At 35.5% G+C, this 51,498-nt stretch carries 46 protein-coding genes and 1 pseudogene (1 of these 47 running past the window's edge); 30 read left to right on the top strand and 17 right to left on the bottom strand.

Going from position 1 to position 51,498, the window contains the following annotated elements:
• A pseudogene (locus tag EZ428_RS23030) lies at positions 1-258 on the bottom strand (hypothetical protein); the annotation flags it as partial.
• A 502-nt stretch (positions 259-760) separates the two neighbouring features.
• On the opposite strand from EZ428_RS23030, the gene EZ428_RS23025 reads away from it, so the two are divergent.
• The 7 genes from EZ428_RS23025 (at position 761) to EZ428_RS22995 (ending at position 9,445) form a co-directional block, all read left to right on the top strand.
• Entirely contained in the window at positions 761-1,192 is a 432-nt protein-coding gene (locus EZ428_RS23025) for a hypothetical protein (RefSeq protein WP_131555697.1), read from the top strand.
• Positions 1,193-1,813, top strand: a complete 621-nt coding sequence (locus tag EZ428_RS23020; protein ID WP_131555696.1) for a hypothetical protein — start codon at positions 1,193-1,195, stop codon at positions 1,811-1,813.
• Between the two features lie 251 nt (positions 1,814-2,064).
• Positions 2,065-2,442, top strand: a complete 378-nt coding sequence (locus tag EZ428_RS23015) for a hypothetical protein (RefSeq protein WP_131555695.1) — start codon at positions 2,065-2,067, stop codon at positions 2,440-2,442.
• A 326-nt stretch (positions 2,443-2,768) separates the two neighbouring features.
• A complete protein-coding gene (locus EZ428_RS23010) occupies positions 2,769-4,355 on the top strand; it encodes a tetratricopeptide repeat protein (protein ID WP_131555694.1) in 1,587 nt (528 codons plus the stop codon).
• A gap of 224 nt (positions 4,356-4,579) precedes the next feature.
• Positions 4,580-7,288 (top strand): TonB-dependent receptor, encoded by a 2,709-nt coding sequence (locus EZ428_RS23005; protein WP_131555693.1) that lies wholly within the window; start codon positions 4,580-4,582, stop codon positions 7,286-7,288.
• Between the two features lie 19 nt (positions 7,289-7,307).
• Entirely contained in the window at positions 7,308-8,333 is a 1,026-nt protein-coding gene (locus tag EZ428_RS23000) for a hypothetical protein (RefSeq protein WP_131555692.1), read from the top strand.
• 14 nt (positions 8,334-8,347) lie between these two features.
• Positions 8,348-9,445, top strand: coding sequence for a phytase (locus EZ428_RS22995; protein ID WP_131555691.1), 1,098 nt, complete (start codon positions 8,348-8,350; stop codon positions 9,443-9,445).
• A 316-nt stretch (positions 9,446-9,761) separates the two neighbouring features.
• Here the strand turns inward: EZ428_RS22995 and EZ428_RS22990 are convergent, their stop codons facing one another.
• Together EZ428_RS22990 and EZ428_RS22985 are read right to left on the bottom strand one after the other, a co-directional pair.
• Positions 9,762-10,292 (bottom strand): ferritin, encoded by a 531-nt coding sequence (locus EZ428_RS22990; protein WP_131555690.1) that lies wholly within the window; start codon positions 10,290-10,292, stop codon positions 9,762-9,764.
• Positions 10,293-10,394: 102 nt separating this feature from the next.
• Complete coding sequence (locus EZ428_RS22985) at positions 10,395-10,760, bottom strand: hypothetical protein (protein WP_131555689.1); 366 nt, start codon at positions 10,758-10,760, stop codon at positions 10,395-10,397.
• A 134-nt stretch (positions 10,761-10,894) separates the two neighbouring features.
• On the opposite strand from EZ428_RS22985, the gene EZ428_RS22980 reads away from it, so the two are divergent.
• A complete protein-coding gene (locus EZ428_RS22980) occupies positions 10,895-12,271 on the top strand; it encodes a TlpA family protein disulfide reductase (protein ID WP_131555688.1) in 1,377 nt (458 codons plus the stop codon).
• A 6-nt stretch (positions 12,272-12,277) separates the two neighbouring features.
• On the opposite strand, the gene EZ428_RS22975 is transcribed toward EZ428_RS22980, so the two are convergent.
• On the bottom strand, positions 12,278-12,910 hold the full coding sequence (locus EZ428_RS22975) for a DUF4159 domain-containing protein (protein WP_131555687.1): 633 nt from the start codon (positions 12,908-12,910) through the stop codon (positions 12,278-12,280).
• Positions 12,911-13,060: 150 nt separating this feature from the next.
• Between EZ428_RS22975 and EZ428_RS22970 the strand changes: the two genes are divergently transcribed.
• The 8 genes from EZ428_RS22970 (at position 13,061) to EZ428_RS22935 (ending at position 24,955) form a co-directional block, all read left to right on the top strand.
• Entirely contained in the window at positions 13,061-14,059 is a 999-nt protein-coding gene (locus EZ428_RS22970; RefSeq protein ID WP_131555686.1) for an AAA family ATPase, read from the top strand.
• Positions 14,059-14,946: a DUF58 domain-containing protein gene (locus tag EZ428_RS22965; RefSeq protein ID WP_225871133.1), complete on the top strand. Its 888-nt coding sequence runs from the start codon at positions 14,059-14,061 to the stop codon at positions 14,944-14,946. The genes EZ428_RS22970 and EZ428_RS22965 overlap by 1 nt, the downstream gene beginning before the upstream one ends.
• Entirely contained in the window at positions 14,947-16,317 is a 1,371-nt protein-coding gene (locus tag EZ428_RS22960) for a BatA domain-containing protein (RefSeq protein ID WP_131555685.1), read from the top strand.
• The gene (locus EZ428_RS22955) at positions 16,304-18,427 is read left to right on the top strand and encodes a hypothetical protein (protein WP_131555684.1); all 2,124 of its coding nucleotides are present in this window, start codon (positions 16,304-16,306) and stop codon (positions 18,425-18,427) included. Before EZ428_RS22960 ends, EZ428_RS22955 begins: the two co-directional genes overlap by 14 nt.
• 2 nt (positions 18,428-18,429) lie before the next feature.
• On the top strand, positions 18,430-20,217 hold the full coding sequence (locus EZ428_RS22950; RefSeq protein ID WP_131555683.1) for a hypothetical protein: 1,788 nt from the start codon (positions 18,430-18,432) through the stop codon (positions 20,215-20,217).
• Between the two features lie 109 nt (positions 20,218-20,326).
• Entirely contained in the window at positions 20,327-21,961 is a 1,635-nt protein-coding gene (locus EZ428_RS22945; RefSeq protein ID WP_131555682.1) for a TldD/PmbA family protein, read from the top strand.
• A gap of 2 nt (positions 21,962-21,963) precedes the next feature.
• Entirely contained in the window at positions 21,964-23,280 is a 1,317-nt protein-coding gene (locus EZ428_RS22940; RefSeq protein WP_131555681.1) for a TldD/PmbA family protein, read from the top strand.
• Between the two features lie 34 nt (positions 23,281-23,314).
• The gene (locus EZ428_RS22935; protein ID WP_131555680.1) at positions 23,315-24,955 is read left to right on the top strand and encodes a TldD/PmbA family protein; all 1,641 of its coding nucleotides are present in this window, start codon (positions 23,315-23,317) and stop codon (positions 24,953-24,955) included.
• A 112-nt stretch (positions 24,956-25,067) separates the two neighbouring features.
• On the opposite strand, the gene EZ428_RS22930 is transcribed toward EZ428_RS22935, so the two are convergent.
• From EZ428_RS22930 to EZ428_RS22915, 4 genes are all read right to left on the bottom strand, one after another.
• The gene (locus EZ428_RS22930; protein ID WP_131555679.1) at positions 25,068-25,511 is read right to left on the bottom strand and encodes an SRPBCC family protein; all 444 of its coding nucleotides are present in this window, start codon (positions 25,509-25,511) and stop codon (positions 25,068-25,070) included.
• Between the two features lie 87 nt (positions 25,512-25,598).
• On the bottom strand, positions 25,599-26,015 hold the full coding sequence (locus EZ428_RS22925; protein WP_131555678.1) for a VOC family protein: 417 nt from the start codon (positions 26,013-26,015) through the stop codon (positions 25,599-25,601).
• A 181-nt stretch (positions 26,016-26,196) separates the two neighbouring features.
• On the bottom strand, positions 26,197-26,394 hold the full coding sequence (locus EZ428_RS22920; protein ID WP_131555677.1) for a hypothetical protein: 198 nt from the start codon (positions 26,392-26,394) through the stop codon (positions 26,197-26,199).
• A gap of 74 nt (positions 26,395-26,468) precedes the next feature.
• A complete protein-coding gene (locus EZ428_RS22915; protein ID WP_131555703.1) occupies positions 26,469-27,044 on the bottom strand; it encodes a thymidine kinase in 576 nt (191 codons plus the stop codon).
• A gap of 94 nt (positions 27,045-27,138) precedes the next feature.
• Between EZ428_RS22915 and EZ428_RS22910 the strand changes: the two genes are divergently transcribed.
• The gene (locus EZ428_RS22910) at positions 27,139-28,212 is read left to right on the top strand and encodes a hypothetical protein (protein WP_131555676.1); all 1,074 of its coding nucleotides are present in this window, start codon (positions 27,139-27,141) and stop codon (positions 28,210-28,212) included.
• Positions 28,213-28,276: 64 nt separating this feature from the next.
• Here EZ428_RS22910 and rodA read toward each other — a convergent pair whose 3' ends face one another.
• The 8 genes from rodA to purN form a co-directional block, all read right to left on the bottom strand.
• Positions 28,277-29,539 carry a rod shape-determining protein RodA gene (gene rodA / locus EZ428_RS22905; protein ID WP_131555675.1) on the bottom strand — a complete coding sequence of 421 codons (1,263 nt, stop codon included), beginning with the start codon at positions 29,537-29,539 and terminating at the stop codon, positions 28,277-28,279.
• A complete protein-coding gene (gene mrdA, locus EZ428_RS22900) occupies positions 29,523-31,514 on the bottom strand; it encodes a penicillin-binding protein 2 (protein WP_131555674.1) in 1,992 nt (663 codons plus the stop codon). Before mrdA ends, rodA begins: the two co-directional genes overlap by 17 nt.
• Positions 31,514-32,029: a rod shape-determining protein MreD gene (locus EZ428_RS22895; RefSeq protein ID WP_131555673.1), complete on the bottom strand. Its 516-nt coding sequence runs from the start codon at positions 32,027-32,029 to the stop codon at positions 31,514-31,516. Before EZ428_RS22895 ends, mrdA begins: the two co-directional genes overlap by 1 nt.
• Positions 32,019-32,846 (bottom strand): rod shape-determining protein MreC, encoded by an 828-nt coding sequence (gene mreC, locus EZ428_RS22890; RefSeq protein WP_131555672.1) that lies wholly within the window; start codon positions 32,844-32,846, stop codon positions 32,019-32,021. Before mreC ends, EZ428_RS22895 begins: the two co-directional genes overlap by 11 nt.
• A 60-nt stretch (positions 32,847-32,906) precedes the next feature.
• Complete coding sequence (locus EZ428_RS22885; protein WP_131555671.1) at positions 32,907-33,281, bottom strand: four helix bundle protein; 375 nt, start codon at positions 33,279-33,281, stop codon at positions 32,907-32,909.
• A 37-nt stretch (positions 33,282-33,318) separates the two neighbouring features.
• Positions 33,319-34,341: a rod shape-determining protein gene (locus tag EZ428_RS22880; protein WP_131555670.1), complete on the bottom strand. Its 1,023-nt coding sequence runs from the start codon at positions 34,339-34,341 to the stop codon at positions 33,319-33,321.
• A 396-nt stretch (positions 34,342-34,737) separates the two neighbouring features.
• Positions 34,738-36,264, bottom strand: coding sequence for a bifunctional phosphoribosylaminoimidazolecarboxamide formyltransferase/IMP cyclohydrolase (purH, locus tag EZ428_RS22875; RefSeq protein WP_131555669.1), 1,527 nt, complete (start codon positions 36,262-36,264; stop codon positions 34,738-34,740).
• 176 nt (positions 36,265-36,440) lie between these two features.
• Positions 36,441-37,019, bottom strand: a complete 579-nt coding sequence (gene purN, locus EZ428_RS22870; protein WP_131555668.1) for a phosphoribosylglycinamide formyltransferase — start codon at positions 37,017-37,019, stop codon at positions 36,441-36,443.
• A 301-nt stretch (positions 37,020-37,320) separates the two neighbouring features.
• On the opposite strand from purN, the gene rpsT reads away from it, so the two are divergent.
• The 4 genes from rpsT (at position 37,321) to EZ428_RS22850 (ending at position 39,846) form a co-directional block, all read left to right on the top strand.
• The gene (gene rpsT, locus EZ428_RS22865) at positions 37,321-37,575 is read left to right on the top strand and encodes a 30S ribosomal protein S20 (RefSeq protein WP_131555667.1); all 255 of its coding nucleotides are present in this window, start codon (positions 37,321-37,323) and stop codon (positions 37,573-37,575) included.
• A gap of 138 nt (positions 37,576-37,713) precedes the next feature.
• Positions 37,714-38,412 carry a RadC family protein gene (gene radC / locus EZ428_RS22860; protein WP_131555666.1) on the top strand — a complete coding sequence of 233 codons (699 nt, stop codon included), beginning with the start codon at positions 37,714-37,716 and terminating at the stop codon, positions 38,410-38,412.
• Between the two features lie 92 nt (positions 38,413-38,504).
• Positions 38,505-39,344: an endonuclease/exonuclease/phosphatase family protein gene (locus EZ428_RS22855; protein ID WP_225871131.1), complete on the top strand. Its 840-nt coding sequence runs from the start codon at positions 38,505-38,507 to the stop codon at positions 39,342-39,344.
• Between the two features lie 7 nt (positions 39,345-39,351).
• Entirely contained in the window at positions 39,352-39,846 is a 495-nt protein-coding gene (locus tag EZ428_RS22850) for a hypothetical protein (protein WP_131555665.1), read from the top strand.
• Positions 39,847-39,892: 46 nt separating this feature from the next.
• On the opposite strand, the gene EZ428_RS22845 is transcribed toward EZ428_RS22850, so the two are convergent.
• Positions 39,893-40,321: a hypothetical protein gene (locus tag EZ428_RS22845; RefSeq protein ID WP_131555664.1), complete on the bottom strand. Its 429-nt coding sequence runs from the start codon at positions 40,319-40,321 to the stop codon at positions 39,893-39,895.
• Positions 40,322-40,436: 115 nt separating this feature from the next.
• Here EZ428_RS22845 and EZ428_RS22840 point away from each other — a divergent pair, with 115 nt between their 5' ends.
• The 9 genes from EZ428_RS22840 to EZ428_RS22800 all read left to right on the top strand — a co-directional run.
• Positions 40,437-41,213 (top strand): prolipoprotein diacylglyceryl transferase, encoded by a 777-nt coding sequence (locus EZ428_RS22840; RefSeq protein ID WP_225871130.1) that lies wholly within the window; start codon positions 40,437-40,439, stop codon positions 41,211-41,213.
• Entirely contained in the window at positions 41,206-42,600 is a 1,395-nt protein-coding gene (locus tag EZ428_RS22835; RefSeq protein WP_131555663.1) for a radical SAM protein, read from the top strand. Before EZ428_RS22840 ends, EZ428_RS22835 begins: the two co-directional genes overlap by 8 nt.
• Before the next feature lie 3 nt (positions 42,601-42,603).
• A complete protein-coding gene (locus tag EZ428_RS22830; protein ID WP_131555662.1) occupies positions 42,604-42,798 on the top strand; it encodes a hypothetical protein in 195 nt (64 codons plus the stop codon).
• Between the two features lie 159 nt (positions 42,799-42,957).
• Entirely contained in the window at positions 42,958-45,357 is a 2,400-nt protein-coding gene (gene pheT / locus EZ428_RS22825) for a phenylalanine--tRNA ligase subunit beta (RefSeq protein ID WP_131555661.1), read from the top strand.
• Positions 45,358-45,451: 94 nt separating this feature from the next.
• The gene (locus EZ428_RS22820) at positions 45,452-45,742 is read left to right on the top strand and encodes a hypothetical protein (protein WP_131555660.1); all 291 of its coding nucleotides are present in this window, start codon (positions 45,452-45,454) and stop codon (positions 45,740-45,742) included.
• Between the two features lie 31 nt (positions 45,743-45,773).
• The gene (locus tag EZ428_RS22815; protein ID WP_131555659.1) at positions 45,774-46,064 is read left to right on the top strand and encodes a cell division protein ZapA; all 291 of its coding nucleotides are present in this window, start codon (positions 45,774-45,776) and stop codon (positions 46,062-46,064) included.
• A gap of 193 nt (positions 46,065-46,257) precedes the next feature.
• Entirely contained in the window at positions 46,258-47,829 is a 1,572-nt protein-coding gene (gene rny / locus EZ428_RS22810) for a ribonuclease Y (protein WP_131555658.1), read from the top strand.
• Positions 47,830-48,048: 219 nt separating this feature from the next.
• On the top strand, positions 48,049-48,549 hold the full coding sequence (locus tag EZ428_RS22805) for an Mpo1 family 2-hydroxy fatty acid dioxygenase (protein WP_131555657.1): 501 nt from the start codon (positions 48,049-48,051) through the stop codon (positions 48,547-48,549).
• Between the two features lie 411 nt (positions 48,550-48,960).
• Positions 48,961-51,498: the 5' portion of a TonB-dependent receptor gene (locus EZ428_RS22800; protein ID WP_131555656.1), read on the top strand. Its footprint extends 270 nt past the window's final position; only the first 2,538 of its 2,808 coding nucleotides appear in the window; its start codon is at positions 48,961-48,963; its stop codon lies off the right edge, out of view.

Below are 51,498 nucleotides of genomic sequence, written 5' to 3'. Positions count from 1 at the left end.
CTTGATACGAAATTTTAGTTCCTCGGCAGACGGTTCAGGCGGGGTTGGTTCTTCTGGGTTCAATGGCATGGGATGGTTGAGCAAATTTAGTGAACATGTTCCATACTTTTCATAGTTGCGAAGCCAATATAAAACTCCACTCTTGCTCTTTATGCCATATCGGCGACGAGCTTCCTCTTTGGTGATTGAGCCACTTAGAACCTGATCTAAGATAGAGCGTTTAAGAGACTCGCTGAAAACATACTTTTCTTTCTTCATTTAGTTTACATTTTGTGTAAACCTATTTTAGGACAAGACAAAGCCTGTGAGCTGGGTAAAGCAATAGGCCAAGATGAAACAGATATCTCGTCGCTGCCTGCCTACGGTAGGCAGGCGCTCACTCGATATGACGGAGAAGCTTGGGGCACTGCCTCTCGATTTACCGTCACTTCTATACGGAATAAAATGAGATTCTCTAAGTTTCTTGAGCACTGAAATGGGCTTGTGGAATACTGAGGGCAGTAGTTCATGGGGAAGAGATATCTCCTCGCGAAAAGCTCGTTCGATAGGACGTGAAACGGGTGTCAATCGAAATGAGCTTTCGCGATCAAGTAGTCTCTAAGTTTCTTGAGCACTGAAAGCGGGCTTGGGAAATACTGAAGCCACTAGTTTACAGGATGGAGATATCTTCGATGAATCTAAATAGTCTCTAGTTCATTTAAGGTTTAATTTTTTGATTATAAAGTGTTTTTGATAACTTAGATAATCGTCTACAATCTCAATGGAATACAAAATATCTTACCCTGTTTATATTTGGCTAACTTCAGCTTGGCTTGGTGCACTTTTATTCTTTATCGGTTTATACGTTATTAATTCTTATGATAAGTCTTTTAATTTAGGTGATACCATTGTATTTTATTTTCTTACTGTTATTATTGGTGCATTTGTTTCTGTACCAGCTTTAGTAATTTTGTTATTGTCTCTTCATTTACTTTCTGGTAAGTTCTCAAGCTACTTTAAACTTAAAATTGCAATTGCAATAATTGCTACAATTACATGTATTGGTGTCTTTTTATGTTTTGGTGTTTACTTTACCGATAGCAGTTGGCCTATCATGTTGGCTTATATAATTCCTCTTGTAGCAAGCGTTTTCTTTTATGAAGTAAATGGTAAAGACAGAGATTACTCAAATCAACTTCCTGACCCATCTTAAATGCTTCAAAACCGCGTAAACCCTTTTGGCGATATTATTGCCACCAAAGCTCGTGGTCAATGGTTAGGGAACCGTGGGCAATTGCACGGAGCTGGTAAAACCATATTGCGACCTTTTAAGCATAAGGCTTGGATTATTTGCCTATTGGAGTTTAAAGACAGGCATAGGGTAATCATGTCGCCTAATTTGTGGACTGAATTGTTCTTTTTGGATGAAGCTACGGCAATGGCGGCAGGCCACAGACCATGTTTTGAATGTAGGAGGGAAGCAGCCAATCTTTTTAAAGCTGCTTGGTTAAGGGGAAACCCTGAATATGGCTTTAATCAAAAAACCTTGATTGGTAAAATAGATGAAGTATTACAGAAAGAAAGAATAAATGAAAGTGGGCAAAAGGTAACATTTGAAGCCACATTGCAAGAGTTGCCAGATGGAACGTTTATCGAAATGGACAATCAAGCCTATTTAGTTTCAAATGAAATGGTTTATTTATGGTCGCCGTTTGGTTATGCAGCAAGTGAACAAATCCCTCCATTAACAAAAGTTAAAGTATTAACCCCTCGTTCTATGGTTAATGCCATCAAGGCGGGATACCCAGTTCAATACAACAGTGTAACCACCTAGGGCGTCATTGCCAGCTCGACTGGCAATCGTAATGCTAGATATAGGCCTAAGTATATTTAACACTTTACGATAAGTTGCGCTGACCCCTTCAGTATTCCCTCCCATAAATGTACAGGAATGACGGTATATTTTAGGATATATCAATACGATATGTTCAAGTGGGAGAGTAAATAAATATTAAGGGGTAACAAAATTACCAGGTTGTTGATATACTAATAACTGAACAATTTAAATCCATTAATTAAAACATCATGAAAACGTATTTATCAATATTAGCCTTGTTATTTGTAAGTTCAATTGCCTCGGCGCAAACGGTTACTAAAACTGCAGATACCGCTAAACAACAAAATGCAAAAATCAGCCAACCTGCTCCTAGCGCAAATGCTCGAATTTCAATGAACGTAACCGTTCCTAAGCAAACTCAAGGCGCAACTTTTGGCGAGAAAGTTAATGCTGGTTTGCACGCCGCGGGTGGTGCATTGGCTCAAGGTGCATCTGTTACTCAAAATCCATTATATGCTGGCGATGGTAATGTTGCCGTTAATCCATTATATGATCAAAAAGCCAAAACTACTGCTCCTATAGGACCAATTAAAGGGGTTATTGTTAAGGGAAGTAAGAATAATTGAGGTCGTCATACCCAGCTTCCCGAAGATCCCGATAGCTATCGGGACGGGACAAGTGACTGGGTATCGTAATGCGACACGTATGCACAGAAATTTCAGCAGGTGAAATGCCAGCCGATAAGATAATTTTTTTAGCCACAGATTAACAGATTTAGAGTAACTATAATCTGCGAATCTGTGGCTATATTTTTGGTTAGTCTGAGGATTTGAAATCCCCTGGTAAAGGGTCTGGATTGCAAATCCAGACCAAATAGATAAATTACGATGTTTTCAGTTGCCGGACTTGTAGTTAACGTTGAGTTAACATCTGGAAGTTAAATTTGGCGAACATGAAACAACTGATGCTTGGGGCACCTTTAATTCTACTGCTGCTTTGTCAAGTGGCTTTAGCACAGCGTTTTGAATTAAAACAATCGCCAATTACAAATAAGGCCGATAGAACTAATCCCAATTCATCTTTCGTAAATATTAAAAAAGCACTTAACAAGGCCATTGCAGTTGGCGATGATCAAGCTACCGCTTTATGTTACGGGAAAATTGGCGAACTTTTCTATGAGCAGGCAGCTTATTCCCAGGCATTAACCAATTTTTATAAGGCTGATGTGCTATACAGAAAGGGTAATCGGCCAGATTTATTGGCAGGCAACTTAAACCAAATTGGTAAAACCTATTTTTATAACAGACAATATCCCACTGCGCTTAAAACATTTCAACAGGCCTTGGCTAGCTATCAAAAAATAGATAATGTAAGAGGGGTTGCTGAGTCTTATGGTTATATTGGACAGAGCTACGAGAAAACCGGGCGCCATGAACAAGCCTTTGCCTACCAGTTATTGGCCTTACGTGAATTTAAAAATACCGGCGATAAGATTGGCATTGCCAAGATTTATGAGAACCTCGGAAGCGTATATGAAGACCGTTTAAAATTAGATTCGGCTCTTAAATACTTTACCCTCGCCCTAAATTTAAATATCTCTGCTGATGCAAAAATGGCGCAGATAGAGGTGGTGAATAACATAGGAGATGTTTACCGTAAAACGAAAAGATATCCGCAGGCCATGGCTTATAGCAGAAGGTCTGTTGCCTTGGCAAAAGGGCTAGACGCTCAGTACCATTTGGCCAGCGCCTATAGAGATCTATCTAAAACCTTCTATTTGATAGGAAACGCAGACAGTGCATACCATTATAGTGAGGCAGGTAGGGAAATTTTTATGGAAATATTTTCTCAAGACACCAAAAAGCAACTGCTTTTGCTTCAAACACTTTTTGAAACAGAACAAAAAGACAATGCCATTTTAAGTTTAAAAAAGGATAAGAAATTCAATGCCTTTTTTACTATCGGCGCAATAACCATTAGTCTTCTGGTAGTTTCTCTTGGGGCAAGTATTATTAGTAGGCAACGGCTTAAAATTAGAAACGAACAAAAACTAAATGAGCAGAACAATGCAATTTTTGAAGTTCAAAAGAAAGCCATGGAGGCCGATCTTGAGCTGAAAAGTAAAGAGCTTACTAGTCATACCTTAAACCTTATTCAGAAAAACCAACTGCTAGAAGAACTTAAATCACGTTTGGGCGAGATGATAAAAGACGACAAGCGTGACCAACGTAAAGAACTTAAGCAGGTAATAGGCCTTATTACATTTAATAGCAACCAAGAAAAAAACTGGAACGATTTCAGGATTGTTTTTGAGCGGGTTCATGAAAACTTCTTCGAGAGCTTAAAGAAATACAGTACCTCGCTTACCGCTTCAGAACTCCGATTGGTGGCACTACTAAAAATGAACCTGAGTTCGCCTGATATTTCTACCATGCTTGGTATTTCACAAGACAGTTTAAGAATCTCTCGTTATCGACTGCGTAAAAAACTTAAGCTCGAAGAAGGTGATAGTTTAGCTGCGTTTCTTCAAAGACTTTAAAACTAAATGGCCATATTTTTAAGCTAACATGATGTTAACGTAAACTTAATGGCTTAAATAAAATTTTTAAGTGATTGTTTATGAGGCGGTTGTGTTGTGTGTCACAGGTGATGATGCCCTCCTGTATACGCGAATTTTAAGGCTGTATATATTTTGTAACAGCATTAAATTGTGAGCCTAATTTCCGAAATCAATCTTTGCTGCAAGTAAAACAAAAAGACTTTATGAAACTAAAAATGTTATTTATTTGGATTCCTTTACTATTGGCAGCTACGGTTGCCAATGCGCAGCGGGGAATTATCAAAGGCAGAATTACAGATCAAAGAAACAAGGAGCCGCTAACTGGCGCAACGGTTGTGGTTACTGGAACTAATAATGCCGCTTCTACGAATCTTAATGGCGAGTACCAGTTCTATGTTAACGCTGGCAAGATAAACCTAACAGTAAGGTATCTGGGTTATAATGATACCACATTTACGCTCACGGTAGATAAAAATAAGCTAGAGGTGCTTAACATTGCCATGTACGCTAGGCCACAAACGCTTAAAAATGTAATAGTTAGCGGTTATACGCAGGGTCAAGCAAAAGCGCTTAACCAGCAGAAAAATGCAGATAACATCAAGAACATTATTGCGGCCGATCAAATTGGTAGGTTTCCTGACCCTAATGCAGCAGAAGCCTTGCAAAGGGTACCGGGTATTAATATTGAAAGAGACCAGGGAGAAGGTAGGTATGTATCAATAAGAGGTTTAGCCCCACAGTTTACCAATACCAGTGTAAATGGAGAGCAAATCCCATCGCCAGAAGCAGACGTTCGTTTTGTTGCCCTTGATGCAATTCCATCAGACCAACTTGCCTCTATTGAAGTGAGTAAAGCTTTAACGCCAGATATGGATGGAGATGCCATAGGTGGTTCAATTAATTTAATTACCAGAATAGCACAAAGCTCAATAGCGGCTATCAGCGGATCTTTGGGCAGTGGTTATAATAACCTTGTGGGTAAAACCAACTTGCAGGGACAATTACAATATGGACAGCGATTTGGTAAGAATGAGAAATTAGGTATATTGTTAAATGGTAACTATTATCACAATGATTTGGGTTCAGATAATTTTGAACGTAATGTAGATGATAACGAACTCGAATTAAGAGACTATTCGTTAACCCGCACACGTTTGGGCTTAAGTTCATCTATCGATTACAAGTTTAACAATCACCATGAGATTTACTTCAAAGGATTGTATACTAGGTTTACTGATAGAGAGCAACGTAGGCGATATGTTTTTAAGCCTGGTGATGATGAAATAGAAAAACTGATGAAAGATCGTTTCGAATCACAGTCAGTTATCTCCCTCAATACAGGTGCTAAGCATACCTTTAAAAATTTCTTTTTAGATTATGAGGCTCAATACAGTTACGGTGAGCAAAACACACCTTATGATAATGAATCTTCTTTCGTTGCAGGGATGCCAAGTTTGCTCAACTTCAATGATGGAAATTACCCCCGATTTGATGCCGTAGGTTATACTGATAACTCAGCATACGAATTTGATGAAATCGGATTTGGCAAAACCAAGGCTAAAGACAAAAACTTAACGGCTAAATTTAATGTTGGTTTGCCTTACAAGATTGGAAGTAATGATGGCTTAATAAAGTTTGGTGCCAAGGTAAGGTCTAAAAATAAATCTTATACCATACAGCAGAATACCTTCGAAAATTTAGGTGGCGTACCCAACCTTAACCAGTTTGAGGGCGTATCGCCAAAAAGCGAATTCTTAAAAGGACGTTATGATCTTGGTACACCAATGGGGATCAATAAACTGATTACTTATTTTAATAACAATCCTTCACAGTTCGAATTACAGGTAGAAGACAAGGCTATTGACCAAGCTTTAGAAGCATTTACTGCTAATGAAGATGTGGTTGCTGGTTACGTAATGGGCAGGCAACAGCTTAAAAAATTGATGATACTTGGGGGAGTGAGATATGAACGAACCAAAGTAAGCTATAATTCTAATGATGTGGTAATTGACGAAAATGGAGATCTGGCTGCAATTGTACCAGTATCTGGTAGTAGCAGTTATGATTTTGTGTTGCCACAGTTGCATTTTAAATATGAGATCACTCCCTTAAGTAACCTCAGGGCTGCATTAACTTGGTCTTATGCAAGGCCTAATTTTTCAGAGATTATCCCATCACAAGAAATTAATCGCGAAGATGGGGTTGCTTCAGTAGGTAATCCAGCGCTACAACCCGTTAGTGCAATCAATTACGATTTGATGTACGAACACTACTTTGGGTCTGTGGGTATCGTATCTGCAGGTTTGTTCCATAAACAGTTGGATGATTTTATATACAGAAGAATTTTGTTCAACGCTAACTACCCACTAACAGGCACGGCAACGGCAACAGGTATTGATATTACGCAGGCACAGAATGGGAATAAGGCTAGCATTACCGGTATAGAATTGGCCTTACAGCGCAGGTTAAATTTTATCCCCCTGTTAAAAGACTTTAGCGTGTACTTAAATTATACCTATACTAATTCAAAAGCAAAAATACAAAGTAGAGCTGCTGCAGCCAATAATGCAAATGTAACAGAAGAGATTAGATTGCCCGGACAATCTGAAAGCGTAGGGAATGCATCACTGGCCTATGAAGGTAAAAGGTTTTCATTAAGGGGCTCATTAAATTTCAATGGATCTTTTCTGTCTGAAGTGGGAGGAACCAAGGAAGCTGATGTATTTGTGAAAAGCAGGATGCAATTTGATGCAAGTGGCAGTGTAAATATAACCAACCGTATTAGGCTTTTCGCCGAACTACTCAATCTTACCAATCAGCCTTTAGAGGTGTATCAGGGAAACAAAAGCCAAACCATTCAAAGAGAGTTTTATTCTTTCTGGTCAAGGTTTGGGATCAAGTTTAATTTATAAAGGTTAATAATTAAGAGAAATGAAAAATTTAAGCTATTTATTTTTTATGCTGATATTCTTGTCGGCCTGCGAAAAAAAGAATGATGATCTTGTTAACCCAATGGTAGAACAAGACTTCCCTCAAATCCTGTTACTTTCAGATGAGGGTGATGGGGAATTGGAAGATGAAGACAAATTTAGTTTCAAAATTACTTTAGCAGATCGTGTTGATCCATCGGGAAAAGAGCTTGGGGGTAAGATTATTCCACTGGAAAAAGACGTAACTGTTAATTTTGAAGTGAGTAGTTTTAAAGGTTTTGCCACACTTTCCAGTTACCTAATGGATGCCAAGGCATTCTACGAAATAGACGATTGTACCACCTCTGAAGATAAAGGAATAGACCTGAAGCTTGTTTTTGATAAAACAACTGGTAAGGGAAGTGTTACTTTTCCAAAGGGAGTGGAGGAAATTGAAATAGAGTTTGAAACAAACGATAAATTATTTGATGATAAGGTCTTTAATGCTTCGAGCCGAAAATTAGAAATCAAATTAACTTCGGTAAGCCCAAATGGAGAGTATGTTGTGGTAAATAACACTAACAAATTTGAATACGAGGTTTTGGATGATGAAGGGATTTATGGTGAGTATGAGCTGGACATGAGCAACCAACAACAGTTTGATAATTACATTAAACTTTTTGGTTTGGTAAATGATAAGGTGAAGGGCTTGAAGATAAATGATGTTGAAGAAATTAAAATTGAGTTTCAGTATGGAGAGCTTAAAGCCATTGTAGTACTTAAACAAACACAGAATGTGGCAGAATGTGGCAAAGTGAAAGTAGAAAATGTGGAAATAGAAATTGAGGGCGATTTAGAGGAGCTGGATGACGACAAGCTTTCTGGAGATGTAGAAATAGTTGGGGGCATTGAACAGGCCAATGGCAGCGAGAAAGAGTTTGTTTATAAGGGAAGCTTTAAGCTTGTAAACGGAAACCTAGAGTTAAAACTGAAGGGTGAATATGATGATCATAAAATTGCAGAAACTATACTTGCAGTTCACAAATAATTAGTCGAATAAATATGAATAACAATATAAAAATATATGTCATGCCTATTGCTGTTTTGGTAGCAATTATACTTGCATCATGCAACAATGCCAATAAAAAAGAGGCTAGTAAAGGTGCAATAGATACGATTACGGTAATTAAGCCACTCTATACAACTGAACCTGTGGCGTTTGATACAGACGATCCGGCCATTTGGGTTAACAAACTAGACCCTGCAAAATCTCTAGTAATTGGCACTGATAAAGACGAGAACGGTGGTCTTTATGTATTTGATCTTAAGGGAAAGATGATTAGGGAAAAGGTGATTAAGGGAATTAAAAGACCAAACAATGTAGACATAGCCTACGGATTAAAATTAGGTGGCAAGAAGGTTGATATTGCGGTGCTAACAGAAAGGATGACCCACAAGCTCAGGATTTTTACGCTACCAGACATGAAACCCATTGATGGTGGTGGGCTCGAGGTCTTTATTGGAGAAACTGAAACGATGTTTCGAGACTTAATGGGTATAGCCTTGTATACAGATCCAAAAGGAAATATCTATGCCATTGTAGGTAGAAAGATTGGTCCCAAAGATGGTGGTTACCTATGGCAATATCTATTAGAGGATAATGGACAAGGTAAGGTAAAAGCTACTTTAGTAAGAAAATTCGGTAATTACAGTGGTAAAAAAGAAATAGAAGCAATTGCGGTAGATAATGAGCTTGGGTATGTATATTATTCGGATGAGCAGTTTGGAGTTCGCAAATATTACGCAGACCCATCTAAAGGGAACAAGGAATTGGCAGTTTTTGCGCAGCAAGGTTTCGCAGAAGACCATGAAGGAATTAGTATTTATAAAACTTCTGCTACTACTGGTTATATTTTAGTTTCAGACCAAAGTGCAAACCAATTTAAGGTGTATAGCAGAGAGGGTGTTAAAAATGCTAATGACCATGAACTGATTACCGCTTTAAAAGTTTCTACCAACCAAAGCGATGGCTCTGAAATCTATTCGAAGGCTTTAAATGATGATTTTAAACATGGTTTATTTGTAGCCATGAGCGATAATAGAACTTTCCAGTATTATAGGTGGGAAGATCTTGCCAGAAAACAATTAGATAAGAACTAATCAAAAATAAAAAATGCCAGGGCGTTAACTTGGCATTTTTTATTATCTACAAAGCTTTAGCCATTCGGGCAATTATCACACCTTTTCCCTTTCAAATACTTTTCACAGCATTCTTTCTTTAATTTCTTCTTTTTTTTGTCCTTGTCTTTTTTCTTTTTGTCTTTTTTCGACATGTACTAATATAACAAAAAAAGGTATGCATTGTTATATGCATACCTTTTAAAATTTTGGTTAGTCATCGGATGAATATAGGCTACTTTACTATATTCATCCGATGACTACAAATTCCCTGATTTATGGTGAATTTTGACCTAAATTAAGCTTCGCTAGAATAAACGATCTGACCAACATGCTTGTCGATCTGCCATCTGCCAGTACCTTCTTCGCCAATAACCTCAAATAGTTCTAGTGCCCTGCGAGCTTTGAACTCTTCTTCTCTTTGCTCTCTAAAGAACCAGTTTAAGAATTCAAGCGTTATAAAATCTTGTTCTTTTTGGCAACGAGCCGCTATGTTTTTTAAGGATTGCGTTACACTGATTTCTTGATCTAGTGCATCTTCAAACACTTCTCTAAACGAATTATATTCCAACTTGATGTTGGTAATGTCTGGAGAAATAGAAGTTCCGCCCATGTCTAAAACGTATTTATATATTTTAAGCTGGTGTTGTCTTTCTTCTTCTGCCTGCTTAAAGAAGTAATCTGCAGAGAAATCATAGCCATTTCTATTACACCATGAAGCCATAGAAAGGTAAATGGCTGATGAATGCGCTTCTTTTTTGATCTGTTGGTTAAGCAGTGTTTCTACATCTGAGGATAGTAAACACTTTACACGAATGATATCTTTCATGGCCAAATAATTTATTGATGAATTAATAACAATAAAAATAACGCTAAGTTTAGATAAACAGCGAATTTATTGACAATATAGAACTGTTCTAATTCTAGTTAATTAGCTGATAATGCGATGTAAACGATCGAAAATGATGTGGTTAAGCTCTAACATGGTAAAGGTACCCTGTAATAAATCTTTCAATTTAATAATTTGCAAAAGCGATAAAACATAACAATGATCACAAGCGCAAATGAAGATGATCTCTAGGTCGGCAGATTTATCACTGTTTAACAATAAATCTTCAATATCGATTTGGTAAACAGCTTTTTTAAGTTTTAAAAGATTGCGATAATCGAAACGAGCTAATTTTCCTGCAAAATCAATATACCAACAGCCTTCGCTGTCTGATTGATAAATAGCACCATTTTTTGTGCTAAATACTTCGGTAAAATTAATTTTTGGTAGGCTAACCGTTTGTTGCATTTGTTTCAATTTGCTGATGGCAACAAAGATGCAAACTATTTAGACTAATTACAAACAAAGATGTAAATATTTAATACGAAATATTTCGTAGATAGTTCTGGGTTTTATATCTTTACATCATAACACTATGTATTATGAGTAACAAAACTTTAATCTTAACTATTTCTCTTTTAGCCACGGCGATTAATTATTGCAGTGCTGATACGATATTGAACTTTAAAGTGTTTTCTGCTAAAAACTCTAACTATAAGGTGATTATTGAACAAACTGTGTTTAATGATTATAATGGGATACAACTTGCTTCTGGTAAAGTTGATAGTTTAGGTCAATTTTCTGCCAACTTAAAACTTGATAAAGAAAGGGAAGTCATCTTAATTGCTGGAAATCAACTCTATAAATTATGGTTAGGTGACAAGGGTTTTGTTAATGTATTTGAAGAAAAAGGATTGCTAAAATTTAAAGGAGATTACGGCAAAGAAAATGAAATCATCTATTTAACCAAATTGATGCAGCCTAATACTTTGCCTAGTTATTTTGCATTTAAAAGAACGCAGGCTTTAGCATATGTTAAAATGTTAGATAGTTTAGAAAAAACCAGGTTATCATTATTGAGTTCAGCAAAAAATAAATTGTCGGCATTGTTTTTTGAGCATTTCAAGCAAGAAACAATTTATTTTGGGCTACATGGCAAAAGCCAATTCGCTGCTTTACACAAGTTAAAAGAATCAGAACTACCTTCTGAGTATTATAAATTTTGGGAAAATTTTCAAGTCCTGCCAGATGGAGTAAAATCCAAAAGTTACTTAGCAAGTTTTAATGATTACGCTGAATTTAAAATAAAGCAAAAGTTTGGAGATCAACAAGCAGATAGATCAACTACCATTAAAGCCCAATTTAAATTTTTAGATTCATTATTAAAAAATAACCCAAAAACATTGGAGTTTGTAGAAGGTGAGCTTATTTTATTTTGTATCAAATATATTGATGATGCAGAATTGATTACAAGCTTAAACTTTGGCTATGGAGAAAAGTACCCGACATCTGAGTATACTAGACTAATTGAAGTAAATTGGTTTAAGAAAAATCAACTAACACTTAAAAGGCCAATTTTCAACTTAAAGAATACGAATGGAGAAACTGTTAATATTGAATCATTTAGGGGTAAGGTTGTTTATATAGATTTCTGGGGAAGTTGGTGTAAAGCCTGCCTTCTCGAAATGCCTTACGCTAAAAAGCTAAGGGAAAAATTTAAATATGATCAAATTGTATTCCTCTACATAGATTTCTACGACACTAAAGATTTATGGCTAAGAGCGATTAAAACCCATGAGATTACAGGTGTTAATTTAAAAGGAGAAGCAACCGATGAAAAGTATTTTAATGATTTCTTTGGCATAAAAAATGGATTTCCTAGGTATGCAGTTTTAGATAAAAATGGTTTATTAGTTTCTACAGCTGCTCCATCTCCAAGTAATGAGAAAGTGGTAGATTATTTAAAAAAGTTTTTGTGATGATCACTAACTGGCGTTAACCCCCATCGCGTATAAAATAATATTTACCCCAAATTTGGTATTATCTTCTGCTAAAAATCGTTTATTCTTAAAATCGTAATCCCATTCGCAGCCATAATCTTTATTGCTGTACAAAACACCAATTCTATTGTTAATGGTAACGGCTTTTAAATAATCATGTACTAAATCATCTCCCCATCCATTTAACTCAAAAGATGTAGTTGGCGGGCCTTTTTCGAACTTAAAAAATGAATTATATAGCGGATGTGTGTTCGGGATTTTTTTTAAGGCTGCTTGACCAAAGAGGCTGCTCATTTGTGCTTCAAAAGATTTGGCAAATAAGCCATCTATGTCGTGGTTGCAATCGTCAACAAAAACAAATCCACCATTGTGTACATAGGTTTTAAAATTGGTAGCTTCTTGCTTGCTAAACTGAACTAATTTATGTCCACTTAAATAACAAAATGGATATTTGAATAATTCATTGCTACCCAGCTCTACAATCTTTTCTTCCTCATCTAGTGGGATGGTGGTGTATTCTAAAAGAGAGTTTAAAATGTTGGCCGGCATCCGTTGATCGGTATCCCAATCTCCAGAATTGTATTTTAACCTCGCGAAAGTGAATTTAGCGCTTTGCATCGTTCTAAATTTACAGCCAATTTTTATGAATACCCATTTTTGCCCTCAAAATCTTGTAAATTTTTTGATATTGTTGTTTTTAAGGCCTAAAATAAGTGCGATTTGCCCTATATTGAGAGCAAATCACTTACGAATTAAAAAATATAAGCTTTGGATAATTCAGAAAGCAACGTAAAAACTTTAATCAGCAAAATATCACTCCTAAAAGGCGAAATCCAGAAGGTAATTGTTGGGCAAGATCAAATTATTGAGGAAATGTTAATCGCCTTAATGGCGGGAGGGCATTGCTTGTTAGAGGGTGTGCCTGGTTTGGCAAAAACTTTAATGGTAAGAACACTTTCTCAGGCCTTAGATCTATCTTTCAGGAGAATTCAGTTTACGCCAGATCTAATGCCCACAGATATTGTGGGTACGGAAATTTTAGAGGAAGATCACGCTACAGGGAAACGTTTTTTTAAGTTTAATAAAGGGCCTTTATTTGCGAATATCGTGCTGGCGGATGAGGTAAACAGAACTCCGCCCAAAACACAGTCGGCACTTTTAGAAGCCATGCAAGAATTTGAAGTTACCTATGGCGGACAAACTTATCCTCTAGATCGTCCGTTTTTTATATTGGCAACCCAAAACCCTATTGAACAGGCTGGTACTTATCCCTTACCAGAGGCTCAACTAGACAGATTCTTGTTATATATTAAAATTGGTTATCCAACAGCTGTTGAAGAAGCTCAAATCCTAAGTAGTACAACAGGGTCTAAAAAGGTAGTTGTTAATCCAATTATTGGAGCAGAAGACATCAAACAATTACAGGCTTTAACTCGTGAGGTTAGCATTAGTGATGATTTGATCAGCTATGTAAGTGAATTTATTCGTTCAACTCGTCCGGATACAACAACCGTTTCTTTTGTAAAGGAATGGGTAAGATGGGGTGCAGGACCAAGAGCAGGACAAGCGTTGATATTAACAGCAAAGGCACGGGCGCTTTTTCATGGTAGGTATGCAGTAATCATGGAAGATTTACAAACGATGGCTTATCCTGTCTTGCGCCACAGGGTTTTAATGAATTTTAAAGCAGAAGCTGAAAATGTCTCTTCAGATCAAGTTACAGCTGAATTGGTAAAAGCTGTTGCCCGTCCAAAAACTGATATTTAATGAGTAAGCTACTCGACCCGAAAATATTAATGGCCATTAAAGACCTTAACCTGTCGGCAAAAGCCACAATTGATGGGTTCATGAATGGCATTAATAAAAGTACCATAAAAGGGCCAGGGTTAGAGTTTAGCCAATATAGAAGTTACCAGCCTGGCGATGATTTACGAACACTCGACTGGAAAATGTTTGCCAGGTCAGATCGTTATTATATTAGGGAGTCTGAAGTAGAGACCAATATTGCTGTTCGGTTTTTGGTTGATGCTAGTGCTTCCATGAATCACAGTGATGGCGACTTTACCAAGATTGAATACGCCAGATACCTAACTGCTTGCCTAGCTTATTTAGCCAATTTACAGGGTGATGCCATTGGTTTATATATTTTTAAAAACACTGAGTTGTTTGCCATGGTGGCGAAACAAGATTATCAGCATTTGGCTAGGTTGTTTTTTCAATTAGAACAGATTAATCCGGCAGGTACATTTACAAAACCTATTCATTATAAAGAGATTTTTACAGGAACGCAAAAGCGAGAATTGTTGGTTTTTGTGACAGATCTTTATCAAGAGCAGGAAGAGATTTTTACGCTGTTAGATACCTTGAATACACTTAGGCATGAAATAGTAGTTTTTCATGTGTTATCACGAAATGAGTTAGACTTGGACTTTAAAGGTTATAGCACTTTTGAGGATTTAGAAACCGGACAAATTATACAGATTGACCAAGCTAAAGCAAGAAAAGATTATAAAGAAAAGTTGACTAAATACCTTGAAGAGACTAGGATTAAAATGTTAGACAGAAGGATATATTATAGAACAGTAGCTACTGATGAGCCTTTAGATCAGGCTTTAAGGGATTTTTTAAAACAAAGAAGCAAGCTAAGGATTTAGATGAACTTATTATACCCCATTGGTTTATTGGCGCTTGCAGGATTGATTATTCCTGTATTGTTACACCTATGGAATGTAAAACAGGGCAAGACCCTAAAAATTGGAAGTATCGCTTTATTGGGCGAAAACTCCACTTCAAGTTCTAGAAATTTTAAAATAACAGACTGGCTTTTATTTATCTTAAGGTGTTTGATTGTAATATTGCTTGCTTTTGTATTGGCACAACCATTCATCAAAAAAACAATTACCCATACCAAAAACTCTGGTTGGGTTTTGCTAGATAGAAACCAGTTCTCGACTGTTTACCAAACCAACCAACAAACAATTGATTCGCTTGTCAATTTAGGTTATGAGCTGCGGGATTTTAATTTGGGCTTTACTCAGTTTTTTTTAAAGGATAGTCTTGCTCATGCAACGAAATCAGGTACTTTAAGTTATAGTGTCTTGCTTAGGCAATTGAACAAGCAAATTCCTGTTGGATATTCAGCCTATCTTTTTGCAGATCATAGACTAAGCAACTTTGATGGTGATTTACCTAAACTCTCTTTTAATTTAACTTGGAAGGAATTTAAGCAAGGAGATACCATAAAAACATGGTCTACCAAATTCTTGAACAAATCTTATGAAGGAAAGTCTACACCCATAGCTACAAGTTATACAACTAGTCAATCACAAAATTTACCAGTAGTTAAGGTTGCAATTCATGATCCAATTGGCAATGATGCTAAATATATCAAAGCCAGTTTGGGTGCGATTAGCGATTTTACAAAAAGAAAGTTTGAAGTTGTCAACTGGAATGTTGCCATAACCGATGCTGATGTTGTTTTTTGGCTTTCTGATGAGCCATTTAATGCTGCTTTAAAAGCTAACGCTAGTTTACTTACTTACCAAAAAGGAAAGATCTTAAAAGTTAATTCTAATATGAATTTGGGAGAGGGCTCCGATCAGAAAATAGAGCTATATCAACGAATTGCTTTTGATAACCTACAAGGGAATACGATTTGGACTGATGGTTTTGGGGTACCTTTGTTGATTAAGAAAAGAGAAGCTGAGCTTAATCATTTCTATTTCTATAGTCGATTTAACCCCAATTGGGGAGATTTAGTATGGAATGTGCAATTTACAAGAGCTATCATTCCTATTGTTTTGGGTAATGAAAATATACAAGACTTTGGCTTTGAAGATAACGCTGCAGATCAGAGAGCACTAGATCAGCAGCAGCTGGTTGAAGCAAAAATTAATAAGCCTAGCACCTCAACATCAACCACTCATCAAGACTTGGATCATATACTTTGGGTTTTAGCCTTGGTGGTACTGCTTATGGAAAGAATTTTATCATTCAGTAAAAAAACGGAACATGTTAAAAACTGAAGGTAAAAATTGGATAGCAGGTTTTAGGAATAAGTGGATTGCACTTTACTTTGCGCAAATTTTTGTCTTAAGTATAGCCCTTGCCTTTATTTCCATCACTATTATTGCGGTTTTCGTTTTCTTTTCTTTCCAAATCTGGCATTTAATTCTAGCATTTATCCTTGTTTTTGCGTTGTTTATGGTATTTAAACCTACATGGAAAATCGGTAAAACAGATGTAGCAAAATATTTAAATTCAAAATTTATCCAATTGGAAGAAAGTGCTGAGCTTTTCTTAAAACCAAAGGCCGAACTATCCTTACTTGAACAATTTCAAGCTGAAAAAATTGAGGAAAGATTTCCAATAGAAAAAAGTCTAAATGAGGCTTGGAAAAAGTTATTGTTTTGTTTGGCTTTCCTGGTTATAACCTTGATTGGTGTTTATTTAATGGAAAAATATTATTGGTATGAACAAATTAGTGAGGTTCGTTTTCCTTTATCAAATGAGAAAAACTCGACTAAAGAGGTCATTCTCCCTGAAATAGAAAACTTTCAACTTCTAATAACTCCGCCCGATTACACATCAAAAACTGTAAGGTCTCAACATCAATTTACCATTAAAGCTGAAGCAGGAGCTCAGGTATCTTGGAATATTGAAATGAACATCCGGGTTAAAAAACTTCGTATCATATTTAACGACAAAGAAATTGTAGCTATGGTTAATGCTGGGGGGCTGAACTGGAAATACAGTAAAGCGATTGTTCAGTCCGGCTTTTATCAAATTGAATTTGATGGTAAAAAATCTGACCTCTACCAAATTGAAATGATACCAGATTTGCCAGTCAGCATTAAAATTATTCAGCCTAAACCACACACCACAATAGACATAGGTCAGCTGCCAAAAGTAAATTTAACAGTTTCATTGCATGATGATTATGGTATTGCCGATACTTATATCTCAGCAACAATGGCAAGTGGAAAAGGTGAAGGCGTAAGTTTTACGGAAAAGAAACTGAGTTTTAATGAAGGTTTTAAGAACAAAAAAGATGTAAACCTAAGCAAGTTGCTCGACCTAAAGTTGCTTGGGATGAAACCTGGCGATGAGTTATATTTCTTTGTCAATGCAATGGATAATCACGGGCAATCGAGCAGGTCAGATGTGTATTTAGTTTCGATTGTAGATACAGCAGAGCTGATGAGCATGGCTGGAATTGCGAATGGAGTTGATTTAGTGCCTGAATATTTCAGAAGTCAGCGGCAAATTATCATCGACACAGAAAAACTATTAAAAGAACAAAGTACACTCTCCGTTGATGAATTTAAGAATAGAAGCAATAACCTTGGTATGGACCAAAAATTATTGCGATTAAGGTACGGGAAGTTTTTGGGTGAAGAATCTGAAACAGAAATTGGTGGCGATCATGATCATGAAGAAGGTGGTAAACCTGCTGAACAGAAATTTGGAGACGTACAAGCTTTAATGGATGAGTACGCACACAAACATGATATTGCCGAAGATGCCACGTTTTTTGAGCCTGAAATGAAAATGCAATTGAAAGCAGTTTTAAATGAAATGTGGAGTTCGGAGTTAAGATTAAGAACTTACAAGACTCAGGAAGCACTGCCATTTGAATATAAAGCACTGAGATTGTTGAAAGATTTGCAACAGAAATCAAGAGCGTATGTTGCTAAAACGACAATTAAAACGACCAGGCTAAAACAAGAGAAACGTTTAAGTGGAGAGTTAGATAAAATTACTGAGCCTAGTCAAAAGGCAACATTTGAGCAACTAGATAAATCAACGGATGATTTGAAAATATTGCTAGCTATTCTAGAACGTAGAAAGGATGGCTATGCATTTAATTATGGAGATAGAGAGTTCTTAAAAATTGGAGAAGGGCAATTGATATTGGCTGCGGCTAGTCAGCCTACTTCTTATTTGTCTGCATTAAAGAGTTTGCGAAAAGTTGGTACGGCTAATAAATTGGTTATTAAAGATATTGATGTAGTACAGAAAGCAATTCAAAAACTATTAGGGATTGAAAGTTCACAGCCACAAGCAGAACGTGTTAATCCAGCCACGGGTTTATACCGCAGCTATTTTAACCACCTTAAAAAAATGGGGAAATAGCGATGGAATTTAATTTGATCATTATTCTTGTTTGTAGTTCCTTTGCAGGATTCTTGATTTTTAAAGAATTCAAAAGAAACGATAAATCTAAGTTGATTTGGAGATTGGTAGCGAGTGTTTTGATGGTAGCCTGTTTTGCTCTAATCATTATCCCGATAAGCTATTTGGTGAAAAAGCAAGAACCAGCAGGTGTTTTAAACCTGTTAACGGCAGGCACGGCCTTGGATACCATTGCAACTATAAAAGAAACGAAGTACGATTTAGACTCAACCTTGTTTCCAATTAGAAAAAATCAAAAAATTAATCATCTAGCAGATTTAGCTTATTATTTAAAAGAGCATCCAACTGTTAAGAGGATAAACATTTATGGTTATGGGCTTGGTGAAAATGAGCTGAAAACATTAAAGGATAAACAAGTTTCTTTTCATCCTTCAAATGTTCCATCGGGTGTTATTTCAGCCAGTTGGCAAAAGAAATTAAAAGCTACGGAAAGTTTAAAAGTTGAAGGTGTTTATTACAATGGCACTAAGGCAACTGTTAAGCTAAAACTTTATGGAATGGGTACAAGCCTTGATTCGGTAAGTGTTAAACCTCATGCTGAGTTCAATTTTTCTTTTGTAAATCAACCTAAGCAAGTAGGGAAAGCAGTATTTAATTTAATCGCCTTGGAAGGAAACGATACCTTGTCTGTTGAACCCGTACCGTTTGAAGTAGAATTGAAACAACCTATTCATATCTTAATCTTAGCATCCTTTCCAGATTTTGAGTATAAGTTTTTAAAGAAATGGTTGTATGAGAATCAATATGCAGTTGCTTTAAGAAGCCAGATTAGTAAGAATAAATACAGTACAGATTTCTTGAATATGAAAGCTGTAAATGTAAATCAGCTTAATCAATCCCTGCTTAAAAAAATGGATTTAGTGATTATAGATGAGGATGAGCTTGCTGCAATTCCTGCGGCTGATAGGGCTTCCATTTATAATGCAGTAGATAATGGAATGGGTCTGATTGTTAGAGTTACCAATCCAAAGCCTGAAAGTAGCACCTCCAACTTTCACCAATATGAAGTGCCTTCAGCAATAGAAAAACCTTTGTCTTTAAGGTCGTCGGATCAGTTGAAGTTTAGCAACCTGTCGTTTAAGCAGACTATATTTTTAAAACCCGGTGTAAACAACCAAGCTTTGATTACGGATGAAACCGGAAAAATTGTAGTGAACAGTCGGCTAAGTGGAATGGGTAAAATCTTAACTTCTACTTTTTCGTCAACCTACCAATGGCAATTGGCAGGCAAGCAATATGATTATAGCAGCTTTTGGTCACTGCTTTTTGCTAAATCGTTAAGAAAGAAAATAGAAAGCCAGTCTTTTACATTAGTGCCACAATTCCCTTCAGTTGATGAAAAAACAAGGTTGATGTTAAATTTGGCGAATGGTAAAATTCCTAATATTTCTATAGATAGCGTTAAAATTAATCCAAGGCAAAATATGGAAATTCCATCTGAATGGGATGGATTATATTGGTCAAAAAACTTTGGGTGGAAACGTTTATCGATCAATCAAAAAACAGAAAACGTTTATTTTTATAAAAAGAGCGACTGGAAAAGTGCGAAAAGCTTCGTCAAACTGCAGCATACAGCAAATTTTGTTGCTAACAATTCCTTTAAAGCTACTGATGGTGTTGAGATTGAGTATTTAGCTAAAGAAAGCATGAGTAAATGGTGGTTTTTTATAGGTTTTTTGTTGACAATTTCTTTTTTATGGTATGAACAGCGTTTTTTGGCTAAAAATTAGCGAATTGAAACTAAAATGTTATACTTCTCAGTGGTTTTGCTAAGCTAAAATTACTACCTTGTTTATCGAACCGTTAAACAATTAACACTTACGATAAAACTAAATCGCTTTGAAAAGAAAAGACTTTCTCTACTTATCAGGCATAGGTGCCAGTGCTTTGTTAATGCCAGATTTATCTGCCTTCGCAAATCCTATTGATCCTCTACAAGCCCTTGATAAAATAGACGTTAAAATTAAAAAAGAATTGGCTGATGTTGCTTTGAATGCAGCAAAGTCCAAAGGAGCAACTTATACAGATGTTCGTATTGGTCGTTATTTAAACCAATTTGTTTCAACCAGAGACAAACGTGTGCAAGGTGTTGCCAATACCGAATCTTTTGGGGTTGGTATTCGTGTTATTGCTAACGGATGTTGGGGTTTTGCTGCTACCAACACGGTAACCAAAGACTCTATTGCTAAAACGGCACAAGAGGCGGTTGCTGTTGCAAAAGCAAATGCAAAAATTCAGGGTGAAGCTGTACAATTAGCCCCTCAAAAAGGATTTGGAGAAGTAAGCTGGAAAACACCTTTAGAGATCAATTCATTTGAAGTTCCCATCAAGGAAAAAGTTGATCTGCTATTAAATGTAAATGATATTGCGATACAGAATGGGGCAAATTTTGTTAATGCTGCATTATTTGCAGTAAACGAGCAAAAGTATTTTGCATCAACAGATGGATCATATATCGATCAAGACATTCATCGTATTTATCCAACATTTGGGGTAACGGTTATTGATAGGGCATCAGGTAAATTCAAAACTCAATCGGCTTTAAGTTCGCCGATGGGAATGGGGTATGAGTACATGAATGCCAGACCAGAAGATAAAGTAAGTGGTGTAATTACTCGTTACAAAGGTAGATATGATATACTAGGTGATGTTAAGGAAGCAACTCGTGTTGCCAAAGAAAAAATTACTGCTAAATCTGTAGAAGCTGGCAAGTATGATTTGGTTCTAGATCCATCACATTTATGGCTAACCATTCACGAATCTGTTGGTCACCCGACTGAGTTAGATCGCGTTTTAGGTTATGAAGCAAATTATGCAGGTACTAGTTTCTTAACCTTAGATAAATGGCAGTCTAAAAAATTCAAATTTGGTAGCGATAAAGTAAACATCATTGCAGATAAAACGCAAGTTGGCTCATTAGGTGCTGTGGGTTATGATGACGAAGGTGTGAAATGCAAACAATGGAATTTAATTAAAGATGGCGTTTTGGTTAATTACCAAGCCATTAGGGATCAAGCACATATTATTGGCTTAACAGAATCGCAAGGTTGTTGTTATTCGCAAGGGTGGAATGATGTTCAATTTCAACGCATGCCAAACGTGTCATTAGAATCGGGTAAGGCTAAATTAAGTGTTGATGACATGATTAAAAATGTAGAAAAAGGTATTTACATTATTGGTGATGGAAGTTATTCAATCGATCAGCAACGTTACAACTTCCAATTTGGTGGTCAACTATATTATGAGATCAAAGAAGGTAAAATTGTAGGTATGCTTAATGATGTTGCTTATCAATCAAATACCCAAGAGTTCTGGAATTCTTGTTCGGCTATTTGCGATGAAAGTGATTATCGTTTAGGTGGTTCATTTAACGATGGTAAAGGACAACCTGGACAAAGTAGTGCCGTATCTCACGGTAGTTCTACAACAAGATTTAATGGAGTTAATGTTATCAATACAGCTAGAAAAATATAATTATGGCCATATTAAGTAAAGAAGAAGCCCAAGCAATATTAAAAAAAGTACTCAGCTTTTCTAAGGCAGATTCATGTGAAGTAAGTTTAAATGGATCTAATGGAGGTAACATTCGTTATGCTCGTAACGCTGTTTCTACTGCCGGACAAGTAAATGTGATGAGTTTATCGGTCAACTCAACCTTTGGTAAAAAAACAGGATCAGCATCAATTAATGAGTTTGATGATGCCTCGCTTAAAAAAGTAGTAAGCAGAGCTGAAGAATTGGCAAACCTTGCACCAGAAAACCCTGAGTTTATGCCTTTGTTAGGTGCTCAGACTTTTCAAGAATCAAAAACCTATAACGAGAATACAGCAGCAATGACGCCTGACACCAGAGCAGAAATGGTTGGTAAAAGTTTAGGTGTTGCAAAAGCCGCTAATTTAGATGCAGCCGGTTTTTTAGAAAATTCTACACGTTTTAATTCGGTAATGAACTCTAAAGGTTTGTTTGCTTATAACAAATCGACCAATGTCTCATTTTCTGTTACCATTAGAAATAAAGAGGGAACAGGATCTGGATATGTGGAGCAAGACTTTAACGACCTCAATAAAATGGATGTGCTTGCCCTAAGCAAGATTGCGGCAAGTAAAGCTACAGGTTCTGCTGGTGCAAAAGCCATTGAGCCAGGAAAATACACCGTGATATTAGAGCCATTAGCGGCTAGTGATATTTTAAGTAATATGTTTAGAGGTTTTGATGCCCGCAGTGCTGATGAAGGAAGAAGTTTCATGAGTAAAAAAGGTGGAGGAACCCGTTTAGGAGAACAGTTATTTTCTGAAAATGTTAATATCTATTCTGATCCGATGAATCCTGAATTGCCTTCTGCAACTTGGAATGGTGATGGTTTAGCATTGAAAAGAACGGATTGGGTTAAAAATGGTGTAGTTAAAAATTTAGCTTATTCTAGATTTTGGGCAGCCAAAAAAGGTGTTGAACCGGTGCCATTTGGAAGAAGTATGGTGATTGAAGGAGGCACACAATCTTTACAAGATTTAATTAAAAGCACTGAAAAAGGAATTTTAGTAACTAGGTTTTGGTATATCCGTTCGGTAGATCCTCAAACATTATTACTCACAGGTCTTACACGTGATGGTACTTTTTATATCGAAAATGGCGAAATCAAATTCCCTATTAAAAACTTTAGGTTTAACGAAAGTCCGGTAATCATGTTAAATAACGTAGAGGCTTTAGGTAAACCAGTTAGAACAGGTAGCGGAATGATTCCACCTATGAAGATAAAAGACTTTACTTTTTCATCATTGTCTGACGCAATTTAATTATAGGATTACACAGATTGATAAGATTGCACAGATGAGAAGAAGAGATTTTTTATACATGACAGGTATTGGTACGGGTGCAGCAATGTTACCTAGTCTAAATACTTTTGGCAGGTTAATTTCTGTTGAAGAAGCTTTAACACCAGTGGATGTAAAGCTAAAGAAAAAAATGGCCGACGTGGCTTTAAACGCTGCTAAGTCTAAAGGTGCAACTTATGCCGATGTTCGAATTGGCAGGTACTTGAATCAGGTTGTAGCTACAAGAGATGCACGAGTAGAAAACGTTGCCAACGGCGAATCTTATGGTCTGGGTGTAAGAGTTTTAGCTAATGGCTCATGGGGGTTTGCAGCTACTAATAATTTAGATAATGATAGCATTGCCAAGGCAGCAGAATTAGCAGTTGCCATAGCAAAAGGTAATTCTAAATTGATGAGCGAGCCAGTACAACTTGCTCCACAAAAAGGCTATGGTGAGGTTAGTTGGAAAACACCTGTAGAAGTTAATGCTTTTGAAGTTCCCATTCCTCAGAAAGTAGAGTTGTTGTTAAATGTAAATAGCGAAGCACTAAAAGGTGGTGTTAAATATGTAAACTCCAATTTGTTCATGATCAATGAGCAGAAATATTTCGCATCAACAGATGGTTCTTACATAGATCAAGATATCCATAGGATATGGCCAAACTTTACAGTTACCAAAATTGACTCTGCTAGTGGCAAGTTTGAAACTCGTAATGCTTTAAGTGCCCCGATGGGGATGGGATTTGAATATCTTACACCAAAAGATAGCGAGAAGATAAAAGGTGGTCCGGTAACAATGTATAAGAAGCGTTATGACATGTTTGAGGATGTGAAAGAAGCAACTTTACATGTGGGTGAAAAACTAAAGGCAAAGCCAGTTCCGGCAGGTAAATATGATTTGATATTAGACCCATCTCATCTGTTTTTAACCATTCATGAATCTGTTGGTCACCCAACAGAGTTGGATAGGGTGTTAGGCTATGAAGCAAATTACGCAGGTACAAGTTTTTTAACCTTAGACAAATGGGAAAGTAAAAAATTCAACTTTGGTAGTGAACATGTAAATGTAATAGCTGATAAGCTGGAAGTTGGTTCATTAGGTGCAGTGGGTTATGATGATGAAGGGGTGAAGTGTGGCAAGTGGGATATCATTAAGAATGGAATTTTAGTTAACTACCAAACCATACGTGATCAAGCTCATATATTGGGATTGGCAGCATCGCAAGGTTGTTGTTATGCAGATAGCTGGGACAGCATTCAATTTCAAAGAATGCCAAACGTATCTCTGGCGCCGAGTAACACAGAATTAACCGCTGCAGATATGGTTAAGGATGTAGAAAAAGGAATTTATATGTTTGGGCGTAATTCTTATTCCATAGATCAACAACGATATAACTTCCAGTTCAGCGCTCAATTAGCTTATGAAGTTAAGGAAGGAAAGATTGTAGGTATGTTTAAGGATGCTTCATACCAATCGAATACACAAGAATTTTGGAATGCTTGTGCTAAAGTTTGTGGCAAAGGCGATTATAGACTAGGAGGAACTTTTTCTGACGGAAAAGGACAGCCAAGCCAAGTAAGTGCAGTGTCTCATGGTAGCGCAACCACTCGTTTTAATGGCGTTAAAGTAATTAATACGGGCAGTAGGATAGGGTAAGATAGTAATTTCTGTCAGGCTGAGCGTAGTCGAAGCCTTCTTTCTTAATCATTAGAAAGCATTTCGATTACGCTCAATGTGACATTTTTGCTTATAAAATGTTCTATTAATTTTAGTTCTCTGCTAGCTCTTTAACTTTTGCTAAAGCCTTTGGCCACATACCAGCAAACATCTCTATCATTTGCTTGTTTTCTTCAGATTCATCCATTTCCATAAAGATATTTAAATGGGTTTTTCCACCTAAATCTGTAAGCGTATAGTTTTCTTTAGCTCCTGCCCAGCGTTTAACCTCCGCGCTATCGTAGTCTTCAATTCCATTTGTAACCATTCCTAAATGCTCAATAGACATGTATTCGTTTGGTATGGCTTCATCAATTCTAGAAACCATCCCGCTATCTTCAGAACCAAGAAATAATGCCTTGCTCCCTTTTTGCCAATCGGTTTCTACTCTCGAGCCTTCGCCAAAAGCTGAGGTCCATAATGGATAAGTTTTTTCGCCAAAAAGTACATCCCATACTTTTTCTCTCGATGCATTGATTTCAATATTAAATTCCATAGTGTAAGTATTTAGTAATTAGTATATAGTAGTTAGATAAGATACCCTAGACTTAAGGCTCTCGACTAGTGACTCGCGACTTTGGGCTTACTGAGGTAGTTTACTAAAGTCCATGTGCAAAAGGTTCCATCTGTGTCCATCAAGGTCGATGAATCCACCACCGTACATCCAGCCATCTTTTTCGCCGCCTTTGGCATAAATTTTACCGCCTGCATCTTCGGCTTTTTGCAACATTTCATCAACTTCTGCTGGGCTTTCGGCATCAATAGAAAATAGAACTTCTGTTCCTTTTGATGTATCTGAGATCTTGTTTCCACAGAAACCTTCAATGATGTCATTCCTAAATAGCATCATTACAAATTTACTTTTCTCGCCAATAAAAAATGATGCCATTGTATCAGAAAATGGAAACCTTTCATTTTTCGTAAATCCCATCTTGCTGAAGAACTCAACAGATTTATTGATATCTGCCACTGGCAGGTTAGCCCAAATCTCTTTTGTCATAATTTCTATATTTAGTTTATACTAAGTTCGAAATTATTTCAACTAATTATTGGGTTAAAAACGACAATATTAAGGGGTAAAAGAGACAGATGCTTGTTGTTAACTACTAATTTAGAAATCTTAGATTTGTTTTAATCTTATTTATCTCCAGAAGAATTAGGAAAAGTTGTGGTTATGAAAATTAACAAGTTGTTCTTGTCTTTATTACTTGAATAAATCCGCCGCCAATTAAAGAAAAAGTGAATTCCCAAAAGCCATCACCATTTTCAAATTTTATAGCCTCTACTTCACCAAAAGTACCAATACCATTGCTAATTGAATCACCAACTTTAACTTGGGTCAATTCGCTAGTAGGGGTGTTGTCATTTAAGATTTTCATGGTTGAAAGTTGAAAGTGAAAAGTTGAAGGTAAAATAAGACTTAGGACTCCTGACTACCGACTCAAGACTTCCTTTAGCCCATCGTATTATAACAAGCCCTACATCTAGGTTCGTAACTTTCTTTTTCTCCTAAAAGGATTTTGGCATCATTTACAACTGTACGGTAAGAATAAACTGCTGGACTACCACATTGCATACAAACTGCATTTACTTTGGTTACATGTTCTGCAATAGCTAATAAAGCAGGCATTGGTCCGAATGGTTTGCCTAAAAAATCCATATCTAAACCAGCAATAATTACTCTTATTCCTTTTAGTGCTAATTTATTGCAAACTTCTGGTAGTTCTTCATCAAAAAACTGGGCTTCATCGATACCTACAACCTGAGTATTTGCACCTAATAATAAAATGGCAGATGAACTGTCAACTGGTGTTGATTGAATAGAGTTTAGATCATGCGAAACTACCGCGGTTTCATCATATCTAGTGTCTGTTTTAGGCTTAAAAATTTCTACATTCAGCTTTGCAATCTGTGCTCTTTTTAATCTTCTAATTAATTCTTCCGTTTTGCCAGAGAACATGGAGCCGCAAATTACTTCTATGCTTCCACAAAATTCTCCTCTTCTAAAGTTTTGCTCGCTGAATAACATTTGTAAAGGTATTTTAGCCAAATATAAAAGAATTTTATAGTACTTTTGATTGTCATTTATTAACATAAATCACCCATTTTTTCGTTAAGCTACTATGATGAACCAAGAAGATTTTTTTAAGAAACTAGGATTGATATTAGATGAACTGAATGAACAATATCAATTCTTAGCTCAAAATCCACAACAACTCAGTGAGTTAGAACTTGAACTTTTTCAAGCCAATGCAAATTTCTTGGCTGATCATATACAAATCATCAAAAAAATCAATGCCAATCAGCAAGCACCTTTAGTTTTAGCACCTGCCGATAAAGACGTATCCGAAGTTGAAAATAAAGTTTCATTAACCAATGATGATACACAAGAAGCGTGCATGATTGAGGATATTACTTTTGCTGACCAAAAAGAAGATGAACCAGCAGTTGTTTTAGAAAAACAGGAGCCTTTAATTCATTTTGAAGAAATTGAGCAAGAAGTTTTTAAGTTAGATAATGAACCTTCTACTTTCGAGTTTATTTTAAACGACCATTCTGAACATGAACCCATCGAGGGTTTGCCACAGATCGACTATAATACAGATGAAAAATTTGAATTTGAAGAAAAAAGTGTAGATGAGTTGTTTAATCGTCCATTAAGCGAAGAGGAAGAGCGAATCATAGAGCAAAAAAGGAAATTAAGAGAACAGCCAATACAAGAGGTTGTGGGACAAGAAGAGGATGAAATTGGTCCAGAACCTTTTTTGGTTACTAAAACTTTAGCCATAGAAGAGGAAGAATTTCCGATTGAAAAAGAAGACCTAGAATTGGAAGTTTCGCCTGTAGAAAATATCATCGTTAACAAAGTTGAGCCAGTTGAAGACCCAAGCTATAAGCCAACGCTAAACGATTTACTAGCAAAATCAAGAGGCGAAAACATCAATGCAACAACAAATGTGGCGGTTAAAGATTTAAAACAAGCCATCAGTTTAAATGATAAATTGCTTTACATTAAAGATTTATTTAACGGTTATAATTTAGCCTATGCAGAAGCAATTGATTTAGCCAATAAGTTGCCAAATTTTGAAGCTGCTGATAATTTCTTCCAAAAGAACTACGCTGCTAAAAATAATTGGGCAGAAAAGCAAGCTACTGTAGATAAGTTTTACGGATTACTTAATCAAAGGTTTAAATAACCCCCAGCCCCTAAAGGGGAGTAATAAGATTAGTAGGAAAAGTCCCCTTTAGGGGATTTAGGGGTTAAATAAATCCCATTCTATTAGAATCAAGCTTTAGAAAGATAAATAGTAGAATTGTAAAGCTCCACAAAGATGATCCTCCATAACTTATAAACGGAAGAGGGATTCCTATTACCGGCATTAGACCGATTGCCATTCCTATATTAATGAATACGTGGAAGAAAATAATGCAGGCAATGGAATAACCATATACTCTTGAAAAGGTAGATTTTTGTCGCTCTGCAATATTCAAGATCCTAAGCAACATAAATACATAAAGCCCAATTACTACAAAACAACCTACAAATCCCCATTCTTCACCTACTGTTGAAAATATAAAGTCTGTACTTTGCTCAGGTACATAACGTAACTTGGTTTGGGTTCCTTCTTTCCAGCCACGCCCAGTTAATTGACCAGCGCCTATGGCAATTTGAGACTGCCTTACGTTGTAACCAACACCTTGATTATCTGTCTTAAGTCCTAAAATTAATTCGATACGTGCTCTTTGGTGCGTTTGTAAAACATTATTGAAAAGAAATTTAGCAACGAAAAGATAGCCAATTGCCACAATCGTGATAATGGTTATGTTAATTATTTTCTGTTGCTTTTTTCTATTGTTGTAAATAAACAAGGCACCAATCATTAGAATTGACGAAATCAATAAAAAAGGTGATAGAAAGAGGTTAAGGATAAACAGCGTAACTAATCCCCAAAAGATAATCAACAAGTAACCTGATAATCCTTCTCTGTACAGCGGAAACATAAACGACAAGAAAACCAACATCGAGCCGGCATCTGGCTGAAGCATGATCAAACACATCGGGATACCTATAATAGCTGCAGCTATTAATACAGGTCTTAAGGTATTAAGCTTTGGATTAAATGAACTTATATATCTCGCCAGTAATAGTGCTGTTCCAAATTTGGCAAATTCTGATGGCTGTAAGCGAAAAGAACCAATAGCTATCCAAGCTTGATTACCGCCAACATTTCTTCCCACAACCAAAACCGCAAGTAGCAGTAAAACTGTTACGCCATAAATAATGGGGGCAAAGACGCTGAAAAACTTAGCATCCAATAATAAAATAGATAGACCTAAAACTAATCCTGTAATGATAAAAATAAGTTGTTTGCCATATTCAGCTGCAAAACTAAAAGCTTCAGATTTGTCTGGATTAAACTTTACAGAATAGATATTTAAAAAACCAATAGCACACAATGCCACATAAATTAATATGGTAATCCAATCTACATTAAAGAAAAATCTATTACTTTGAGGCTGCATTGTTTTTTGGTTTATCAGCTACTTTATTAAATGCATTGTTTGTGTTCTTGTTTTTAACTGGCATAGCTTTTTTAAGGCTGTCAGTTTTATTTAGTAAGCTATCAGTTTTAGTTTTTGGTCTAAATGGCTTAGACAAAAATGTAGGAAGCAAGTTGGCATCTTTATACATTTGAATAGTACTTCCGTGTATTGTTCTTCCTGAAAGCGAATCTGTTAAGTATTTCTCTGCCATGAAACTTGCAATTGGCGCTGCATAAGCTCCACCATAACCACCATTTTCTACAATTACAGCAATTGCAATTTTAGGGTTGTCGCGAGGTGCAAAGCCAATAAATACAGAGTGATTTTTGCCTCTACTGTTTTGCACGGTTCCGGTTTTACCGCACATGATGATGTTTGGCAATCTTGATTCGATTGCTGTTCCCCATGATTGGTTTACCGCATCTTGCATACCATCTATCACAGGTTCATAAAACCTTGCATCTATACCTGCATAATGTTTTTCCTTAAATCTTGGATCAATACCTTTCCCATTTCCAATAACCTTAACTACGTGAGGTTTCAAATAAAAACCTCTGTTGGCAATAATTGCCATGATATTAGCCATTTGTAAAGGCGTGGTATTGATCTCTCCTTGCCCAATGGCAACAGACATGATAGTGGTATTACCCCAATATCTGCCTCTGTGTAATTTGTCATAATCTGCCCTTCTAAAAAGTTTATAGGCTTTTTCGCCAGGAAAATCTATGCCTAATGTATCTCCGATGCCAAATTTTCTAACCTTGTTTTGCCAGTCTTCATAGGTGCTTTGTTGTTTGGCATAGGCTCCACCATTTTTAGTCATGAGCTTTGCGAAAATGGTATAGAAATAAGTATTGCATGATCTGGCAATCCCTTTGCGCAATGCTATGGGCCCATCTACGTGCTCACACTTAAATCTTCTATTACCTGCAACATAATAACCCGGGCAGTTAAATGTAGTGTTGGGGTCTACCACGCCTTCGCTTAAAGCTATTAAAGCATCTAAAGGTTTAAAAGCAGAACCAGGGCTATATCCTCCTTGTATGGGTCTAACAACAAATGGCCTATTCGGATTGGCTGTTATCTCACTATAGTTAGCACTAAAGTTATTACCAACTAATTTATTAGGGTCATAACCCGGACTACTTACAAATGCTAACACTTCGCCTGTGCTAGGCTCTAATGCCACAATGCTCCCTACTTTATGAGCTAATAGTTCTTCACCTAGTTTTTGTATACGACTATCAATTGTAGTTATTAATTGTTCGCCTGCAATGGCTGCAGAATCCATTTTTCCATTATTGTAACTTCCTTGAGCTACGTTTTTTGAATTGAAAAGCATATGGGTAACGCCTTTTGTTCCTCTTAAGTCAATCTCATATTTTTTTTCGATACCACCTTTTCCAATATAATCCCCAGGTTTATAATAGCCTAAATATTTTTCTAGGTCGGTAGGGGTAACCTCTCGCATATAGCCAAGAAATTGTGCGGCAATACTATCTGGATAAAACCTAATCGTTCTTTTTCTTACGCTAAATCCTCTAAAATTAAACATCTTCTCTTGCAGGGTAGCATAGGTCTCAATGGAAATTAATTTTTGGAAAATAGATTCCTGAAATCTAGATTGGGCAACGGCTTTGTCAAACTTTTTCCTGAACTCAATGGTATCAATGCCAATAATACGGCAAAGAGAAAGTGTGTCAAATGGTTTTACTTGATTTGGGGTAACAAGCAAATCATACGTTGGTTGGTTTTGGGCTAAAACTTTATTGTTTCTATCTAAAATTACACCACGTGCAGGATAAGTATAGATTTTTCGAAGCGCATTATTGTTGGCACTTAAGAAATACTTATCGCTAACAACCTGCATATAAAAAAGCTTGCCCAAAAGAATAAGGGCAATGAGAACGAACAAACCTTGAATAATATATTTTCTATTAAACAGTTGATCCATTAAGTAGATTTTCTATTGTGGAAGATAGCTTCAACAAGTAACACAGTGAACATGGTAAATACAACACTTAACAAACTTCTTCCAAAAGTATAAGCTAGTTCAGAAAGCTTAAAGGCCTCTAAAAAGAATAAAACTAAGTGATGAACAAAAATACATAATACTGCGTAGATAGAAAACCACTTAAAACCCATATTGCCTAATGAAGGTTCAGGATCATCTATTGCGTCTCGATTTAAACTGACAGATATAAATAAAATCCTTACAAAGGCTAGTGCAACACAGGCAGAAGTATGAACGCCCATTGTGTCGTAAAAGGCATCCATTGTTAAACCGGTACCAAAGGCTATTAAAAATAGCAATAGATTTGGTATCCTGAAAGGAAGGACAAGTATGAATAAAACGTAAACGAAAGGAGTAGAGAGGTTGTAAAAGCTTAGATTGCGTAATAAAAAGATTTGCACAAATAAAAGTACAACCCATCTAAATATATTTAAGAAAATGGTTTTACTGTTCATTAGGCAATTTTGGTGTTTCTAAAGCTTTTTGTTCTGCGGCTAATTTATTCTTAATCACATAAACATACTGCAAGGTGCTAAAATCATTAAATAAGTTGATTTCAAAGTCACCATTATTAAGTTTTCTGCTTACTGTTCCAACTTCAATACCTCGAGGAAAACCACCCGAGCCCGAAGTTATCACTGTATCCTTTAAATTTGTTTTAAAATGATTCGGAATTTCCTTTACAAAGGCTTTTCTGTAATCAAAATTCCCATCTCCCCAAACCAACGAGCCTAATGCATTATTCTTTTTAATACTTACACTTATTGGTGTATTGCTATGTAATAAACTTCTAATGGTAGCTAAATGTGGCGAAACATCTAAAATAAAACCAACTACACCTTTCTGAGGAGAGATTACAGCCATGTCCTTTTCAATGCCATCAAGGCTTCCCCGGTTTATGGTTATTACGTTATTACGTTGACTAATAGAGTTCTTAATTACCTTGGCAGATTGATATGTGAACTGAACATTATTTACAGTATCATTAACCACAACTGTTTTGCTACTATCTACTTCTTTTAAAGCTAAGAGTTCGGTTTTTAGTTTAGCATTTTCATTCGCAAGGCTATCATTAACTTGCCCCAGATTTAAATACCTCTTTAAAACATTTAAACGCTCGTAAGCACTACCCACAACTTCATTGGTAGAGTTTAAGGTTACGCTACGCTGATAAGCATTGTTTTTAAGTGTTAAAATAATGCCAATAGTAAAGAAAATGATGAAAAAGAAGAATGCGTTATATCTGCTTATGAAAATCCAAAGGTTACGCATACTGAGTTACGATTTTAGATTTACGATTTACGATTGCCTGCATGGTTTTCATTAGAGTAATCAAAGAGATGATTTGCGATTCTGTTCGTTTTTTCTAATTGTGATGATTGAAGAAACTATTATTGCTAATAGTTCATTTCCTTCTTTCCAGTTTTTTTGAATTTCTTTTTTAATCATTGGATTGAATTCTTCCAGCAATTCCAAGAAGAACATTGATTCATCAAGTTCTTCTTCAACAATCTTTAATTTATTCAAAAAATCAGCAGTTGATTTTGCTCTGCAAGCGGCTCTATAATTCGCCCCGACAGAACTAGAACACCTAACTAATTGATTTGAATAATTCTTATTCAATAGATTATTTGGCAATTCGATAATTAATTTGCCAATTGATATTGAATAGGTTTTGGTTCTTGCCTTTAAAGTTTCGCTATTCATCAATCGTCAATCTAAAATCTACATTCGTAAATCTATCTTATTGCATTAAGAATTTATAATTACCAATGTTTTTCAAAGCGATACCAGTACCACGAACAACTGCTCTCAAAGGATCTTCTGCAACGTGGACAGGTAACTTAGTTTTAGCAGCCACACGTTTATCTAAACCACGTAACAATGCACCACCACCAGTTAAATAAATACCAGTTTGATAAATATCTGCAGAAAGTTCTGGAGGCGTAATCTCTAAAGCCTTTAAAATCGCTTCTTCAATTTTCGAAATAGATTTATCTAAGCAATGAGCAATCTCAGTATAAGAAACTGTAATCTGCTTTGGTACGCCAGTCATTAAATCTCTTCCTTGTACAGCGAAATCTGCAGGTGGATCAGCTAGTTCTGGTAAAGCAGCACCAACTTCGATTTTAATTTTTTCAGCAGTGCGATCACCGATCATGATGTTATGTTGTCTACGAATGTAGTTTACGATGTCAGAGTCAAAGTTATCTCCTGCAACACGGATAGATTGGTCGCAAACAATACCAGATAAAGCGATAACCGCAATTTCTGTAGTACCACCACCTATATCAATAATCATATTGCCCATTGGCTCTTCCACATCGATACCAATACCTACAGCAGCCGCCATTGGTTCGTGAATTAAATAAACTTCTTTTGCGCCAGCAATTTCAGCACTATCTCTAACCGCACGTTTCTCAACCTCAGTAATCCCGCTAGGAATGCAAATAACCATTCTCAAAGATGGGAACATCCATCCTTTACCGCCATTCAGCATTCTAATCATCCCCTTAATCATCGCTTCTGCAGCATTAAAATCTGCAATTACGCCATCTTTCAAAGGTCTAACTGTTCTAATATTATCGTGTGTTTTACCTTCCATTTGCATAGCCTGACGGCCAATTGCAATGATTTTGTTTGTTTGCCTATCAAAAGCAACTATCGAAGGTTCGTCAACTACTACTTTATCGTTATGTATGATGAGGGTGTTCGCGGTACCTAAATCAATAGCTACCTCTTGTGTAAACCAATTAAATAAACCCATTTATATTTTGTAATTATTTTATGCTAGTTAATGTGTACTATATCAAATGTAAAAATAGTCTTTTTATTATATTAAAAATTAAAAAAATCAACGAGGCATCTTATTTATTTTATTCAAATTATTTGAAAATCAATATGCTAACCCATTGGTTTTTTTAGTCCTGCTCGCCTGCAGGCTTTTCCTGCTGCCATAAAAAATGGCATTCGTTCAATTGGGTTTATTATATGGCAGTTTACTCCTTTTGGAGCAATTGTTGAAGGTTGCAAATTGCTTAGGCTGTAGTCGTTTTAAATTGCTTTCCCGATAAATCGGGAAAGGCTGTTCCCTGCAATGACGATAGCGGTTGCTTTCTGCTTTAGTCTTTCTTGCTTTGAGCCTTCAGCCTTCCAACCTCAACTAGTGTTTAAAATGTCTAACTCCAGTAGTTACCATCGCAATGCCTTTTTCGTTAGCCATGTTGATAGAATCTTGGTCTTTAATTGAGCCACCTGGTTGTAAAACAGCAATAATTCCGGCTTCAGCCGCTAATTCAACACAGTCAGGGAAAGGAAAAAAAGCATCCGATGCCATAACTGCATCTTTTAGGCTAAAACCAAATGCTTCTGCTTTTACCACCGCTTGTTTCAAGGCATCAACTCTAGATGTTTGTCCAACACCACTGGCAATTAATACATTATCCTTTACAAAAACGATAGTATTGGATTTTGTGTGTTTAACAATTTTATTAGCGAAGATCAAATCTTTTATAGATGCTTCACTTGGTGCTTTTTCAGTAACGGTTGTCATCTGGTCAGCAGCTTCGATGCTTAAATCTTTATCTTGCTCAATTACGCCATTCAATAAAGTTTTGAATTGTTTTTTGCTCAATTCGACTTCATTGCGTTGTAATATCACTCTGTTTTTCTTTGCTTTAAACAATTCTACAGCTTCTGGTTGATAAGAAGGGGCGATTAAAACTTCGAAGAATAAATTGTTAATTTCTTGTGCGGTTGCTAAATCAACTTCTTGGTTGGTAATTAAAACACCACCAAAAGCAGAAACTGGGTCGCAAGCTAAGGCGTCTTTCCAAGCTTCTAAACCAGTAGCTCTAGAGGCTAAACCACAAGCATTGGTATGTTTTAAAATAGCAAAAGTCGGTTCAGTAAATTCATCAATTAAACTTACAGCAGCGTCAACATCTACTAAGTTGTTATAGCTTAGTTCTTTTCCATTTAACTTGGTAAACATTTCATCCAAGTTGCCATAAAAAGTTCCTTGTTGATGAGGGTTTTCTCCGTAACGTAAAGTCTGTGCTTCTTTAACACTTTGTTTGAAAACGTTTAAAGGTGCTTCGGTATTAAAATAATTGAAGATAGCAGTATCGTAATGAGAAGAAGTATGGAAAGCTTTTTTAGCATACGATTTACGTTGAACTAAAGTTGTAGCGCCATCTTGTGCTTGTAATTCGTTTAATAAAGTTCCATAATCATCTTTAGATGCAATGATAACTACATCATTAAAGTTTTTCGCGGCAGCACGAATTAATGAAATTCCCCCGATATCAATCTTCTCGATAATTTCAACATCTGTTCCGCCAGCTTTAACTGTTTCCTCAAAAGGATAAAGATCAACGATTACTAAATCAATTTCTGGAATTTCATATTGAGTAATTTGCTCTTGATCGCCAGCTAAGCTTCTACGGTTTAAAATTCCGCCAAATACTTTCGGATGTAAGGTTTTTACTCGTCCACCTAAAATAGAAGGGTAGCCGGTTAAGTCCTCTACAGCTACTACAGGTAGGTTTAAATCTTTAATAAATTGTTCTGTTCCGCCTGTAGAATATAGCGTTACGCCCTGCTGGGCTAAATATTGAACAAGTGGTGCTAAACCATCTTTATAATAAACTGAAATTAAAGCGTTTTTGATCTTTACTGACTGACTCATTTGGGCTATTATTTTAAGCCGCAAAGGTAAGAAAATGAGATGGTTTTTGCAGGAGGTTTTTTAAAGAAAATTTAATAAATGTAAGATGTTCCAAAGGAATGCCCTTGGCATAAAATGTAAGACGTAAAATGGTCTTGTTTTCGGACTTTTCTCACTTCCGACCTTCGGACTATTTTTTACTTTTTAATCTTCTTTATAATGCTCTCAACCACTCTTGGGTAGTGTAAATGTTCTAACTGCTGACCTTTAAATTTAACCATTTCTAAATTATCACCTTTGTCTATTCGGTATTTAGCTTGGTATATGTATTCGCCCTCGTCGTAGTTTTCGTTCACATAGTGGATGGTTATTCCGCCTTCAGGTTCACCTGCTTCCATCACTGCTTTATGTACAAAATCGCCATACATTCCTTTGCCGCCAAATTTTGGTAAGATAGCAGGATGTATATTGATGATTCTTCCCGGGTATTCGTGAATCAAGTTTTTAGGAATTAACCACATAAAGCCTGCAAGTACAATTAAGTCAATACTCAGGTTTTTTAATAAATCGATAATGTTATCGGTTTTATAAAATTCGTGTTTATCGAAAATGTGAGAGGGGATTTCAAAACTATCAGCTCGTTGTAAAACATACGCATCAGAATTGTTGGTTAAAACCAAAGCAATTTCAACTTCTGTATTACGTTTAAAATGCTCCATTAATTTTTGGGCATTGGATCCTGAGCCTGAAGCAAAAATTGCGATACGTTTCTTCAAAATTCTATGTTTTCTTCAAAAATAGCATTTTAGGCTTTTAATGAAAGTGTTTTAATGATTTTTTATAAATTATATAGGTAGCACTGAGTTTGTTAATTATCAAAAGAGATGCCAGATTAGGTTTGTGGTAGATTTATTTTATAGTCAATTAGGTTGTTTTTAGCTCTATATCAATAATTAATTCGCATTTAACATTATTTCTAAAAAATATTTCAAAAGCATTTTGCATTTTAAAAACATAAACTCTATATTTGCAGTCCGAAAAATAGTTAACACAGAAGATATAAAAGGCTAAACAACAATGGCAAATCATAAATCGTCTTTAAAAAGAATTAGAGCAAACGCTACAAAACGTCTACGTAACAGATATCAGGCAAAAACTACACGTACATTTATCAAAAGATTACGTGCTGCTGAAGATAAAAAAACTGGTGTTGAGTTATTACCTAAAGTAATTTCTATGTTAGATCGTTTAGCTAAGAAAAACGTAATCCACAAAAACAAAGCTGCTAACAACAAATCTAAATTAACGAAATTCGTTAACGGTTTAAAATAGTCGCCTTTTTCTAGATATTTAAACGGTATTGCTTTTAGCGATACCGTTTTTTTTGCGCCTATATTTTTTACAAAAACAATTTCTATATTAGACATTCAATCCATCCCGATTGCTATTTCATAAAAATAAAACAACAGGATGGATAATTACGATCAAAAACTGGGCATTAAGACCTGGGCAGAAGCCGATAGACCAAGAGAAAAGTTATTACTTCAAGGTAGGCGCCAACTAACCGATGCGGAATTAATTGCTATATTGATTGGTTCTGGAAGTAGAAATGAGACAGCCGTAGATTTAAGCAAACGTATTCTTAATTTTTATAAAAATGATTTAGCGAAAGTTGCCAAGCTTAGTGTTAAAGAGCTGTCTAAATTTAAAGGTATTGGACAAGCCAAGGCAATTTCAATTGTAGCGGCGCTAGAATTGGGTAGAAGAAGAAAGGAAACCGAAAAGGAAGGTCCTCTACAAATTACTTCCTCAAAAGATGCTTATGAAATTTTAAAAGCAGAGCTTTCAGATCTGCCACACGAAGAATTTTGGATACTTATATTGAATCGTGCCAATTTTGTAACGGGCAAGCATTTTGTTAGTAAGGGTGGGCAATCGGGAACGGTAGTTGATCCCAAAGTTATTTTTAAAGTGGCGATAGAAAATAATGCAGCATCTATTGTTTTAGCTCACAATCATCCCTCTGGTAATTTAAGGGCAAGTTCAGCAGACATAAGCATCACAAAAAACCTGGTTCAATCTGGTTTGTTGTTAGAAATTCCTATTTATGATCATTTGATTATAACCGACCATTCTTATTTAAGTTTGGCGGATGAGGGATTGATGTAATTGAGTTACCAGTTGTGAGTTTTGAGTTATGGTTGTGGAAGCATAAAAAATCTCTTTACAATTATTTAATATGAGAGTTGTAATTTAGCTGGATGATGAAACAAACCATTATGCTTTTATTCATTTGTCTATCGGCTGTTTCGATAACAAATGCACAGAAAAATCAACCAATTAATATCATTTCTTATAATATTAGATTGAATGTTAAATCAGATGGTATTAATGCATGGCCAAACAGAAAAGACAATGTAAAGGCATTGGTCAAGTTTTATGATGCCGATATTTTATGCGTACAAGAAGCGTTGCCTGATCAATTTGATGATTTGTTAGCTAACTCAGATTTTGATGTAGTTGGTGTTGGTAGGGATGACGGTAAAAGGAAGGGAGAATTTTCTGCCATCTACTTTAATAAAAATCGTTTTACAAAAAAGGATGGTGGTACTTTTTGGTTATCGCTAACTCCAGATTTGCCAAGCAAGGGTTGGGATGCTGCTTTAAACAGAATTTGTTCTTGGGTAAAGTTGTATGATAAATCGAATAAAAAGGAGTTCATCGTTTTTAATACACATTACGATCATGTTGGTGTGCAAGCAAGAATTGAATCGGCAAAACTGATTAAACAAAAAATACAAGAAATTGCACCAAAATTGCCAGTTATTTTTACAGGAGATTTAAACGTAACGCCAGAAACAGAAGCCATTGCAACCATCAAGTCTTTTTTAGTGGATACAAGAGAAATTTCTGTTGAACCACCTTACGGTCCAACAGGTACTTTTAATAGTTTTAAATGGGATAGTCCGTTAAAAGATAAAATCGATTACATTTTTGTAAACAAGGCTTTTAAGGTTCAGAAATTTGCAGTGTTGTCAGATAGCAAAGATCAGCGTTATTATTCGGATCATTTGCCGGTTTTTGTGAGATTATTTTTTTAACTTAGAAATGAAGAAAAAAATATTAGGAATAGCATTAATGTCCTTAATTTTTATAGGCTGTGAAAAACCAATTATTGGTAAAGTTATTAGTGCAGATGTGAATTTTTTATTTATAAATTCAAAAGGCGAAGATCTTTTAAGTATAAATACCACAGGAGCGCTTACAGAAGAAAATGTAGATATATATGTTTTAAGAAATGGGTCAAAAATACGTTTATATCAAGGTAACCTGGATGCATATAAGTTTTTTAAGATTAGGACTGAAAATGGCAAAAGTAGATTTCAATTGTACTTTGATATAAGTCCTGAAAATTTTAGCGGCAACAGAATCACTCAATTTATTAGGTACAAGGATGGTACGGAAGATGAGATTGTTGGGGAATTTAATTCAGACAGAAAAAGAAATACGATTTTGCAACAAATTTGGATTAACGGTATAGCTAAATCCAGAGTAGAAACAGGGAATTCGGGGCAAAATCCAATTGTTATAGTTAAACAATAATTTCACGCTGGCTATACTATCTTGGACTAAGAAGTATCAGAATTGGTTATTTTATTTCCTTAGGTTTCTCTTTCTTCCTTGTAAAAATCATAGTGTTTCTACGATTCTCAGGACGCCAGTTTTCTTGTTTGTCGGTTACCATTTGAACTTTTAAAGTATCGATATTTAAAAATTTGACGAAATAATTATTGATGATGGTTTTGCTTTGAGTTTCTGCCGAAAGCGTGCTGAGCTTTAATCTATCTATTTCATTTATTTTGTCGATTTGATAGGTACCCTTTACCACCAACTCTTTTTCCTTGTGCTCTGTTGTGGAAGTGAAGTTTTTGTCGAGAGCAAAATCGTACAAGACTTTGTTTTTCTTTTTAGGACTATCATATTCCCATTTTCCTGCCAAAGATTGATAGTTGACCCCTTGTGCTTTTGTATTAGACCAATACAAGCAAATAACGAGCATAATACTCAAGAATTTCATCTTTAGGCTATTTAGTTGGCTTACCGTTCATCATAAACAAAACAATGCTCACTTTGTTTGCTTTCTAGCTTGCCTTTCCGCTTTAAATAATATCTTGCACTTATAATATATTATTTTGGGCATACTTACTTCAACTTCCTTTCCTGTACAATTTACAATTGATGGTCAACTCTATCATTGGCACTACATTCTCGAAACTTTAGCTTTTATTATAGGGGTAAGGATTTACTATTATCAAAAGAAAAAGATTAAAGATCCAATTTCTGATGAGCATAGGCTTTGGATTATGCTTGGCGCAATGCTTGGTGCTTTAATAGGCTCAAGACTGATTGCCGTTTTAGAAACACCCAATGAATTAAGTCAGATTTCTTTTATGACTATTTATGCTAGTAAAACAATTGCTGGTGGTTTATTAGGTGGTTTGTTTGGAGTAGAAATTATTAAAAAATTTATTGGGGTAAGGATAGCTTCGGGCGATTTATATGTTGTTCCTATTTTAACCGCCTTGTTTATAGGCAGGATTGGTTGTTTTTTAATGGGTATAGATGAGCCAACTTATGGTGTAAAGACCAATTTTTTTATGGGTATGAACCTGGGGGATGGCATAAAAAGACATCCGGTTGCCCTTTATGAAATGATATATTTAGTTATACTTTTTATATTATTTCAATCTATTAAAAATAAAAAATTAATAAATGGAGACCAGTTTAAGTTTTTTATGGTTTTATATTTTATATATAGGTTTTTGGTAGAATTTATAAAGCCATATCAACCTTTGTTTTTAAATTTAAGTAGTATTCATTGGTCGGCTATATTTATTTTTTTGTACTATTATAAATTCATAATTCGGCTTACGAGGCAAATTTTAATTAAGGAAAAAATTTATGGCTAACACAAGAGATTACATTTATTACGACTATACTAAAAGCTTGTGCCCAGAATGTTTAATGCTTTGTGATGCTAAGATTGTTTTTCAAGATGCAAAAGTTTACATGCTTAAACATTGTAAAACGCATGGTGATAGCAAAGTGATGATTGCTGATGATGTTGAATATTACAAACAAATCAGGAATTATAATAAACAATCTGAAATGCCATTGAAGTTTAATACAAAAGTTCATTATGGTTGTCCGTATGATTGTGGCTTGTGTACCGACCATGAACAACATTCTTGTTTAACGGTAATAGAAGTGACTGATCGCTGCAATTTAGCTTGCCCAACTTGTTACGCTATGTCTTCTCCAAACTATGGTAGGCACCGAACACTAGCCGAAATTGAAAAAATGATGGATGTAGTTGTTGCCAACGAAGGTGAGCCAGATGTTGTTCAACTTTCTGGCGGTGAGCCCACTGTTCATCCAGATTTCTTTAAAATATTAGATTTAGCTAAAACTAAGCCTATTAAACATTTAATGGTTAATACAAATGGTATTCGAATTGCAAAAGACATCAACTTTGTTGAAAAACTAGCTACGTATATGCCAGACTTTGAAATCTACTTGCAATTTGACAGTTTCAGCCCTGAGGTGCTAACAAAATTAAGAGGAGAAGATTTAACGGATGTAAGAAAAAAAGCAATAGAACACCTTAATCATTTTAATGTTTCAACAACCTTGGTGGTGACACTTCAGAATGGGTTAAATGACCATGAAATAGGCAATATTTTAGAATATGCGCTTAAACAAAGATGTGTTAGGGGTGTTACTTTTCAGCCTACTCAAGTTGCTGGTAGAAACGATGATTATAATGATCAAGCAGGAAGAATAACCTTAACTGAAGTTCGAAGAAAAATATATGAACAGTATCCAATATTTACACCACAAGATTTAATTCCCGTGCCTTGTAATCCAGATGCATTATGTATGGCTTATGCATTAAAAATAGGAGATGAGGTAATCCCTATGACTCATTTAATTAACCCTGAAGATTTATTGAATAACTCAAAAAACACTATTGTTTTTGAACACGATGAAAAGTTAAAAGAACACATGCTTAACTTGTTTAGCACTGGCGTTTCGGTAGATTGTGCAGAAGATACTTTTGGTGAATTGATGTGTTGTTTGCCAAGAGTTAAATCTGATAACCTGAGTTATGATAACTTATTTCGTATCATCATCATGAACTTTATGGATCCTTTGGATTTTGATGTACGGGCAGTAAAAAAATCATGTGTACATATTGTAAGCGATAAATATAAAATTGTTCCATTTGAAACAATGAATATTTTTTATCGAGATCATAAAATAGATGCAATAAGAGAAAAATTAAATTTAAATTAGATCATGGAAGGCATTATAGTTTTAAGTATCATCTATTGGCTCACGGCAGGGGTTATATTCTTAATAGGTTTAATCCAACTTATAGTTAAATCTTCCAAAAACGAACCGCTAAAACCGGCTTTGAAATTGCTAATCATTTCAATTGTAATGCTGGTAATTGGCGTTGGTGCTTGTGCAGCAATTCTATCAGGATTATAGAATTCTTGTCGCTCATTTTTAGTGAAATGTATTCCATTTTACCTTTCTGCTTTCCGCTTTAAATAATATCTTTGCGTTTTACTAAATCGTATAGCGTATAGAGATATGCGTAATGAGATTTGTCTCAGTACGCAATACGCATTACCCAATACTCCAAAAATGAAAATATCATATAATTGGCTTAAACAATTTATACAAACTGAAAAAACCCCACAGGAAATTTCTCTCATCTTAACCAATATTGGTTTAGAGGTAGAAAGCTTGGAAAAGGTACAACCTATTGTGGGTGGCTTGGAAGGTTTGGTAATTGGTCATGTGGTTGAGTGTGAGCAGCATCCAAACGCGGACCGCTTACGTGTAACAAAGGTAAATGTTGGTACAGGAGAACTTTTACAAATTGTTTGTGGTGCGCCAAATGTTGGTGTAAATCAGAAAGTGGTGGTTGCTACAGTTGGCACTACGGTTTTTCCTAACGAAGGAGAGCCTTTTAAAATCAATAAATCTAAAATTAGGGGCGAAGTTTCTGAAGGAATGATTTGCGCTGAAGATGAAATTGGTTTAGGAGCTTCTCATGCTGGGATTATGATTTTGCCAGAGGATACTGAAATAGGTATTGCTGCAAGATCTTATTTCAAAATGGAAGATGATTTTGTTTTTGAAATAGGTTTAACACCAAATAGGGCAGATGCAGCATCACATTTAGGCGTAGCAAGAGATTTAGCAGCCTACTTGCGCACTTCTTATCAAATGCCAGATGTTGCTGCTTTTAAAACTCTTAATGAAAATTTATCAATCGCAGTTGAGGTTGAAGACAGCGAGGCTTGTCCGCGTTATAGCAGTGTAACAATTGCTGGTGTAACTGTGAAATCATCACCAGATTGGCTAAAAGATAAGTTAAAAGTTATTGGCATTCGCCCGATTAACAACATTGTTGATGTAACCAATTATGTGTTGCACGAACTTGGTCTGCCTTTGCATGCTTTTGATGCAGACAAAATAAAAGGCAAACAAGTAATTGTTAAAAAAGTAGCAGAAGGAACCCCATTTGTAACCTTAGATGATGTAGAACGTAAACTTTCGGCAGATGATTTGATGATTTGCAATGCTGAAGAGCCAATGTGTATTGCTGGGGTATTTGGTGGTAAAACGTCAGGTATTAGCGAACAAACAACAAACGTATTTTTAGAAAGTGCCTATTTCAATTCAGTTTCTGTACGTAAAACGTCTAAAAGACATAACTTAAAAACGGATGCTTCATTCAGATATGAGCGTGGTGCCGACCCAGAAATTACTTTGTATGCTTTAAAACGTGCAGCTTTATTAATTCGAGAAGTTGCAGGTGGCGAAATCTCTTCTTCAATTTCTGATGTTTATCCTGTAAAATCAAATCCGTTTGATGTTGAAGTTAGTTATGCAAATATTGTAAAACTGATTGGTCAGGATATTCCTGCTGCAGAAATTAAGGCTATTATTTTAGCTTTAGGAATTGATGTGGCAGCAGAAACAGCAGAAGGATTAAGTTTAAAAGTTCCTGCTTACAAAGTAGATGTAACTCGTGAATGCGATGTAACAGAAGAAGTTTTACGTATTTACGGCTACAACAATATTCATATCCCAACTAAGGTTAATGCATCTCTAGCTTTTACGGCAAAGCCGAATAAAGAGAATGTACAAAACCTAATTGCAGATATGTTAACAGCAAATGGTTTCTTAGAGATTTGGTGTAACTCTTTAACACGTTCAGCATATTCTAAAAATCCAGATGAAGCCGTACAGATTTTAAATCCATTAAGTTCAGATTTAAATGTAATGCGCCAAAGTTTATTGCAACCAGCGTTAGAAAGTGTGGCTTATAATCAAAATCGTAGAAACTCAGATTTGAAATTATATGAGTTTGGTAAAACCTATCATTTAATTAATGAGCAATATATAGAGCGACCACGTTTATTGGTTTTAATTAGCGGTGCTAAACAAAGTGAACAATGGAACCACATTACAACTCCATCTACATTTTATAATTTAAAAGCTGCGGTTGATGCTGTAATTAGTCGTTTAGGTTTAAGTAATTTTCAGTCTGAAGAAATTAAGGATGAAAACTTCGCCTATGGCTTAAAATATTTTAGAGGAGCTCAAACACTAGTCTCCTTCGGTGCGGCAACTGCAGGGGATAGAAAGCAAGCTGGTGTTGATGCGGCTGTGTTTTATGCAGATTTCGACTGGGCTTTATTATTAGATGCAGTTAGAAAAAACAAGATTGTAAATAAAGATGTTCCAAAATATCCGGCAGTAAGAAGAGACCTTTCCATGTTGGTTGATGAGCAGGTTACCTTTGGAGATTTAGAAAGTATTGCTTTTAAAACTGAGAAAAAATTATTGAAGGAAGTTCAGATTTTCGATGTTTACCAAGGTGATAAATTACCATTAGGTAAAAAATCTTATGCATTGAATTTTACCTTACAGGATGAAGAGCAGACTTTAACTGATAAGCAAATCGATGCGATTATGCAAAAGATTATCGCTAACTTAGCGCAAAGTGCTAAAGCAGAAATAAGAAAATAAGTGAAAGTTTAAAGACCAAAGCTAAAAAACCAAAGCAAAAGCTTAATTATTAGCAAGGCTTGATACTTGATGCTAAATACTTAATACTAAAATAATGTCTTCGGTTGCAGAACAATTAAATAGTGTAATACATAAAACAGCTCGATTAATTGAGTTGTGTAGTGCTTTGCAAGAAGAAAATGACTTATTAAAATTAGAAAACCAACAAACAAAAACAGCACTTGATGCTGCCAAAATTAATAACAAAGAACTCGATGAAAAGTTAAGGGTACTTAAATTAGCAAAGAGTATTGAAGGAACAAGTGAAAAGTCACTTGATATAAAGCAAAAAATTAACGAATTTGTGCGGGAGATTGATAAGTGTGTAGTGTTGCTTAAAAAATAGGCGACATAAAAAATTGAAACTAAGCTAAAAAATGGGAGAAATCTCGATTAAAATAACTATTTCTGACCGTATTTACCCCTTAAAGGTGAATATGGAAGAGGAAGAAATTGTGAGACGAGCAGCTAAAATTATTAATGAGCGCATAAAAGATTACCAAGAAAATTATGCGGTTAGAGATAAACAGGATTTGCTTTCTATGGCAGTGTTGCATTATGCAACAGCTGTTTTAAGAACGGAGCATAAGGTGCAAAACCAAGATACTGAAGTAGCTGATAAAGTCGAAGAATTGGATAGTTTATTAAACGGATTTTTCGCTAAATAAATCGTTCTTTATTGGTTTAATTGATGAGTAATCATTGTAAAACCATCTTAAGCTAAAAGAATTTGGCCGTGGCTAAATTTTTATGTTTCAATATTTCTTGAATTTATTTAATCATCAGCTTTGCTGGAGAATTTATGAACCAAGTGCATGCAACATAATTATTTAGTTACGGTTTTTTTATATAAAACAAAAAATGGATATCATAGATATATCAGGGATAATTGGAGGAATACTAGCCAGCTTGGCGCTAGGGATTGTTATAGGGAGGTACCTATTACGCAACCTATTGAAACAACAAGAAGTTGCTGCTCAGAACAAAGCGAAAAAGATTCTTAGGGAAGCAGAAAGCAATGCTGAGATGTTAAAAAAAGATAGATTACTTGAAGCTAAAGAGAAGTTTTTGCAAATGAAAACGGAGCATGAGCAACAAGTAAGTGCTAGAAATAACGAAGTTAACCAACGTGAAAATGGCATTAAGCAAAAAGAACAATCGCTTAATTCTAAAATAGAAAACATGACTCGTAAAGAGCAAGAGTTGGATAATGTTAAATCAAATCTAGAAAAACAAACATCACTTGCCGTAAAAAAACAGGAAGAGGTTGATGTTTTGAAAAATCAACATGTTCAGCAATTAGAAACTATTGCTGGTTTAAGTGCAGAAGAAGCAAAAAACCAACTGGTTGAAAATATGAAAACCGAAGCTCGTGCTCAAGCCATGATGCAGGTTAAAGACATTGTTGATGAAGCTAAATTAACAGCCAGTAAAGAAGCTAAAAAGGTAGTGATCCAAACCATTCAACGTACCGCTGCAGAAGCTGCGATTGAAAATTCGGTTTCTATTTTCCATATTGATAGTGATGAAATTAAAGGTCGTGTTATTGGTAGAGAGGGTAGAAATATCCGTGCTTTAGAAGCAGCAACTGGAATCGAGATCATTGTAGACGATACACCAGAGGCAATTATCTTGTCAGGTTTTGATCCAGTTAGAAGAGAGATTGCTCGTTTAGCTTTACACCGTTTGGTAACAGATGGTCGTATTCACCCAGCTCGTATTGAAGAGGTTGTGGCTAAAACCAAAAAGCAAATTGAAGATGAGATTGTTGAGATTGGCGAACGTACGGTTATCGATTTAGGTATTCATGGCTTACACCCAGAATTGATTAGAATGGTTGGGCGTATGCGTTACCGTTCATCATATGGACAAAACCTGTTACATCACTCTCGTGAGGTAGCTAATTTCTGTGCTACCATGGCAGCTGAGTTGGGTTTAAATGCTAAGATGGCAAAACGTGCTGGTTTATTGCATGATATAGGTAAAGTGCCTGATGATAATCCAGAATTACCTCATGCTATTTTGGGTATGCAGTTGGCAGAAAAATATAAGGAACACCCTGAAGTTTGTAATGCAATTGGAGCTCACCATGACGAGATAGAAATGACTTCAATGATTTCACCAATTATTCAGGCTTGTGACTCTATTTCTGGCGCAAGACCAGGGGCAAGACGTGAGGTTGTAGAAAGTTACATCAAACGTTTAAAAGAGTTAGAGGAATTGGCTATGTCTTATCCAGGTGTAGAAAAAACATTTGCCATACAGGCAGGTAGAGAACTACGTGTAATTGTAGAAAGTGAAAGAATTACAGATGCTCAAGCAGAATTATTAGCAGCGGATATCTCAAACCGTATTCAAACAGAAATGACTTACCCAGGTCAGATTAAGGTTACGGTAATTAGAGAAACTAGGTCTGTGGCTTTTGCTAAATAGTACTTGTCATTCAGAGCGAAGCGAAGAATCTCTAAGATAGTCATCGGATGAATATAAAAATGTAGCCTATATTCATCCGATGACTAGATAAATAATATTTTTAAAAGCGTCCCGAATTTTCAGGACGCTTTTTTATCTTTATATATCAAACCAAATCGTTTTGTCATCCTGAGCGTAGTCGAAGGATCTACAACGACGGGTTTACAAAATTATAACCAAATGGAACAAATAGAAAAACGCCCTGTAGATGTACTTTTTGATAAATACGCAGAAAGTCATCAAAATCTAACCAACGAAACTATTCATTGGATCTGTGTGCCGCTAATTGTATTTAGTTTGTTAGGCTTGGTTTGGCAAATTCCATTTCCGCATTTAGATTTTTTAGGTCAGTACAATGGATATTTAAACTGGGCTTCTTTTTTAATCGCCTTTTCAATGTATTATTATTTTACCCTATCTCCAGTGCTGTTCTTCTTAATGATATGGATTATTGGTTTAATGAGTTATGTTATTGTCAAAATAGAAGGGGTTTTTGGTTTAGGAAGTTTAACAGCTTGTTTAATCTATCTAGTGATTTTCGTATTAGCTTGGGTTGGTCAATTCATTGGTCATAAAATTGAAGGAAAGAAACCATCGTTTTTAGATGATGTTAAGTTTTTGCTGATTGGTCCAATCTGGTTACTACATTTTGTTTGCAAAAAAATAGGGCTAAAATATTAAGGTTTTTACTTATTTACATCAACAATTATTTAAGCTCTGCGGCCATCTGCGATAAAAGAGAAAGGTTTTTCGCAGATTTACGCTGAGCCAGCATAATTTCATAAACCGCAGATAAGAGCAGATTACTAGGTTAATGTCTGTGCCTTTTCTGCGAATCTATGCGAGAAAAACACTTATATTATAAATCTCCTGTACCCTTAAATCTGCAATAGAGAAAATAATTTAAAGTTAATTTGTTGTTAACCGTTAAAAATCGCTCATTATGCTTTGCAAAGAACAAAATCGGCCTTAGCACATTGATTTGTTAGCCATTTAACATTAAATTAACATGTTGGTAAACGAATGGTAATTTACAGCTAACACGAAGCTAACATTGTGGTAATAGTTTTGCTGAAACAAAAAATAGGCAAATTGAAATCACAATTAACTCTTAAAAAAGCATTCCTTACATTACTATTTGTAGTTATAGGTACAGCTGTTTTCGCACAAACAGGAAAAATCTCAGGAACAATATCTGATAAAAAAACTGGTGAAACCTTAATTGGTGCTGGTGTAAAAATCTCTGGAACTACTAAAGCTGTAGCAACTGATGTTGAAGGAAGATATACGCTAAGCGGCTTAGCTGCTGGTAAATATGTATTAGAAGTATCTTATGTAAGTTACAGTACAAAAAATGTTACTGAAGTTGAAGTTAATGACAACGCAGTAACTACAGTTAACGTCGTGTTAGAAGAATCAAGTTCTACATTAAGCCAGGTTGTAATTACCACATCTGTTAAGCAAGAATCTGTTAACACTCTATACCTAAAACAAAAAACCAATGTGAGTATTTCAGATGGTATTTCAGCAGATCAAATTAAACGTTCGCCAGATAGAAATACTTCTGAAGTTTTAAAAAGAGTAAGTGGTACAAGTATCCAAGACAATAAGTTTGTTATTGTTCGTGGTTTGAGCGATAGATACAACGCAACCTTATTAAATAATGCCATCCTGCCTAGTTCAGAGCCAGATCGTAAAGCTTTCTCATTCGATATTATTCCATCTAATATGATTGATAACATTGTAATCAATAAAACTGCTTCGCCGGATTTGCCAGGGGATTTCTCAGGTGGTGTGGTACAGGTTTTAACAAAAGATATCCCTTCTGATAACTATCTTTTCGGATCTGTAGGTACTGGTTATAATTCTCAATCTACATTTAAAAACTTCCACCTTGGAGAAAAAAGCGGCGTAGAAAACTTTGGTTTCTTTAAAAGCAGTAGAAACATTCCGAAAGGAGTTCCATCAACTGCAAAATATAATGTGTTAACATCAAATCAGAAAATAGATGCCGGCAAGTTATTTGCTAACTCATTTCAAACTAATAACTATAATTCGGCTATGCCAGCTCAAGCATACCAATTAAGTATGGGATTGCGTAAAGAATTAAAAAACAAGGCTAATATTGGCGCTATCTTTTCTTTAACTTATAGAAATGCAGAAAATAGAAACGAATCAGAACGATTTGATTATGAAGGGGCAACAACGCAATATGATTTTAAGGACAATACCTATAAATTTAGCTCATCAGTGGGAGCTTTAGCAAACATTGCTTATATAAAAGGTAATAACAAAATTGCTTTTAAAAATTTATATAATATCTCATTAGATAATACTTATACTTCACGTTCAGGAACTCAGTTTGTGGATAAAGATTATATTCAAGGTTATTCTTACGACTTAGTGAGCAAATCATTATTAAATACGCAACTAGAAGGAGAACACAAGTTAGCTTGGGAAGATTTAAAAATTAACTGGAATTTAGGTTATTCTTATTCTGACCGTTTGCAGCCAGATTTAAAATCTGTTAATTACAGATTAGATTACGACCAAGGTGCAACTAAATACGAAGCGGTAGTTCCAAATGGCACCGCATCTAGAACTGATGCAAGTAGATTTTTCTCAGAGTTGTTCGAAGACAGCTATAACGCCGGTTTAAATCTTACTTTACCTTTTACACTTTTTAATGAGAAAAGCTCTTTAAAAGTTGGTGGAATGAAACAGTATAAATTAAGGGACTTTAAGGCAAGAAAATTTGGTTACATCAAATCATTTGGCTCATTCGATGCGAGTTTGTTAACTTTGCCATTTAACCAAATATTTGATCCAGCTAATTTAAAACCAACAGGTTTTATCATGGATGAAGGAACAGAAAATGCAGATAAATATGACGCTACCTCTGATTTAAATGCAGGTTATGCGATGTTGGATACTCGTTTGAACAAAAAATTAAGGGTTTCTTTTGGTGCAAGAATAGAAGATTCTTATCAATTAGTTAATACTGCAGATTATACAGGTGCAAAAGTTAAAGTGGAAAAACAATATCTTGATATTTTACCATCTTTAAATGCTACTTATAACCTTAGCGAAAAAACAAATATCCGTTTATCTGCATCACAAACAGTTACAAGACCAGAATTAAGGGAGCTTTCTAACTTTGGGTTCTTCGATTATATTTCTAAAAGAATATTACAAGGTAACCCAGACTTGAAAAGAAGTCAAAATACTAATATAGATTTTAAATATGAGTTTTTCCCTGGTGCGGGCCAAGTATTATCAGTATCTGGATATTACAAATATTTCAAGAATCCTATTGAGCAAGTTGTTTCATCTGGAAGTGTAAGAAACATTACTTTCCAAAATGCAACTTCTGCGACTACTTATGGAATGGAATTGGAGGTTCGTAAAAATTTAGCTTTCATAAGCGATAACGATTTTTATAAAAATCTAACAGCTTACGCTAACACCTCTATCATTTTCTCAACTGTAAACTTAAATAGTTTAGTTTCTGAGATTACATCTAGAGCTTTACAAGGGCAGTCTCCTTACTTAATTAATGCAGGCTTGTTATTTAATGAACCAAAAACTAACTTATCTTTCAACTTATTGTATAATAGAGTTGGAGAAAGA

The organism is Pedobacter frigiditerrae (assembly GCF_004331645.1).
Classification (GTDB): Bacteria; Bacteroidota; Bacteroidia; order Sphingobacteriales; family Sphingobacteriaceae; genus Pedobacter; species Pedobacter frigiditerrae.
Note: the sequence above shows the minus strand (reverse complement) of the source record. Positions and strands in the feature narration are given on the sequence as shown.

Excerpts from the sequence above, each read along its gene's own strand:
- EZ428_RS23025 (WP_131555697.1), top strand. The coding sequence starts at position 761 with ATGGAATACAAAATATCTTACCCTGTTTATATTTGGCTAACTTCAGCT.
- EZ428_RS23020 (WP_131555696.1), top strand. The coding sequence starts at position 1,193 with ATGCTTCAAAACCGCGTAAACCCTTTTGGCGATATTATTGCCACCAAA.
- EZ428_RS23015 (WP_131555695.1), top strand. The coding sequence starts at position 2,065 with ATGAAAACGTATTTATCAATATTAGCCTTGTTATTTGTAAGTTCAATT.
- EZ428_RS23010 (WP_131555694.1), top strand. The coding sequence starts at position 2,769 with ATGAAACAACTGATGCTTGGGGCACCTTTAATTCTACTGCTGCTTTGT.
- EZ428_RS23005 (WP_131555693.1), top strand. The coding sequence starts at position 4,580 with ATGAAACTAAAAATGTTATTTATTTGGATTCCTTTACTATTGGCAGCT.
- EZ428_RS23000 (WP_131555692.1), top strand. The coding sequence starts at position 7,308 with ATGAAAAATTTAAGCTATTTATTTTTTATGCTGATATTCTTGTCGGCC.
- EZ428_RS22995 (WP_131555691.1), top strand. The coding sequence starts at position 8,348 with ATGAATAACAATATAAAAATATATGTCATGCCTATTGCTGTTTTGGTA.
- EZ428_RS22990 (WP_131555690.1), bottom strand. The coding sequence starts at position 10,292 with ATGAAAGATATCATTCGTGTAAAGTGTTTACTATCCTCAGATGTAGAA.
- EZ428_RS22985 (WP_131555689.1), bottom strand. The coding sequence starts at position 10,760 with ATGCAACAAACGGTTAGCCTACCAAAAATTAATTTTACCGAAGTATTT.
- EZ428_RS22980 (WP_131555688.1), top strand. The coding sequence starts at position 10,895 with ATGAGTAACAAAACTTTAATCTTAACTATTTCTCTTTTAGCCACGGCG.
- EZ428_RS22975 (WP_131555687.1), bottom strand. The coding sequence starts at position 12,910 with ATGCAAAGCGCTAAATTCACTTTCGCGAGGTTAAAATACAATTCTGGA.
- EZ428_RS22965 (WP_225871133.1), top strand. The coding sequence starts at position 14,059 with ATGAGTAAGCTACTCGACCCGAAAATATTAATGGCCATTAAAGACCTT.
- EZ428_RS22960 (WP_131555685.1), top strand. The coding sequence starts at position 14,947 with ATGAACTTATTATACCCCATTGGTTTATTGGCGCTTGCAGGATTGATT.
- EZ428_RS22955 (WP_131555684.1), top strand. The coding sequence starts at position 16,304 with ATGTTAAAAACTGAAGGTAAAAATTGGATAGCAGGTTTTAGGAATAAG.
- EZ428_RS22950 (WP_131555683.1), top strand. The coding sequence starts at position 18,430 with ATGGAATTTAATTTGATCATTATTCTTGTTTGTAGTTCCTTTGCAGGA.
- EZ428_RS22940 (WP_131555681.1), top strand. The coding sequence starts at position 21,964 with ATGGCCATATTAAGTAAAGAAGAAGCCCAAGCAATATTAAAAAAAGTA.
- EZ428_RS22935 (WP_131555680.1), top strand. The coding sequence starts at position 23,315 with ATGAGAAGAAGAGATTTTTTATACATGACAGGTATTGGTACGGGTGCA.
- EZ428_RS22930 (WP_131555679.1), bottom strand. The coding sequence starts at position 25,511 with ATGGAATTTAATATTGAAATCAATGCATCGAGAGAAAAAGTATGGGAT.
- EZ428_RS22925 (WP_131555678.1), bottom strand. The coding sequence starts at position 26,015 with ATGACAAAAGAGATTTGGGCTAACCTGCCAGTGGCAGATATCAATAAA.
- EZ428_RS22920 (WP_131555677.1), bottom strand. The coding sequence starts at position 26,394 with ATGAAAATCTTAAATGACAACACCCCTACTAGCGAATTGACCCAAGTT.
- EZ428_RS22915 (WP_131555703.1), bottom strand. The coding sequence starts at position 27,044 with ATGTTATTCAGCGAGCAAAACTTTAGAAGAGGAGAATTTTGTGGAAGC.
- EZ428_RS22910 (WP_131555676.1), top strand. The coding sequence starts at position 27,139 with ATGATGAACCAAGAAGATTTTTTTAAGAAACTAGGATTGATATTAGAT.
- rodA (WP_131555675.1), bottom strand. The coding sequence starts at position 29,539 with ATGCAGCCTCAAAGTAATAGATTTTTCTTTAATGTAGATTGGATTACC.
- mrdA (WP_131555674.1), bottom strand. The coding sequence starts at position 31,514 with ATGGATCAACTGTTTAATAGAAAATATATTATTCAAGGTTTGTTCGTT.
- EZ428_RS22895 (WP_131555673.1), bottom strand. The coding sequence starts at position 32,029 with ATGAACAGTAAAACCATTTTCTTAAATATATTTAGATGGGTTGTACTT.
- mreC (WP_131555672.1), bottom strand. The coding sequence starts at position 32,846 with ATGCGTAACCTTTGGATTTTCATAAGCAGATATAACGCATTCTTCTTT.
- EZ428_RS22885 (WP_131555671.1), bottom strand. The coding sequence starts at position 33,281 with ATGAATAGCGAAACTTTAAAGGCAAGAACCAAAACCTATTCAATATCA.
- EZ428_RS22880 (WP_131555670.1), bottom strand. The coding sequence starts at position 34,341 with ATGGGTTTATTTAATTGGTTTACACAAGAGGTAGCTATTGATTTAGGT.
- purH (WP_131555669.1), bottom strand. The coding sequence starts at position 36,264 with ATGAGTCAGTCAGTAAAGATCAAAAACGCTTTAATTTCAGTTTATTAT.
- rpsT (WP_131555667.1), top strand. The coding sequence starts at position 37,321 with ATGGCAAATCATAAATCGTCTTTAAAAAGAATTAGAGCAAACGCTACA.
- radC (WP_131555666.1), top strand. The coding sequence starts at position 37,714 with ATGGATAATTACGATCAAAAACTGGGCATTAAGACCTGGGCAGAAGCC.
- EZ428_RS22855 (WP_225871131.1), top strand. The coding sequence starts at position 38,505 with ATGATGAAACAAACCATTATGCTTTTATTCATTTGTCTATCGGCTGTT.
- EZ428_RS22850 (WP_131555665.1), top strand. The coding sequence starts at position 39,352 with ATGAAGAAAAAAATATTAGGAATAGCATTAATGTCCTTAATTTTTATA.
- EZ428_RS22845 (WP_131555664.1), bottom strand. The coding sequence starts at position 40,321 with ATGAAATTCTTGAGTATTATGCTCGTTATTTGCTTGTATTGGTCTAAT.
- EZ428_RS22835 (WP_131555663.1), top strand. The coding sequence starts at position 41,206 with ATGGCTAACACAAGAGATTACATTTATTACGACTATACTAAAAGCTTG.
- EZ428_RS22830 (WP_131555662.1), top strand. The coding sequence starts at position 42,604 with ATGGAAGGCATTATAGTTTTAAGTATCATCTATTGGCTCACGGCAGGG.
- pheT (WP_131555661.1), top strand. The coding sequence starts at position 42,958 with ATGAAAATATCATATAATTGGCTTAAACAATTTATACAAACTGAAAAA.
- EZ428_RS22820 (WP_131555660.1), top strand. The coding sequence starts at position 45,452 with ATGTCTTCGGTTGCAGAACAATTAAATAGTGTAATACATAAAACAGCT.
- EZ428_RS22815 (WP_131555659.1), top strand. The coding sequence starts at position 45,774 with ATGGGAGAAATCTCGATTAAAATAACTATTTCTGACCGTATTTACCCC.
- rny (WP_131555658.1), top strand. The coding sequence starts at position 46,258 with ATGGATATCATAGATATATCAGGGATAATTGGAGGAATACTAGCCAGC.
- EZ428_RS22805 (WP_131555657.1), top strand. The coding sequence starts at position 48,049 with ATGGAACAAATAGAAAAACGCCCTGTAGATGTACTTTTTGATAAATAC.